Below are 57,671 nucleotides of genomic sequence, written 5' to 3'. Positions count from 1 at the left end.
GGCAAGCGCCAGCACGACGAGCGCGAATGCAGCGTACGGGCTCGTGACGTCTTTGAGCGCATGCAGCAGCGGCACGGTGCCGATGGTCGCGAAGAGGCCAAAGCACAGCATCGAGTTTCGACGGCCAATGCGGTCCGACAACGCGCCGAACAGCGGTTGAAGCATCATGTACACGAAGAGCGCTGCGGTCATCACGTTGCTCGCGGTCTTAGCGCTCATGCCCGCCGTGTTCACCAGATATTTCTGCATATACGTGGTGAACGTATAAAAGATCAGCGAACCGCCGGCCGTGAAGCCCAGCACCGTCAGAAACGCGACGCGATGCTGCCACAGACCGCGCAGCGTGCCCGCTTCCTTGCGCTGACGTGTCGCTGCGGTGGTGGTTTCATCAAGCGATTTACGCAGATAAAGCGCGACCAGCGCGGCAATCGCGCCGATTACGAACGGCACGCGCCAGCCCCACGCCTTCAGTTCCGCGTTGCTGAGCGTCTGTTGCAGGATCACCAGCACGAGCAGCGCGCACAACTGGCCGCCGATCAGCGTCACGTACTGGAAGGACGCGAAAAAGCCGCGCCGCCCTTTGAGCGCGACTTCGCTCATGTAAGTGGCACTGGTGCCGTATTCGCCGCCGACCGAGAGGCCCTGGAACAGCCGCGCGACCAGCAGCAGCGCAGGCGCCAGCGCGCCGATCTGCGCGTATGTCGGCAGCACGGCGATGACCAGAGAGCCGCCGCACATCATGAACACCGAGACCATCATCGCGGTGCGGCGGCCGTGCTTGTCGGCGAGGCGGCCGAAGAACCAGCCGCCGATGGGCCGCATCAGAAAACCCGCCGCGAACACGCCGGCCGTGTTCAGCAACTGCGTGGTGGTGTTGCCACTCGGAAAGAAGGCGGGCGCGAAATACAGCGCGCAGAACGAATAGACATAGAAGTCGAACCACTCGACGAGATTGCCTGAGGACGCACCGACAATCGCGAAAATGCGACGCCGTGTGTCGTGGGCGGAGGCCACGCTTTGGTCTGTGAGGTCGGTCATGTTGTGTCTTCCTTGTCTCTTCAATGGAATCGGCGGTCGGGGCGCCGCCTTTGGCGCGCGATTTTCAGCGTGGGCGAATTTTACAGAATCGCAAGCAAAAGTTGGGATTTGTTGGCCGCGCAGGTGGGCGCGGTGATCGGCACACGGCGCGCGACGCGCAGGCCGCGTGGGCGTTCCGGTTTGCGTCGTGGAGGCTCCGACTGGGGCTTGCCGAATATTATCCCTTGCAATTGAATGTCAAGGTATAATTTGACCGAAGCGCCCTTATACCTTAAGATAGAATGACAGGGTATAAACGAGTCACCTGCCATGGCCAGCTTTCACAACGACGCGCTGCAAACGCTGTATTCCTCCATCACGGAACGTGCCAGCGGGCAACGCCAGATCGCGCTGCATTCCCCCGGCTCCGCCGCGCAGAAAACTGTCGACGGCAAGACGTACACGTACTGGCGCGTATATCTGGCGTCGGGAAAGCACAAGGAAATCTCGCTAGGCCGGGCCGGAGAGCCCGCCACAGAAGCTGCGCTCGAAGCGCGGCTATTCGATAGCGCGGAGATGCGCGCGCTCGCGGCCGACGTCCAGGTTCTGCGCAAGGCGGGCTTTGCCGCTGCCGACAATTCTTCCGCGTTGACGCTCGCCACGCTTTTTAATGCCGGCATCTTCAGCCACGGTGGCGTACTCGTCGGCTCGCATGCATTTGGTGCGCTTCTCAATAGCCTGGGCGTGCGCCTGCCTGCGAACTACCGAACCGAAGATATTGACATCGGCAGCACCGGCAGTATTTCGGTGGCTATCCCTGAAGACCGGAGCTTTCTGGACATCCTCCGTGACAGCGGTATTCCCTTTCTCGAAGTGCCCGAACTGGACTCGCGAAAACCGTCAACGTCGTTCAAGGCTCGCGGACAACCGCTGAAGGTCGATTTACTGGTGCCGGGCACCGAAGCCTATGAGACCAAGGCATTGCCCCAGTTGCGCGCCCACGCAACAGGGCTTCCGTACTTCCGGTATCTGGTATCCAGCCCGGTGCCTGGCTTTATTCTCGGCAAGGAGCACGTGGTCCCGGTGATGCTGCCCGATCCTGCGAGATTTGCCCTTCACAAGCTAATAGTCAGCACGCTTCGCGATCCTTCGCGCGCACTGAAGGCAGACAAGGACCGGCGGCAGGCCGCCGTGTTGATCGACGCGCTCACGGAGCGGTTTCCAGACTGGTTGACGGCAGCCGCCGACGACCTCGATGAAAGCGCGCGTGCCCGCGTTGCGCTGGCGGCTGCCCGGGCGCTGAACCTGGCCCCGGGTTTGTCGGAGCGCGCCCGGGACTTCCTGGCGGACTTAGGGGCCAGCGCGTAGTTCGTCTGCCTCGGAGTTCGAACCCCTCGCCGGCACCCACTTGCTTTGCACGCCCCGTCAGGCCCTTACTGCCGGCGGCACGTAGCGGCACTCGTAGCGCTTCCTCACCGTGCCGTTTTCATCGACGCTTTCGAGGTACACGTCGAACTGCCACAAGCGCGCCATGTGCTTGAGCACTTCGTCGCTGTCGGACGAAAGATGACGGTTATCGCTCATGAAATGCCGCAGCGTCAGACTGCGGTCGCCCCGCGTATTGACAGACCACACCTGAATATTCGGCTCGCGGTGGTGCATGTCGTACTGCCGTGACAACGCCTGGCGCACATACTGATAGCCGCTGTCGTCGTGAATCGCGGAGACTTCGAGCGCGTCGCGCATGTCGTCGTCCAGCACGGAGAAAAGGCGCATTTCGCGGATCAGATGCGGCGACAAATATTGGGCGACGAAACTCTCGTCCTTGAAATTGCGCATCGCGTAGTGCATGGCGGGCAGCCACGGACTACCGGCCAGCTCCGGGAACCACTTGCGGTCTTCGTCCGTGGGGTTTTCGCAGATGCGGCGAATGTCGCTCATCATCGAAAAACCCAGCGCATACGGGTTGATGCCGCTGTAGTACGGCTTGGTCACGGGCGGCTGGTACACCACGTTGCTGTGCGAATGGAGGAACTCCATCATGAAGCCGTCTTCCAGCTTGCCCTGGTTGTACATTGTGTTGAGCAGCGTGTAATGCCAGAACGTGGCCCAGCCTTCGTTCATCACCTGGGTTTGCCGCTGCGGGTAGAAGTACTGCCCCACTTTGCGCACGATGCGAATCACCTCGCGCTCCCACGGCTCGAGCAAAGGCGCGTTTTTCTCCGCGAAGTACAGCAGGTTTTCCTGCGGCTCGGGCGGATAGCGTTCCTCGATTTCTTCTGGCAACGGCGTGTGCCGCGTCGGCAAGGTGCGCCACAATTCGTTCACCTGCGATTGCAAATACGCCTCGCGCTCGCGGCGCGCTGCGAACTCTTTTTCGAGCGACAGCTTCTGCGGACGCTTGTAGCGATCCACGCCGTAGTTCATCAGCGCATGGCAAGAATCGAGTAATTCTTCGACCCGATCGAGCCCGAAGCGCTCCTCGCATTCGGCAATGTAGTTCTTCGCGTAGACAAGGTAGTCGATGATCGCATGTGCGTCGGTCCACAGCCGGAACAGATAATTGCCCTTGAAGAACGAGTTGTGCCCATACGCGGCGTGCGCGATGACGAGCGCCTGCATCGTCATCGTGTTCTCTTCCATTAGATACGCGATGCAGGGGTTCGAATTGATCACGATCTCGTACGCGAGCCCCATCTGCCCGCGACGGTAGCTTTTTTCGGTAGCAAGAAAGTGCTTGCCGAACGACCAGTGACGATAATTCACCGGCATGCCGACGGACGCGTACGCGTCCATCATCTGTTCAGCGCTAATGAGTTCCAGCTGGATCGGATACACGTCGAGTTCATATTGCTCCGCAACACGGGCAATATGCGAGTCGTACTCCTCGATCAACTCGAAGGTCCAGTCGGACGGGCACGGCAGAGGCCGTCTATCGGCTACGTTCATACGGACTTCCCTTTGCCCCTCAGTGGGCGTTCCGGTGTGTCCCCGTGCTTCTGCGTTGTCGACTGCTCCGGCTGCTGCGGCTCCCGCTTCGTCCGCCGCTGCCTCGGCATGCCCCGACTCACGCTGCGGCACGCCTGTCTCGCGCTCCGGCTGAGAGCCGCGCGCTTCCTTGTGCAAATGCTTTGCCGTCATGACGACGCTACCTGCTTTTCGAACAACTCGCGAAACACCGGATAGATGTCAGCCGCCGTTTCGACCTTCTTCATCGCCATATGCGGCTGGCTCAAGGCCAGTTGCGCATATTCGAGCCACAGGTTCTGCTCTTCCGGCGTCACCTGGATATACGCAAAATAGCGCACCTTCTCCAGTATGTCATCCGCCAGTATCTTGCGGCACTTCGGCGAGTCGTCGGTCCAGTTGTCGCCGTCGGACGCCTGGGCGCCGTAAATGTTCCATTCAGTCGGCGAATAGCGCTCGTCCATCACCTTCTGCATCAGCTCCAGTGCGCTGGAGACGACCGTGCCGCCGCTTTCCGTCGAATGGAAGAAGGTGTCTTCGTCGACTTCCTCGGCGCGCGTATGGTGGCGGATGAACACCACCTCGATGCGTTCGTAGTTGCGTTTGAGAAAGAGGTACAGGAGGATGAAAAAGCGCTTGGCGAGGTCTTTGCGCTGCTCGTCCATGGACCCGGACACATCCATCAGACAGAACATCACGGCCTGGCTCGACGGCGTGGGCTGCTTCACGCGATTCACATAGCGCAGATCGAACGGATCGATAAACGGAATGCGCCAGATGCGCCCGCGCAGATGGTGAATTTCCTCTTCCAGCAGCTTGATCTCGTCGCGACGATCGTCGGGGTCCGCCTTCAGGGCCTCCAGTTGCCGCTCCATTTCGTGAAGCTGATTGACGAGCGGCGCACCGAGCGCGATGCGCCGTCCAAGCGCGCTGCGCAGCGAACGGACCACGTCGATGTTGTTCGGCGTGCCCTCGGCGGCCCAGCCCGCACGGATGCTTTTCCATGTGGGCACGGCCAGCAGGTGCGTTTTGACGAGACGCGGGAGTTCGAGGTCGTCGAAGAAATACTGCATGAACTCTTCGCGGCTCAGCTCGAACACGAAGTCGTCCTGACCCTCGCCTTCGTTGCTGGCCTGACTGCCGCCGCCACCGCCACCACCGCCTTGCGGGCGCTGGATCTTGTCGCCGCGAATGTAGTCGGAATTGCCCGGATGCACCATTTCACGCCGGCCGCCCGGCCCGTGCCGGAACGACGGCTCCGCAATGTCCTTGCGCGGAATGGTGATGCTCTGCGTGTTCTGAATGTCCTTGATGCTGCGATCGCGCACCGCCTCCGACACGGCGCGACGAATGTAGTTCTTGACGCGACGCAAAAAACGCTCGCGATTCGCAATGCTTTTGTTCTTGCCTGCTAACCTGCGGTCGATAATTTGATGAAGCACGCCCGGTCTCCAATGTGGACGGGGCGAGCGCCTCGGCGCCCACTCCGGTCCCACGCGGCGCATCCGGTGGCAGCGAGCGATTTAACGCTTACTGTCACCCGAGGCAACCGCGCGCATTTCGGGTCGCGAGACGCACGCTGTCTGGCCCGATGCTATGTCCATGCAGCTTGCGGCTCGCAGGGTGCCCGCGTGGACGGACCGCGCGGGCGGCACGCAGTGCGGATCATGACGACTTGCGCACGCGCAGATACCAGTCACACAGCAAGCGCACCTGCTTCGGCGTATAGCCCTTCGCCACCATGCGATTGACGAAGTCTTCGTGCTTGCGCTGTTCTTCCGCCGAACCCTTGGCGTTGAACGAAATGACCGGCAACAGTTCCTCCGTATTTGAGAACATCTTCTTTTCGATCACCACGCGCAGCTTTTCGTAGCTGATCCACGCGGGATTCTTCCCCGCATTTGCAGCACGCGCGCGCAACACGAAGTTCACGATCTCGTTGCGGAAGTCCTTCGGATTGCTGATGCCCGCCGGCTTCTCGATCTTCTCCAGCTCGGCATTCAGTGCCGCACGGTCGAAGCTCTCGCCGGTGTCGTGATCGCGGAACTCCTGGTCCTGAATCCAGAAATCCGCATACGTCACATAGCGATCGAAGATGTTCTGCCCGTATTCGGAGTACGACTCGAGATAAGCCGTCTGAATCTCCTTGCCGATAAATTCCGCGTAACGCGACGCCAGCACGTCCTTGATGAACGACAGGTACTTCTGCTCGGTTTCCGGCGGGAACTGCTCGCGCTCGATCTGCTGTTCGAGTACGTACATCAGATGCACCGGGTTGGCCGCGACTTCGGTGGAGTCGAAGTTGAACACGCGCGACAGGATCTTGAACGCAAAGCGGGTCGACACGCCGGTCATGCCTTCGTCCACGCCTGCGAAGTCGCGATATTCCTGGTACGACTTCGCCTTCGGATCGGTGTCTTTCAGGTTTTCGCCGTCGTACACCTGCATCTTCGAGAACAGGCTCGAGTTCTCCGGTTCCTGCAGCCGCGTGAGCACGGACATTTGCGCCATCATTTTCAGCGTGCCTGGCGCGCACACCGCATTGGCCAGCGACGAGTTGCGCAGCAGCTTCTCGTAGATCTTGATCTCTTCCGAATAGCGCAGGCAATACGGCACCTTCACCACGAAAATCCGGTCGAGCAAAGCCTCGTTATTGCGGTTGTTGCGGAAAGCCTTCCACTCCGACTCGTTCGAGTGCGCGAGAATCACGCCGTCGAAAGGAATCGCGCCGAAGCCTTCCGTGCCCTTGAAGTTGCCTTCCTGCGTTGCGGTCAGCAGCGGGTGCAGCACCTTGATCGGCGCCTTGAACATTTCGACGAATTCGAGCAGGCCCTGATTCGCGAGACACAGGCCACCGGAGTAGCTGTAGGCGTCCGCGTCGTCTTGCGCATACTGTTCGAGCTTGCGGATGTCGACCTTGCCGACGAGCGAGGAGATGTCCTGATTGTTCTCGTCGCCAGGCTCGGTCTTGGCGATGCCGATTTGCCGCAGGATGGATGGATAGCGCCGCACCACGCGAAACTTGCGGATGTCGCCGTTGTACTCGTGCAGGCGCTTGACCGCCCACGGGCTCAGAATACTTTTGAGGTAGCGGCGTGGTATGCCGTATTGCTCTTCGAGGATCGGACCGTCCTCGTCGTAGTCGAACAGACCGAGCGGCGATTCGTTCACCGGCGAGCCCTTGATCGCGTAGAAAGGCACGCGCTCCATGAGCTGCTTCAGCCGTTCCGCGATCGACGACTTACCGCCGCCGACCGGGCCCAACAAATACAGAATCTGCTTCTTTTCTTCGAGCCCCTGGGCCGAGTGCCGGAAGTAGGCGACCACCTGCTCGATCACCTCTTCCATTCCGTAGAACTCACGGAATGCGGGGTATACCTTGATGACCTTGTTCGCGAAGATGCGCGACAGGCGCGGATCGTTGCGAGTGTCGATCTGTTCAGGTTCTCCGATTGCCGTCAACATGCGTTCGCCAGCAGTGGCGTACGCGGCGGGATTGTCTTTGCAGAGCGCGAGGTACTCCTCGAGCGAGAGTTCATCTTCTCGCGTTTTCTCGAAGCGGGTCGCGAAACTGCTGTAGATATCCATGCTACCTCCTCGCCGAAGTCTGGATCGATGTCGTGCGCGGCGCGCTATTCGGAAACGACATCGCTCGAATTCATCCTAAACCCTTTTAAATTTTTTTTCACGAACTACGTTGCGAAAATCGCGCCGTGTTCGCCTCCCTACAATCATCACTTGGAAACCACGTTTCGACCACCTACAATCTTGCGCGTCGAACGATGCCGCCAGCCTGCATAAATGGCCACGCGAGTGAGCGGCTTTCCTGGGTTTTCCGGGATCTTCCTGCCTCTGCGCACCACTCGTTTCGCACACTCAGCCTTGCTTACGTTCATGCGCTCCTTGCACACGCACGTGGCGTACCTCGACGCTGCGTATCGCTGCAACATGGGCCGCCGCATCACGTATTTCCGCGCTACGTCACCGCTGTTTTGTGCTTTCGCCTCTTTTGTTCGTCATGTTTCGAGAGCCGGTTCTTACAGTCGTTTAGTCTAAGGGCCGCGTATCTGTTACACGTCGATCGACCAAAGTTGCACGCACACTTCGTCGGCACGTCCATGCAGTTCGTCCATGTATGCGAGCATTCGTTCCATACCTCGCCACGCCTCGTTTGCTATCGACACGATGCTTCACATGCCTCGCATAAGCGCGTCGATTTTCGCGCCGCTTAACTATGTGTGCCGCTTAACTGTGCCGGCTAACTGTGCCCGTTAGCTGCACCGGTTAACTAGTTAACGGCCCGGCGCGCAATCGGTTCAATAGGGTATACGGCTACGCGGCCAAGGAGTCCTCGCGGAGGCGCCACACGTAAGACGGCCGCCCCAGGCGGAGGCTCGTGTGTTCACCGCTCGCCTGTTCGCCTCGTCGTTTGTAATGCGCCGTTACAAGCACGGCGCACAGTGATGCCTGACATCGAGTCGCATGACACAGTGTCACGCGCTCAGGTAAGTTCGATCTCGACCTCTCCAAGGCCGTCGATGTGGCCGCGCACGACGCCCGGTTTGCCCACATTGTGCGCACCAACGTAAGAGCCGGTGGTCAGCGTCCAGTCGGGTTCGATCGTAATGCCCATGGCGGCGCAATGGTTGACAAACCACACCAGCAGCTCGCGCGGATCGCCTGCCGGATTGCCGGTGGCCTCGGGTACCAGCGACTCGCCGTCGAAGCTCAGTTCCAGTTCCGGCGACACGAAGTCGAAGCCGCGCGCGAGTCCTGCATACGAGACCGGATGGCCGGTGACGAGTGCACCGTTGTTTTGCGCGTCGGCAAGCTGGGCGAGATGCGCGACGTTCGGCCACTCGGCAAAGCGGCTGTCGACAATTTCAATGGCGGGCAGCACTTCGCCGACCAGCGCCAGCACCTCGTCGCGCGTGTAGGCACGGCTGCGCGGCTCGATTGCCTCGGTAAAGCGGAACGCGATCTCCAGCTCTACCAGCACGCGGAAGAACCGTGCGTGCTCGACGCGCGCGGGCGACGGCAGCACCAGTGACGCCGGGATGGGCGCGCCCGAGGTAGGTCCGCCCGGCGCCTTCGCGCCGATTTTCCACGCCCCGGTGGAGTCCCCGAGGCCCGCAATGACCGCCTGCTGGATCGCGTACGCGGTGGCGGCGTCCGGCGGCATCTGTTCGGCGGGAAGCCCGTCTATCGGCCGATGCTGCCGGCGTGCTTCGACGAGGCGGTGCGCGAGGTCGTGTGGCGTCATGTCGGTCCTTTGTGGCTGGCGCATTTAAATGTCTGTTGCAGCGCGAAGGTGGTGAATGGGTGAGCGGCCGGCCGCTGGCCGCTCGGGCCGCTCGGGCCGCTCGGGCCGCTCGGGCCGCTCGGCGGCTCGGCGGCTCGGCGTTGACAGGCGGCCCGACGCCATACGCGTCGGGCCGCACTGCCTCGGCGCGGTGCCCGCAACTCATGCTCTACCGGCGTGCCTCGCGGTGATGGTCCGCGATCTGGCTACGAATTACCGTCGCCGCGCTCGTCAATGTACCGGATCGCGAGGCTCACCAGGGCGCCCGCCGCTTCGCAAATGCCACTTGATGCGCACGCCATAAAAAAACCGCGCTGCGTAAGCAAGCGCGGTTTGCATTGGAGTGTTTCTGTCCAGGGTAACAGCGGTTCCGTCAGGTGGCCGGATCGGGCGGCTGGCCGGCCCCGAATCGGGCGCTTGGATCTGGCGCGCTTATCCGGCAGCCCGGTCAGGCAGCTTCAGGCGGCGGCCAGATCGGGCCGCTGACTCGGCCATTCACCGGCCTAGTGGGGTCAGGCAGTGGGGTCAGGCAGTGGGGTCAGGCAGTCGGATCAGGCAGTGGGATCAGGTAGTGGAATCAGGTAGTGGAATCAGGTAGTCGAGTCAGGTGGTCGAGTCAGGTGGTCGAGTCAGGTAGTCGAGTCGAGTTGTCGAGTCAGGTGGTCGAGTCGAGTTATCGAGTCAGGTTGTCAAGTCGAGTTGTCGAGTCAGGTTGTCAAGTCAGGCAGTGGAATCCGGCAGTGGAATTAGCACCGGGACAGGGCAGCCAAATGGTCAGTGAAACGGGACAGCGAAACGGGACAGTGAAACGGGGCGCCCCTTTGCCGCCTCTCGGCCCCTCGGCCCAACGCCGCCTCGCCCCCTACAGCCCACCTCCCACCGCCCACCGCCGTCAGAACGTTTCCCAATCCTGATCGCCACCCGCGGTAGCGACGGCCACCGGCTTCGTGGCCGCGCGCGGCACCGGGTTGACTTTGGCCGCTGCTGCGGCGCCCGTCGGCGCGACCGACGCCGCAGCAGCAGCCGGCGCATGATCCGCCGTCACAGGCTGCGCCGCGACGGCAGCCATCGCCCGCGGGGCGGAACCGGCACGAGCCCCCACCCGCGAAGCTGGGCGTGCGACAGAAGCCGGGCGCGCCACAGCGGACGTAGCGCGCACCGGAACGTGTTTCGCCGCCGCGCTAGCCGAAACCTTGCTGCCGTCGTCGCCGAGCTGGAACACGGCGACCGCCTGACGCAGCTTGTCCGCCTGGTCCTCCAGCGACGATGCGGCCGCCGCCGCTTCCTCGACGAGTGCCGCGTTTTGCTGCGTGACTTCGTCCATCTGCGTGACGGCGCGCGCCACCTGATCGATGCCGCCGCTCTGTTCCTCCGACGCCGCGGCAATTTCGCCCATGATGTCAGTCACGCGCTGCACGGCGCTGATAATTTCGCCCATCGTGCGGCCCGCCTCGTCGACGAGCGCGGAGCCCGACTGCACGCGGTCCACGGAAGTATCGATGAGTTCCTTGATCTCCTTGGCCGCCGCCGACGAGCGCTGTGCAAGACTGCGCACTTCGCCCGCCACGACGGCGAAGCCGCGTCCCTCTTCACCGGCCCGCGCCGCTTCCACGGCCGCGTTGAGCGCCAGAATATTGGTCTGGAACGCAATGCCTTCGATAATCGAAATAATGTCCGCAATCTTCGCGGAGCTCTGGTTGATCTCGCCCATGGTGCCGACCACCTGGCCGACCACCGCGCTGCCTTTGTTGGCGATTTCCGACGCATTCGCGGCGAGCGCGCTTGCCTGGCGGGCGTTGTCCGCGTTCTGCTTCACGGTGCCGGTCAATTCTTCCATGCTGGAGGCTGTCTGCTGCAAGGCCGACGCCTGCTCTTCGGTGCGCGATGACAGGTCGATGTTGCCGGCCGCTATCTCGCGCGTCGCGGTCGCAATCGACTCGCTGCCGCCGCGCACCGCGCGCACCGTTTCGGTCAGACTGCGCTGCATCTTCGCGATGCCTTCGAGAATCTGGCCCATTTCATCGCGCGAGGTCACCGCCACCTGGCGGCGCAGATCGCCGGCGGCGATCGCGTCGAAATGCACGAGCGCTTCGGACAGCGGCCGTGCGATTGCCCGGCTGAGCGCCATGTACGACAGCAGCGCCGCGAGCGCGCCAGCAACCAGCGCGCCGATGCTCACCATGCGGAACTGCTGGAAGCTCGATTGAGCGGCATCGTAACCGGCCTTCGCGAGATCGAACTGAAACTTGCGCAGAGCGTCGTCGGCGTTCGCGAGTTCGTTATAGGCGACCTGCATGCGCTTCGCGCCGTCGACCAGTTTGCCCTGTTCGCCCGCCGCGACGACCGCCGCGAATGCGTCGGCCTGCTGATGCAGCGCTTCGCGCTTGCCGACCACTTCGCGCGCAAGGCGGTCTTCCTCGGCCCCGCGCGGCAGGTCCATGTACTTCTTCCACCACATGTCCGAGGTGGCGCGCATGGTGCGGGCGCGCTCCAGCGTCGGCGCCGAGTCCGGCGTGCCCATCATGAAGGCCGCGCGGTCGAGCGCGAGACGCTCGCGCGCCGCGAACAACTCGGCGTTGCCGATGTCGACGGCGCTCGGCATGGAGTTCGTGAACGTCTCCTGGTAAGCGTCATTCGAGCGACTCATGCCGAATAAGCCGAATGCCCCGATGCCGACGAGCAGCGCCGCGAGAAATGCCATGGTGAGGCCGATGCGGGCCTTGATCGAAATGCCCTTGTTCAACATACATGTCCTGTGCGTGGAGGCTGCGGCGCAGCGAATAGAAATCTGATGACGCGCGAGGCACCGTCGCGATTGCGTCGGATCGGCGCTCTGATAAACAGCGTTAACGGCACGCCACAAGCGGACTTAAAGCTTTTATGTAGTCTGATGAAAGGCGGCGGCCGGCGCACGGTAAGAGTTACAAAGGTGCCGGTGTGGCGATGATCGGGCGCGGAGCGTCGGCTGGGGGACGATGAGGCGTCGGAGGTCAGGCAAGGAGGCGCAGTCGGTGTCTCCCGCGTGGTGCGGGTGACGCCAGTTGAGACAAGTGACGCAGGGAGCGCATAGAAGGCGGAACGCGCGCGCCAAAGGGTCAATCCGCGCGGGTGCGGGAAGCCCGCTTCCTTAAACCCCGCGTAGTCCGCGGAATGCCAGTCACGCAGCGAGCACCGGAAACGCGCGCCGGGCGCGCCAAAGGGTGAACCACGCGGGCGCGGGAACGCCGCTCTCCTGAATCTCGTGTAATGCGGGCAATTCAGGGAGCACCGGAAACGCGCGCGCGACGCACCAAAGGCGTCAACCGACGCCGGCCTGGGAACGCCGCTTCCCCGAAATCGCGCGGCGCGACACGTGGCCGCGCCGGTCACCTGACCGCAACTTCAACCGCCGAGTTCGGCACGTCTCGGTATGGAGGGCTGCGCACCGGCGCGCGTCACGGATAGCGCCGCGGCGCGCTGGGCGAAACGGATCGCCGCTTCCACGCCCACGCCCTCTCCGAGTTGGGCGGCGAAGCCGCCGATGAAGGTGTCGCCGGCTGCGGTCGTATCCACGGCCTCGACTTTCGGCGCGTCGTAGAGCACTGGCGCTGCGCCTTCGAGCGCCGCCTGCACGCCGCGCGGCCCGAGCGTCACCAGCACATTGCGGGCGCCGGCCGCGCGCAGCACGGCAGCGGCCGTCGCCGCTTCTTCGGGCGAGCCCACCGGCAAGCCGGTCAGCGTCGCGGCTTCCAGTTCGTTGGGAATCAGATAGTCGATGAGCGGCAGCCACTGGGCGGGCAGCGGACCGGTGGCGGGCGCAGGGTTCAGGATTACCGTCTTGCCGAGGCGCCGGGCCGTGGCGAGCGCCGCGTACACCGTATCGAGCGGCGTTTCCAATTGGCAGATCACCACGTCGGCCGCGGCGAGCACGGCTTCGTGGCGTGCAATGGTGTCAGGCGTCACCTCGCCGTTGCTGCCCGCCACGATGACAATCGCGTTCTGGCTCGCATCGTCGACGATGATGAGCGCCACGCCCGTCGCCTCGCGGCCGGTTTCGAGCGCCGTGCAGTCGATGCCTTCGGCCTCGAGCCCCGCGCGCAACTGCGCACCGTTCGCGTCGGCGCCAACGCAGCCCAGCATCGCCACGCGCGCGCCGAGCCTCGCGGCCGCCACAGCCTGGTTGCCGCCCTTGCCGCCCGGGACCTGAGCGAACGTACGGCCGGCCAGCGTTTCGCCGGGACGCGGCAGGCGCGGCGCGCGCGCCACCAGGTCCATATTCAGACTGCCGACCACCGCCACGCGTGAGCGCGTTTCCTGACTTGCCACTCAATTCTCCTGTTGTGCTGCTTTTCTAACGTGCTTTTCAAGCGCGCGGAAGCGCTGACGCACCCGACCCCGGCGACCAGGCAGACCCGGCAGGCCCGGCCAAGCCCGGCGGGGGCAGCGCTCAGGCCACCAGATGGCGTTTGCCGGCGCCCGCCCACGTCGACGTCGATTCGCGCACGATGAGCCGCGGCGAGACGACGCGCCGGCGGCTGCCCGGACGTGCGCTCGCCGACGACTTGCCGGCAATGCGCTCGATTAGCGTCTGCGCGGCCATGTCGCCGAGCGCGCGCACCGACTGCCCGACCGTCGAGAGTGCCGGATAGGTGAAGCGTCCCAGTTCGATGTCGTCGAAACCGATGATCGAGCAATCGCGCGGCACGCTGATATTGCGCTCGGCCGCGGCGCGCAATGCGCCGATGCCCATCATGTCGTTACAGGCGAAAATCGCCGATGGCTTGACCGTGTCGAATAGTTGCCCGGCGGCGCGATGCCCGCCGGTGCCCGAAAAGTCGCTTTCGACAATCGCGTCCGGCGGAATCTCGATGCCGCGCTCGGTCATCGCGCGGATAAAGCCGTGCACGCGCATCGCGCTGACTGCGGTATCGACCGGCCCCGTAATGCAACCGATCCGCACATGCCCCAGTTCAAGCAGATGACGGGTGGCGAGATACGCGCCCTTCTCGTGGTCAATCTGCACGAGGTCGGCATTCACGCCTTCGATATTGCGGTCGACGATCACCAGTGGCTCGCGTGCGTCCGCGAGCGTCTGCGCGAGCACGGCGTCGTCGCCGGCGGACGCGACGATCAGCCCGTCGATGCGCTTTTCCTGCAGCACACGCAGATAGTTGCGCTGCTTCGCGGGATCGTCGTCGGAATTGCAGAAGAACACGCAGTAGCCGTTGCGCGCGCAACCGTCTTCTATGCCGCGCGCAAGCTCCGCGAAGTACGGGTTGGTGCTGTTGGGCACCACGAGCCCGATGGTCGCGGTGGCGCGCGCCTTCAGCGAACGGGCCACAGCCGAGGGCACATAGTGAAGCTGGCGAATGGCGAGTTCGACCTTCGCGCGCACGTCGGCCGACACGGGCCGCGAATTGTTCACGACGTGCGATACCGTCGTGAAGGACACGCCCGCCACGGCTGCTACATCCTTGATCGTCGCCATAACCTGTTGCTCTCCCGCCTGTTTTTCCCGCCGTCAGGCTCACTGCCGACCTTGGGACGTCCTCATCGAACCCGCAATACCCATGAATTCTTACGCTTTACCGCAAACCACCCTTCAAATGCCCGACCCACGCTATCCTGACGATGTCAGGCGCGCTTGCGGCGGCTGCGGTACGTATCCAGCACCACGGCCACCACGATCACCGCGCCGGTGATCATCCGCTTGGTCGGCTCGTTCGCGCCGATCTGCGCGAGCCCCGCCGCCAGCACGGAAATGATCAACACGCCGAAAAACGTGCTGATGACGGAACCGCGCCCGCCCATCAGACTGGTGCCCCCAATCACCACCGCTGCAATCACCTGCAGTTCCACGCCGACGCCGGCATTCGGGTCCGCCGCCTCCAGACGCGAAATCTGGAACAGCGACGCGAGGCCCGCTAGCGCGCCCATCAGCGCGAACACGATCACCTTGTAGGGCCGCGGATTGACGCCCGCGAGCCGCACGGCTTCCTCGTTGGTGCCGATGCCCACCAGATAGCGGCCGAACACCGTGCGCGTGAGCACCAGTTGCGCGATCACCATGACCGCCACCGCAATCAGGAAGGCCGGCGAGATGCCGAGCGCAATCGGGTTCGACAGAAAATCGAACGCGTCGCCGATATAGGCGGTGCGCGAATTCGTCATCTGATACGCAAGGCCGCGCGCGGCCTCGAGCACGCCGAGCGACACAATGAACGACGGTATCCGCCAGCCCACCGTGACCGCGCCGGTAATCGTGCCGGTCAGCGCGGCCGCCGCGACACCGAGCAGCGCCGACGGCAGCGGGCCCCAGCCCCACTTGAGCGCGGCCACGCTCACCACCGACGCGCCGAGCGCGAGCACCGAGCCGACCGACAGGTCGATACCGGCGATGATCAGCACGAACGTCATGCCGACCGACATCACGACCAGATCCGGAATCTGATTGGCGATCGTGCTGAACGTGTCGTACGTCAGGAAGTGCGAACTCAGCAGCGAGAACAGCACGATCATGCCGAGCAGCGCTCCGGCGAGACCCAGATAGTTCGAAAACCCGAGCCGCGTGCCGGCCGGTTTGCCGCTCGCGAGCGGCGCCGACGGATCGGCCGGCGGTGCGGCGTTTGTATTCACGCCGGCGGCACCGGCATTGCCGCCGCGTTTTGCGCCCGCCGTGTCGCGCAACGATTGATCGGTCATGACAAGCTCCCTGCTTCATTGGTGTCGAGGTCGTGCAACAACGCTTCGCGGCTGCGGTAGCCGGCGAAAGCGGCGGCCAGCAACGCGTCCTGCGTCCACGTGTCGCGTTCGAACACGCCCGTCAGGCTTCCCGCCGACATCACGCCGATCCGGTCGCAGATCAGCATGAGCTCGCGCAGGTCGCTCGACACCACGACGAGCGCGCGCCCTTCCCGAGCCAGCGCACCCATCAAGCCATAAATATCGAACTTCGCGCCGACGTCGATGCCGCGCGTAGGTTCGTCGAATAACAGCACGCGGCAATCGCGCGCAAGCCAGCGGCCGATCACGACCTTCTGCTGGTTGCCGCCCGACAGCTCGCCGACAATCTGCCCCGGACCCGAGCTGCGGATTCGCATGGCGTCGATCTGCTTTTGCGCGAGCGCGTTCTCGCGCTTCGCATCGACGACGCCATGGCGCGCCACGCTGCCGATGTTGCCCAGCGACACATTGGCTGCAATCGGCTGCGGCAGCAGCAGGCCCTCGCCTTTGCGGTCCTCGGTAATCAGCGCGATGCCAGCGCGCACCGCGTCCGAAGGCGAATCGATCCGCACCGGCGCGGGCGGCGTGCCGGGCGCCGGGGCAAGCGCCACACTGCCGCCGTCTTTCTGGTCGGCGCCGTAGATGAGCCGCATCAACTCCGTACGGCCTGCCCCGATCAGGCCGCTCACGCCGAAAATCTCGCCCGCGCGCACCTCGAACGACACGTCGCGCACCACCTTGCCGCGAGAGAGGCGCTCGACCTTCAGAAGCGGCGCGCCGATACTGCGCACGCCCAGATCGATCTGTTCGCCGAGTTCGCGGCCGACCATCCACGTGACGATTTCGTCGCTGGTCAGATTGGCCATGGCGTCGACGTGCACGAGGCGGCCGTCGCGCAGCACCGCGATCTGCTCGGCCACCCGCGCCAGTTCCTCGAGCCGGTGCGAGATGTACACCAGCGCGACGCCGCGCGCCTTCAGGCGGTCGATCTGCTCGAACAGCAGGTCGACTTCGCGGGCGGTCAGCATGGCGGTCGGCTCGTCGAGGATCAGCACGCGGCAGTCGTCGATCAGATTGCGCGCGATCTCCACCATCTGCTGATGCCCGATGCCGAGTTCGCCCACCAGTGTGTCGGGGTCGATCGCGTCGAGCCCGACTTGCGCCATTGCGTGGCGCGCGTCCTCGCGCAGCTTGCGGCGGTCGATCCAGCCAGGCAATCGCCCCACGCGCGGCAGGCGGTTGAGAAACAGGTTTTCCGCAACCGACAGCGTGGGCAGCAGGTTCAGCTCCTGCATGACCATGCGCACGCCGAGCGCTTCGGCTTCGGTACGGCTCGCCGGTGCATAGGGCGCACCGCCGAGCCGCATGGTGCCCGCCGTCGGCTCGACGAGTCCGCCGATAATCTTGGACAGCGTGCTCTTGCCGGCGCCGTTCTCGCCGGTGAGCGCCAATACCTCGCCGGCGCGCAACGACAAGGAGACGTCGGCGAGCACGGGTTCGGCATAGGTCTTGCCGATGCCGCTGACGGACAGTACAGCAGGCAAGGCTTCGTGGTCGGTTGAATCCATCGCGATCCTGTTTCGCGGCGCTACGCCGCCCTGCCCGATTCGCTCGAACAAGGCGGCGCCTGGCGCCGCGCGGTCAATGCCGGCCCAATACGCGGAATGCGCAGGCACCAGGTCTGCGCTTCTCTCCCCACGCAGCCGCCGTCATGACGCTTACCTCTGGAATTAACGGCTGCCCCGCAGCTTTCTTGAGCCGCTATCGGCCGGCTATTGAGTGTTCATTGGATAGTAGGCGCGGATTCGCGGTTCTGACGTGGTGCGAATCCGCCCGACTCGTGGCCGGCGACGCCTGAGCGAAGAGCGAGCGGTGACACAGCATTGATCGAGAGATGATTTGGGCGACGTTGCCGTCGCCGCTCGTATGCCGTTCGATTCTCGTTCATGGCCGCTCACGTGCCGCTCACGTGCTGCTCAAGTGCCGCTCACGTGCGGCCGATATGCCGCCTCGGGCGCCGCTTCGGCCACCGTTTACTTCGTGACCAGGTCGCACGGCGTTTCGACCACGCCCGACAGCTGCGACTGCTTCTTGTGTTCGCTCAAGGCTTTAAGCGCGGTGTCGATGCCGAACACAGCCTGCTTCGCGGCGTACTGGTCGGCGGTGGCGATCACGCGGCCGTCCTTCAGCATCGGCTTGATTGCGTTGATGTTGTCGTAGCCGACCACGTACACCTTGCCCTGCTTGCCCGCCGCGCGCACCGCGGAAACCGCGCCGATCGCCATGTTGTCGTTGCCCGCGAGCAGCGCCTTCAGGTTCGGGTACTCGTTGAGCATGGCCGAGGCCACTGCGTTGCCCTTGTCGATTTCCCATTCGCCGGACTGCACGGACACCACTTTGGCGCCGACGGTCTGCATAGCGTCCTTGAAGCCGGCCGTGCGCTGCTGCGCGTTGGTCGTGGTCGACACGCCCTCGATAATGCCGACCTCGTCGCCAGCCTTCAGCTTCTTCGCGAGGTAGTCGCCGACCTTTTGTGCGCCCTTGCGGTTATCCGGTCCGACGAAGGGCACGTTCAGGTCCTTCGACTTCAGCACCTCCGGGTCGAGCCGGTTGTCGATGTTCACGACGATGATGCCCGCGTCCACCGCCTTCTTGACGACCGGCACCAGCGCCTTCGAGTCGGCCGGAGCGAGCACGATGGCGTCGACCTTCGACACGATCATCTGTTCGACGATGCGGATCTGGTTGGCGGTGTCCGTTTCGTCCTTGATGCCGTTCGTGATGAGGTCGAACTGCGACGAGTTGTGCTTCTGGTAGTCCTTCGCACCGTTTTCCATGGTGAGGAAGAACTCGTTGGCAAGCGACTTCATCACCAGTGCGACTTTGGGCTTGTGAGCCGGCGCGGTCTGGGCAAAAGCGGCGGAAAACGGCAACGCGGCGCTAGCGGTGGCGAGGATTGCTGCCGCCAGGATGCGGCGGCGAATGCGATGGCTCATGCATATCTCCTTGGTTTGTCAGGCTCTTCTGGAGCCGTATTTTTAATTACGCGCAAACGTTTGCGGGGCTCATTTTCAGCGCATTCGAACCGAACTGTCAACGATTTGCAGTGTTGCAGTGCACCGGCTCGCTTAAACGGCGACCCGAGGCTCCGCGCCGCCACGGCGGTGAACAGTCGTGTGACGAAACGCCCGGCAGGCGAATCGCGAAATGCGTGCGGCAATGGGTCCTCACATGGTTCAGACGTGACGGTATTGCCGCCGGCTGCAAGCTGAGCCGCCGGCGGGCCGCTTATGCTGGACTTTTATTGCGCCGCATGCAAGCCGCATGAGGGAAGTTGGTGTGCTTGCGAACGGTCGGCCTGCTTTGAGCGTCGGCGTACCTGGAGCCGCCTCGCCCCCTCAAAGCCAGCCGGCCTTGCGGAAGCGCCAATAAAGAATGACGTCTACGGTCAGCATGATGGCGAGGCACAGCGGGTAGCCATAGCGCAAATGCAGCTCCGGAATGTTCTGGAAATTCATTCCGTAGATGCCGGCGATCATCGTCGGCACCGCGAACAGCGCGGCGAACGAACCGAGCCGCTTGGTCACCTCGTTCTCGGCGAGCGAAATCATGCCGAGGTTCACCTGCACGGCGGTAACCACCATTTCGCGCCGGCCGTCGATAATCCGCACGATCCGCTCAAGGTGGTCGTAGACATCGCGAAAGTAAGCCTGCATGCCTTCGCAGACGCTCGGAATGCGGCCGCCCGTCAGCTTGCTGATCGCTTCCTGTAGCGGCGCGATGTGATGCTGCAGAATGACAAGGCGCCGCTTGAGCGAATACAGATCCTGAATGATCGCGCGCGATGCCGCCGAATTGTTGCGCTCGAAAATGCGGTCTTCGATCGCCTCAATCTCGGTGTTCATCGCCTCGATAATCGGAAAGTAACGATCGACTATGTCGTCGGCGAGCGCATACAGCACGAACGCCGAGCCGGCCTTGAGCAACTGCGGTTCTCGTTCGCAGCGCGCCCGCACGTTCTGAAAGCCGGCACGCGTGCCGCGCCGCACCGACAGCACGTAATTCGCTCCGACGAATACATCCACCTCGCCGATCACCAGCTCGCAGTCTTCGTCCATCTCCACGGTGTGCATCACCGCGAAGAGCGACTCGCCGTACTCCTCGATTTTCGGGCGCTGATGCCCGTTCTGTGCGTCCTCGATGGCAAGGTCGTGCAGACCGAACTCATGCTTCATCACCGCCAGTTCGCCCGGGCCCGGATCCTTTAGCGCGACCCACACGAAACACTCGGGCCGCGCGACATAGTCGCTGATGCTGTCGATGTCGATGTCGGCGAGCTTCCGGCCGTCCTGATAGGCGGCGCAATTGATCAACATGTCGGTTACCCTGAAAGCGCAGCAGAGCGGCCCGCATCGCAAGGCGTGCGCGTATGAGGGCCCTCTGCGTGAATGGACTGTGCAACCGCCATGTTAAGGGCTGCGGGCGGGTCTCATGTATCGAATTGTTGCAGGCCGTGTCGTGCAGGACTTTCGCACGCGCATCCGGCTCTTGCGCGCACATGGGTTCTTCTTCATGATCCTTGCAAAGGGACAACAGCAAGGAGACCGCCATGCGGTGTTTCAACTCGATGACCGCGGCATTGTGCTTCGGCCCGATAGATACGGCGTGGCTGGTGAGCGACGGCAAGCCGGCGTCTGACGCGCCGCCCGCGGCCGCTTTCCCGAAGGGCGGGTCGTCGTGAGCCACCTTGTTTTCATTTGCGGTCACGCGGGAACCGGCAAGACCACGCTGGCAAAAAAACTGATCGGCCCGCTCATGAAAGCGGCCGGCGAGCCTTTCTGTCTGCTCGACAAGGACACCCTGTACGGCGGCTATAGCGCCGCGGCCATGGGCATGCTAACCGGCGATCCGAACGATCGCGACAGCCCGCTTTTTCTGCAACATCTACGCGAGCCGGAATATCGCGGCCTGATCGACACCGCGCGCGACAACCTCGAACTCGGCGTGAGCGCGCTCGTGGTCGGGCCGCTGTCGCGTGAAGTCCGCGAGAGGCGGCTTTTCGATCGCGCGTGGCTGGGCGTCGGCGACAATGTGAGCGTGCGTGTGGTGTGGGTGCATGTGTCGGAAGAAACCGCGCACCGGCGAATCGTGGCGCGCGGCAATCCGAACGACGCCTACAAGCTGGCGCATTGGGACGAGTACCGTCAGCGGCGCTTCCTGCCGAGCGGCGATATGTGCAACGATCTTCTGATGTTCGATAACACGGCACCGGAGACGGCTGACTTCGATGCGCTGCTAGCGCATATCGTCGGTGCGCCCCAGGCGGCCCCCGGACTGCTGCCACCCTTGCCGGTTTGAGGCGGACGATATGGCCGATACGGCTGATACGGCCGATACGGCCGATACGGCAACAGCGCTCAGACGCAGTGTGCGAGCACCACGAAGAACGCCCCGCATGCGGGGCGTTCTTCCATCTGTTTTTCTATTCCTGGCCGGACTTCGTCAAACCGTCGCGACCGTTTGCAACGCCTCCAGCGTCTCACCTTCATAAAGCTGACCAAAACGGTTGCCGAGGAATTCGCGCAACGACACCTGCTCCTGGCGCACAAAGCCGCGCTGCGGCAGCTTCTTTTCGCGGAACAGGTCCAGCACCGCGCACATTGCGCCCGCCGTAGTGATCTGGATTGCGCTCATCGGCACGCCGCAGACTGTCTTCGCGAAGATCTTGCGGGTGAACACTTCCTGCACCAGTTGCCCATCGCGCATGCCGCTCACGGTGATGAACACGAGCACCACGTCCTGGGCCGTGGACGGCACCGAACGGCGCATGATGCCCTTGAGGGTGTCGCGGTCGCTCGCAAGGCGCAGGTCTTCCAGCAGGAATTGCATCAGGTTGCGATGGCCCGGATAGCGGACCGACTTGTAATCGAGCGACTCGACGCGGCCCGAGAGCGTCTCACACAACGTACCCAGACCGCCGGACGTGTTGAAGGCTTCGTACTCGATGCCGTCGAGCGAAAAATGCTCGAGTCCTTCGAGCGGCTGCACCCACTGGGTGCGGCTGTCGCGGATCGCTTCGCAAGGCTGGCAGTATTCGTTGATGAGGCCGTCCACGCTCCACGTCAGGTTGTACTTCAGTGCGTTGGTCGGGAACTGCGGGAGCGCGCCGACCCGCATCTTGACGTCGCGAATTTCCGTGAAGCGATTCGCAAGCTCGTGCGCGGCAATGCCGATGAACCCCGGCGCCAGACCGCACTGCGGCATGAACGCGTGTTCGGCGTCGTCCGCAATCGCGCGGATCGCGTGAGTCGCGCGCACGTCCTCGGTCAGGTCGAAGTAATGCACGCCGGCGCCCTTCGCCGCGGCCGCCACGTTCACGGCCAGGTAGTACGGCAGCGCGTTGACGAGCGCATCGAAACCCTGAATGGCGGCACGCAGCGCGGCAGCGTCGGCGGAATCCACGCGATGCGTCGGAATGCCCTGTGCGGCGAGTTTGTCGAGCGCGTGCTGATCGCGGTCGAACGCGACGACGTCATAGTCGCCGGTTTCACGCAGCATATGGGCAATGGTGTGACCGATCAGACCTGCGCCAACAATGGCAACTTTCATGTTCTTCTCCTTTTGTCGACCCGACTGAGCGCCTGAGCGCCCTGACAGGTTCGGTTCCGTGCGCTGTCTCCAGCTTGAAGTGCGCCGCGATGAAAGCGCGGCGCGCGGCGGGCTGAACCCTTGAGCGACAGTCTAGGGAGAAGCAAAATCAGTTGATACGGACAACATGCTGCGCAATGACCACGAGATTCGACGTTTTGACGAGTCTGGCAGACAAAGCGACGAAAGCGCGTTAAAACAGCACTGACGCGAGGCGTCGTTCACACCATGCCGCGGTCGATCTTGCGCGCGAGAATGATCGAGGTCGTGGTCCGCTCGACGCCTTCCATGCCGCCAATCTGATCGAGCAGATCGTTCAGACGATCAGGCGAGTCCGCACGCAGCCAGGCGACGTAGTCGAACTCGCCGCTCACCGCGCACAACAGTTGCACTTCGGGCATCCTGCCGAGGCGCTTTTGCACCGCAGGCCCATGCTTGGGCGCGATGATGATGCCCACATACGCATAGATGCTCGAATCGAGCACGTCCTGGCCGAGCCGCACGCTGTAGCCCGCAATCACGTTGCTGCGTTCGAGCCGCGCGATCCGGGCGATGACGGTAGTACGCGCCACGTCGAGCTGGCGGGCGAGATTGGCGACGCTCTCGCGCGCATTGGCCTGAAGCAGTGCCACCAGGTTGCGGTCGAGGTCGTCGAGTTGGTCGAGGCGCGGAGGTCTCATTCGAAGAAAAGAAGTGGTCGCAGTGGTGCGGATTATCGCGCCTTCTCGCGCCGCGCGGCGGGGTCGCGCCGTTCACGCGCCGAAGCGCTCCATCACGAAGTCGATGAAGCTGGTCAGCTTGGGCGTGGCGCGCCGGTCCCGCGGATAGACAAGATGCACGGGCGCGCCTGGCGGCAGATGCTCTTCGAGCACCGAGACCAGTTCTCCGCTCTCGATCTCGCGTGCGAGCAGCGCCTCCGGTTGCAGCACAAGACCGAAGCCGCGCAGCGCGGCAACCTTGAGCGCCTGACCGTTGTTCGCGCGAAAGCGTCCGGCGCGCAACGGGTTTTGCGCAGCGCCTTCGCCTCCGAGCCGCCATGTGCCCTCGCGGCCCCAATGCAAAAAACCGAGACACTCGTGATGCGCGAGATCCGCGGGAGTGCGCGGAATGCCCGCGCGCGCGAGGTACGCCGGCGACGCGCAGGCGCGCATGCGGTACGGCTTCAACGGCCGCGCGACAAAGCTCGAATCCGCCAGATGGCCGATGCGCACCGCGGCGTCGAAGCCTTCTTCAACGAGGTCTGTTATGCGATTCGAAAGGTCCAGCTCAAGCGTGACTTCGGGCCACGCACTTAGATAGTCGATCATGGCCGGCGAAAAAACTTCGACGCCATAGGTGAGCGGCACCGTCACCTTCAGCACGCCGCGCGGCGCGGCAGCCATCGCCTCGGCCAGCGACTCGACGTCCTTCACATCGGCAAGAATGCGTCTGCATTGCTCGTAGTACTGCCGGCCGATCTCCGTCAGGCTTTGACGGCGCGTGGTGCGCGTGAGAAGGCGCGTGCCAAGCCGGCCTTCCAGCGACCGTATGTGCTTGCCGACCATCGCCGAAGAAATCTCGAAACGTTCGGCCGCCGCGGTCAGACTGCCCGCCTCCACCACGGCCACGAAAATCTCCATGCTGACGAATTTATCCACCCGCTATTTCCTGTTCGTTTCGGTTGTAAGCGTTTGTCGCACCAGAGCCGCATTGTAGGGATATCGTGATACTAATAGCGCCGACGGCAAGGACCGGGCGATCCGTCATCAGTGCGAGGCCGCGCAGGTTCCGGCACAGCGCAGGCGGGCCGCTCGCCACACGCCCTATTCCGGTCCGTCACAATTCGAACAGACATCAGGAGTTTCGATGAAAAAAGCACTGGTCTTGCTGGCCTCCGCAGTCGCGATGAGCGGCGCATTCGCACAAGCTTCGGCGCCGGCCGCAGCGCCTTCGGTGGCAGCCGCCTCCGCACCCGCCGCACCCGCCGCGAAAGGCGGACACGAACGCAATGTCGAAGACCGCATCGCCTATCTGCATTCGCAGCTGAAGATCACGCCGGCGCAGGAGCCGCAATGGAAAGCCTTCGCCGACGTGATGCGCGGCAACGGCCAGACGATGGGCGAACTGTTCAAGGAGCGGCGCGCCGCGACCAATGTGTCGGCACTCGACGACATGAAGCAGTACGCAACCATCGCCCAGGCACATGCAGACGGCATGAAGAAGCTGGTGGACGCATTCGATCCGCTTTACAACAGCTTCTCCCCGGAGCAGAAGAAGCTTGCCGATACGACGTTCCGTCACGAGGGCGGTCCTGAGGGCCGGCATGGTCGTCATGGCAAGGGCAAGAGCGGCAAGACCGCGCCGGCCCCGGCAAGCGATGCGACGGTGAAGCCGTAAAGGCTTCTCGGTCGCAAGGGTCGCGCGGATTCTCGCGCTATGAATTCGGCGCTACGAATTCGGCGCGACGAAGCGGTGCCGCGCGGTGTCGGTGCGCTCACCACGGTTTATTAGCCGAGCGCACCGCATATTGGCTTGCATCGCATTCGGAATGAAGCGCGCCGTAAGACGATTCTGGCATGATGCGGGTCCGCGATCGATGACGCCACGTCACGATGCCGCGGCCTACCCACGTTGACACATATCATCTGCCGCTTCATGAACGACCTGACGAACCTCGACCTGAGCCACGACGCCGCCGCCCGGCGCGTCGTCAAAGACGAAACGGTCACCGTCGAATTTGCCGCCACGCAAGGCGAATTGATGAGCCTGGAAGGCCCGAACCGGTACATGCCGGGCGACGCGCTGATCACCGGCTCGACCGGCGACCGTTGGGTCGTATCGCGCGCACGCTTCGACGCCAAATACGTCCCCGCCGACGCCGCGCTCGCGCATGGCGAGCCCGGTGCCTATCGCAACCGACCCGCTGTCGTGCTCGCGAAACAGATGCACGAGGCGTTCTCTCTGGCGCGTTCGGCCGACGGCGGCGATGTGCTGCGCGGCGCAGCCGGCGACTGGATCATGCAGTACGCGCCGGGCGATTATGGCGTCGTGCAGGCCGACCGCTTCGCCAAGGTCTACCGGTTCGCAGACTGAAACGCCGTTATGCGAATTCGTCGCCGAGATCCACGGTGACTTCGCGCGGCACCGTTTCGCCGTTCGCATACTGTTCCTCGAGCGAGCCGATGCTCGCCTCCACATACGCGCGCAGCACTGCGAAGCTGCGGCCACGCAGCCGCGCGGGCAACGCACGGTAGCGCGCGAGTGCCGCCGGCGCGATCTCCACCGTCATGACGATGCGTCGCGCCGTCGCGCCGAAGCGCATGGCCACCCAGTGAATGGCGAGCGTGGGCGTGCCGTCTTCGGCCGGACGCTGGATAAACTGCGTCTGCTCGGGAAAGAGATCGCTGATGACGCGCGCCAGTTCCTCGAACTCGGGACTCGCGCAGTCGTATTGGTAAGCTTCCATGAATGTGCCGAAAGTTATAGGCATGCGGTGGCAAGCCGCCGATTGTAGAGCAATCGATGCAGGCAGCGGCTCCGCCTACCGCGGCAGTCGCGTCATGCTTTGCGCGCCGGCATGTCGAAACGATCTGAAAAGCAGCCCCGCCACCACGACCGCTGCGAGCGCATACACCGCGTCGACTGCCGCGAGCGGCACCAGCTGCGCCTGGAAGAGCGCTGCGGGCACGTCCACGAGCGCATGCAGTGCGATGGCGAGCGGCAGGATGGCGCGCCAGCCGGCCCTCAAGCCGCGCCACATCAGCACCGATAAACCGATCTGAAAGACGAACGCGGCTACCCGTTCAAGCGCGAAAATGCCGGCCGTCTGCGGCGTGAGGCTCGCGAGTATCAAATGAATGCGCATGACGGATTCGCCCGGCAGATTGCTCAGATAGCTGTCGAGCTCGCCGCGGTTTTCGAACACCGCGAACAGAATCCATTGAATCTGCACCAGCACGCCGACGAACCACGCCTCTGCGCCGCCATGACCGAGGCCGTAGGCGAGCGCGGTCCCGTCGTCCGTGCGCGGAATCTGGTCGACCGAAGCGGCTTTTGCCGTTGTACCCGCCTGAGCAGCTACCGCGGCCCTTGCCGCCGCGCGCTTGATCAAGAGGCGCATGCCGATAAAGCGGCCCACTTCTTCACAGATGCCCGCGGCCAGCGCGCCATACACGACAAAAGCGAGCGGATGCGACAGCAGGCTTGCCGTCGCCTCGTTCCGATGCAGCGCGAAGTCGTTGAGCGCCCGCTCGATGACCATCGCGAACAGCGCGAACACGGCGATGCCGGCAATCGCGGCGCGCGGCTCCAGCGCGAGAGGCCGGCGCAGACGTCGGTAAATGAGAAAAGGCAAAGCGGCGACGCCAAGCGTCGCGAGTACGAGGCTCGACAGGGTAAGCGGTGCAACGACCATGTGTTTCCTTGCGATGACCGGCGCACAACCGCTGCGCGCCGCAGCCCGCATGATCGCAGATTGGCGTGAAACGGGCGCCGAAGCTCGCGCGGATGCAAGAGGGCCGGGTTGGCATTGAAGCGCGGCAGCACGCTTTGTGGGGCGCATGACACGCAGGCGGATAGGCTAGCTGGTGAGCTCGGCCGCCAGCCTCTCACCCGTTCGCGCTGCCGCCCGTGGACGCCCGAACGATCAACTCCCCCGGCAGCAGACAATCGCGCGCGGTGGTCTGCACGCCCTCGATGCGCTCGTGCAGAAACTCGACCGCGCGATAGCCGATGTCGTAAGTAGGCTGACGGATCGTCGTGATGCCCGTCAGTTCGGCCCACTCGGGGTCGTCGATGGAAAGAAGCGCGACGCGCGTCTGCCAGGCGGCGCCGTAACGCGCCTTGAAATGTAGCGCAAGCCGCAAAGCGACCGGCGCGTTCGCCGCGAACACCGCGACGCGCGCAGCGTTGCCGCCGGCGCTCGCCTGCCGATTCGCGGCGGCAAGCTGCGGAGGCGACTTGAGCGGCAGAGGCGATTGCTGCGACTGGAGCGGGTTAAAAGCGTCAAGCGGGCCAAGCGGTTCATGTGGCTCGTGTGGCTCGTGTGGCTCATGCCGCTCCAGCGACTCACGCGCGGCAACAGGGGCAAGCGCAGCAAACTCCCCAAGCGCGTCGATCGCCCGATCCAGCTCCGCAAGACTGTGCTCTGTCTGCACGGTATCCGCGAGATTTAGCACGAGTGTATGGCCTTGCACCGCGCGTGCATGCTCATGCGCATGGGCCCGCAGCGTGTCGCGAAAGGCCGCCTCACGCAGCCGCCGCGAGCTGACCTGCTCGAACGGCTGCACGACGAACCAGATGTCGCGAAACCCGCCGTCCAGCAGATGCCGCGTGCCCAGCTCCGCCGCCGCGCGATTGTCGAGCCCGACGATATCGGCGACGAGACCTTCGACGGAGCGGTCGACGAGCACCGCCGGAATTCCGCCGCCGCCCACCGGCCGCAGCGACTCCTCACGCACGCCGAGCGCATTCACGATCACGCCTTCCACGCGGTACGTGGTGAGCAGTTGCAGATAGCGCCGCTCCATTTCGACTTCGTTTGCCGCGTGGCAGATGAGCGGCATCAGGCCGAGCGCCTGGCATGCGGCCTCCACGCCTTGCAGCACTTCGACTGTGTAGGGATTGGTCAGGTCGGCGAGCAGCATGCCGATCAGCCGGTTGCGCCCGCGCTTCAAACCACGCGCCATCTGATTCGGCTGATAGTCGAGCCGCTCGATCGCGGCTTCGATCCGCGCGCGCAACTCGGGCGACAACACGCTCATCTCGCCATTCAGATAGCGCGAGATGCTGGTCTTGCCGGTGCCGGCTTCGCGCGCGACGTCGGTGATCGTCGCGCGGCGAAGCGTGCGTTGCGAGGTCGGCGTGTCACTCATTGGGGCAGCCGTCCGGCGTGACGCAATGTCTATCGACGAGGCCCGAGAACAAGCGCTTCATCCCGATGCTCCTCACCGCTGCAGCACTTCGCGATTGACGACGTTGGTCGTGAGCGTGCCGGCCAGCGCGGCGACCAGGTTTTCCGCCGCGTTGCGCGCCATCGCATACCGCGTCTCGTGAGTCGCGGAGCCAATGTGCGGCAGCGCGACGACGTTCGCCATCTGCAGGAGCGGCGAGTCGGCGCCAAGCGGTTCCTTCTCGAACACGTCGAGACCCGCGCCGCCAATCGTGCCGTTCCTGAGGGCCTCGACGAGTGCCTCTTCGTCCACGATCGCGCCGCGCGACGCGTTGATCAGGATTGCGCTTTTCTTCATCGACGCGAGTTCCTTTGCGCCGATCATGTGCCGCGTTTGCGACGTGAGTGGCACCTGCAGGCAGACGAAGTCAGCGGTCCCAAGCAGCTCCTGCAATTCGACGCGGCGCGCGCCATAAGCCGCTTCTGCCTGCGGATTCACGCTGCGGTTCGTGTAAAGCACCTTCATGTTGAAACCGAGCGCCGCGCGCCGCGCCACCGCGCCGCCAATGCGCCCGAGACCGACGATGCCGAGCGTTTTGCCCTGCACGTCCACGCCGAATTGCGCCGGGCCGATGCTGTGCTGCCAGCGCCCCGCCTTCACCCACGCGGCGAGTTCGACCACCCGGCGCGCGCAAGCGAGGATCAGCGAGAACACGGTGTCCGCGGTGGATTCGGTCAGCACGTCCGGCGTATGCGCGAGCACGATGCCGCGCCGCGTGAGATCGGCGACATCGAACTGATCGAAGCCGACGGAGATCGTCGAGAGCGCCTTGAGCCGCGTCGCGCCTTCCAGCATGGCCGGCGTGATCTTCACGCTCGCGCCGATGCCGCCGTCCGCGTCGCGCAACGCGGCGACGAACGCATCGTGGCGAGCGGGATCGACCTGCACGACCTTTGCGTGCCGTTGCAGATACGCGAGCACGTCCTCAGGCAGCGGCTTCCAGGCGACAATTTTCTTCATCAGCTTATTTTCCTTGCAACGGTGTAGCGAGCGTGTGCTTCGGCTGGGCGGCCTGCTGTTGCGGCTTGACGATCAGCGTCAGGATGACCGCGGCGATCAACGCCACGCTCATGAACGCATACGAGGCCGCCGGTGTTCCCGTCGCGCCGTTCAGATAGCCGACCACGTACGAGCCGACGAACGAACCGAGCGCGCCCATGCTGTTGATCAGGGCCATCGCGCCGCCGGCAACGTTTTTCGGCAGCAGCTCCGGCACGATTGCGAAGAACGGACCGTACGGTGCGTACATCGCGGCGCCCGCGATCACGAGCGATGCATACGAAAGCCAGAAGTGCGTGGTGCCGAGCGCGTACGAGGCCGCGAACGCAATCGCCCCGATCAGCAGGAACGGCCAGACAAACGCTTTGCGGCGGTTGAGTTTATCCGATGCCCACGAGGCCGCAAGCATCGCGATGGTCGCGGCCAGATACGGCAGCGCGGAGAGCCAGCCGGTTTCGACCATGCCGAGCGTCGAGCCGTTTTTCAGAATCGACGGCAGCCACAGCACGAAACCGTACACGCCGATGCTCCAGCAGAAATACTGCGCGCACAGCTTGATTACCGCCGACGAGCGGAACGCCTCGCCGTAGTTGCGTACCGGTTTGATCGCAGCCTGCTCGGCGCGCAGCGTTTCGGCGAGCGCGTCTTTCTGCTGTTGCGTGAGCCACGACACCTGCTGCGGCTTGTCCTTCACGATGAACCACCAGCACACGGCCCACAGCACAGCGGGCAGCCCTTCGGCGATGAACATGTTGCGCCAGCCGAACGAATGCACCAGATAGCCGGACACGACCGACATCCACAGCACCGTCACCGGATTGCCGAGAATCAGGAACGTGTTGGCGCGCGAGCGTTCGCTCTTCGTGAACCAGTTGCTGATGAAGATCAGCATGGCCGGCATCACCGCGGCTTCGACCACGCCGAGCACGAAGCGGATCACCATCAACGACGGAATATTGCTGACCATGCCGGTAAGCGCCGCGCAGCCGCCCCACAGCACGAGACTCCAGAACACCAGCTTCTTGACGCTGCGGCGCTCGGCATAGATGGCGCCCGGAATCTGGAAGAAGAAATAACCGAGGAAGAACAGCGCGCCGATCAGCGACGAGAGTCCCTTGCTGATGCCCAGATCCTGATTGATGCCGGCGGCGGCCGCGAAACCGTAGTTGGCGCGGTCGAGATAAGCAAGGCTGTACGTGATGAACACGATCGGCATGATCGCCCACCAGCGGCGAATCGCGAGAGATGATGACATGGGAATGTCTCCTTTTTACGGCTTCCCGAAACGATGATGAACGGAGCTTCTGCGGCGCTTTGCGGCGCTCTTGCTCTTATGAATACGGGTTCGGCGCGGACCCCGCGTTGGCGCTGTCGCGCTTCACGGGACTGCCTGCCTGAATGTGTGCCGATGAGTCCGGCGACGCGCGCCTCACGCAGCGTGCGCGATGCGCGCCGCCTCGCTGCGCTCCAGCGCATCGAGCTCGGCGCGGCTCGGCAATCCTTCCGAATCGCCGATCACCTGAATGGCCAGCGCGCCGATGCGGTTGCCGCGAGCGACGGCCTGCGGCAGCGTGCGGCCCTCCAGCAACGCGCTGATCACGCCGACGGCGAAACCGTCGCCGGCGCCTACCGTATCGACCACTTTCTCGACCGGCTGGCCGGCGATCACGCCGGCCTCGTCGGCGCTGCGAAAATACGCGCCCGCGGCGCCGAGCTTGACGATCACGCCGCGCGCGCCCCGTTCGAGATAAAAGCGGGCGATGTCCTCGGGCTGCGTGTAGCCGGTCAGAATCTCGCCCTCGCCGATGCCCGGCAGCACCCAGTCAGCCAGCGCGGCGAGCGCGTTCAGACCTTCCACCATCGCGGCACGCGAGGGCCACAGCGTCGGGCGCAGGTTCGGATCGAACGAGATCGTCTTGCCGGCTGCGCGCATCTCGCGTGCCAGATGGAACGCAAGTTCGCGCGAGCTTTCCGAGATTGCGGGGGCCACGCCGGTCAGATGTAGATGACGCGCCGGCAGCACATAATCCGCCACGTAGTCCGCGACCGACAGATGGCTCGCCGCCGAGCCGCGGCGGAAATATTCGACGGCTGGATCACTGCCGTCGTCGTTCTTCGACTTCAGCTGGAAGCCGGTTGGATGGCGCTCGTCGGTCGTGACGCAGCGCTGGTCGATGCCTTCCTGCATCAACGTGTCGCGCACGTACTGGCCGAACGAATCGTTGCCGACGCGGCTCATCCAGCCCACCTTGAAGCCGAGCCGGGCGAGGCCGATCGCGACGTTCAGGTCGGCGCCCGCAATGCGTTTGGTGAACTGGCCGACGCGCGCGAGCGGGCCGGTTTCGGCCGCCACGAACATGGCCATGGCTTCGCCGTAGGTGATGATGTCCAGCGCTGCGGCTATGGTGCTCATGCGTTGCTCCTGATGATGCGTCGGCTGTGTCTGTTTTTCCGGCCTGCGGTCGCACGCGGCTCGCTGCTCATGCGGCGGCGAGCCAGGCGACGCGCCGCGTGGCGTCTTCGTCGATACACGTGGCGTCAAGCGGGAACTCGATGCCGCGCGGTACATCGCGCGGCAACTGCTTTAGAACGGCGGCAAAGCGGGCGTCGTCGGCGGCGGGCGCAGCGGCAAAACGACGTGCGCCCTCGCCCGCCGCGCTCTTGCAATGCACGTATTCGACGTACGGCGCGAGCGCCAGGGCCGCGTCAAGCGCCGGCACGCCGCACCACGCCCAGTTGCCGACGTCGAACGTCATGCCGATAAGGCCCGCGTGACCTTCGTTTTCCAGAGCAGCGAACAGGTCGACGAACTGGCGCAGCGAGCCGCCTTGCGTCAATTGACCGTTTTCGGCGACGAGCCGGACCTCGACCCCTCGCAACTGCGCGGCAATCGCATCGCCATGCGCTTCGCGGACAAATCCGCCGAGTTGCAGCTTGACGAAGCGCGCGCCGAGTGCGGCGGCTTCGTCCAATGCGCGGCGCAGCGCGGGGCCATCGAGCTGGCCGTCGTCTGCGTAGAGCGACGCTGGGCTCGAGTACACCGACCATAAACCCAGTTGCGCAATCTGCTCGCCTAGCGCCGCGAGGCGATCCGGTGCGGCATCGGCCTCGTGACAGAACAACTCCCGGCGCACTTCGAAACCGGCGGCTCCGGCGCGGCGGCTCGCTTCTGCCCACTTTCGATGACCCGAAGCGCGCACCGCGTCGGCACCGAATGCACTGGCGACGATTGCTATTTCCACTGCCTTCGACATTGGCCTAAGTTCGATGATCCAGGCTTTTGGAACCGGTTCCAAAAGCGGGTTTTAAAAAAGCGCCGAAGCGCTACGATGGCTGAATAGTGCGCCGGCGTCCGGGACCGGCGCCATAGTGGAAATCCCCAGGCGATCAATTGTCAGGGCCGCGCGTGGGTCGGCAAGCCTACCTACCATTGGCAACACAAAGCGCCAGGAACTGCTGGACCGCGCGTGAGGGCGCGCTCGCGTGCGGCACCACAATGGAGAGCCGGCGCGTCAGCGGCTGGGGGCTCAGCGAAAAAACGCGCAGTGCGCCGTTTTCATGGCGCATCGACATCGCCGACACGAAGCCGATGCCCATACCCGCCCGCACCGCCTCCTTGACGCCCTCCACGCCGGCAATCTCCAGCGCTACGCGCATCGGCACGCCCGCGCGGGCGAACGCACGCTCGACAATCTGCCGCACGCCCGAGCCGGCTTCGCGCACGATCAGCGGCTCGGCGCCGAGCTGCGCCAGATCGAGCCGCGAGCCTGCGACGCCGTGCGGGCTCGGGGGGTCTTGCGGGTGTTGGGCTTCTTGCGAGCCCTCCGCGCCCCCACCGCCCGCGAGCCGATGCGCGCGCGGCATGATCGCCACGATTTCATCCTCGTGCCAGGCGTGCACAGCGGTGTCAGGCGGCAAATCCGTGCCTACCGGCCCCTCTATCAGCGCGATGTCGACCGAACCCAGCGCGCCAATGATGTCGGTCGTATTGCCGTCGACGGTATGCAGCGCCACTTCCGGATAACGCCGATGAAAATCCGCGAGCAGGTAAGGCAGCAGGTAACTGGCCGGCGTGGTCGTCGCGCCGATCCGCAACGTGCCCTGCTCCAGGCCGCGCAGCGCATCGCGGTACGCGTGCGCCTGGCGCCACGTGTCGCGCAGCCGCGCGGCATATTGCGCCAGTTGCTCGCCCGCCGCCGTCAGGCGCACGCCGCGACCGTCGCGCTGATAAAGCGGCTCGCCGAATTCATCCTGAAGCTGGCGCAGCTGGCCAGATACCGCCGGCTGCGACAAGTGCAACGCGACCGCTGCTCGGCTGATATTCAAATGCTCGGCTACGGCGGCAAAGGTTATAAGCTGGTCCGGGGTCATAGAACTCAAATATCGGATTTACAGATACTTTTCATTCTAAATCACGATTTTTCATATTCATATATCTAACTTAGGATTAGACCCATCGAATCCAGTCAGTCCACGAAGGCTGCCACCATGACCACCGCCCACGTCACCGCCACCCCTGCCGAAGCATCGTCCGCGCGCGGCCAGTTAAACGGCATCCTGTTCGTCGCGCTCTTCGCCGCCGCCGTCACCCACATCGCAAACATTCCCGCCATCGCCGGGTTCGGCCTGAGCCCGCTGATTGTCGGCATCGTGGCAGGCGCGCTGTACGGCAACGCGCTGCGCGACGGCATGCCGGCAAGCTGGGCGGCCGGCGTCAACTTTTCGGCGCGCAAGCTGTTGCGCATTGCCGTGGCCTTTTTCGGGCTGCGCGTGAGTGTCCAGGAAATCGCCCAGGTCGGTTTGCCGGGCCTCGCCGAGTCGGTGCTGGTGGTCGTGAGCACGCTTGTAATCGGCACGTGGGCCGGCATGAAGATCATGAAGCTCGACCGCGACACGGCACTCCTCACGGCAGCGGGCAGCGCTATCTGCGGCGCCGCGGCGGTACTCGCCTTCGAGTCGGCTTTGCAATCGAAGCCGCACAAGAGCGCGATGGCCGTCGGCAGCGTCGTGCTGTTCGGCACGCTTTCCATGTTCCTGTATCCGGTGCTGTTCAACGCGGGCTGGCTGCATCTGGACACAGTCGGCGCCGGCCTCTTCTTCGGCGGCACGATTCACGAGGTGGCGCAAGTGGTCGGCGCGGCGAGCAACCTGAGCCCGGAGGCCACGCATATCGCCACCATCGTCAAGATGACTCGCGTCATGCTGCTTGTGCCGGTGCTGCTCGCAGTCGGGCTGTGGGTCAACCGCACCGCGCGCCGCCACGCATCTTCCGCGAACTCGCACGCAGGCGCTTCGGGTCATCAGCATCGCAGCGGCAAACTCGCGGTTCCCTGGTTCGCGCTCGGCTTCCTCGCTTGCGTGGCAATCAATTCGCTGCACATGCTGCCGCAATCCGCCACCGCCACGCTCAACACGCTGGACACCTTCGCGTTGACGATGGCCATGACCGCGCTCGGCATCGAAACACGCATTTCGCAGATTCGTGAGGCAGGTCCGCGGGCGCTCACCACCGGCCTGATTCTGTATGTATGGCTGATCGCGGGCGGACTAGGTATTACATGGGCTGTCCAGCGCCTGTTCGGCTAAACCGCTCTTCGCTCGAACACACCCCGCCGCGTGCGGGGTTTCTTGCGTTTGCAAAAGCGTTCGGCGCCGCCGCGCGGCATACTGGCTGGCGTGCGAAGAACGCGACAGGCGCTGGCGGCCACCTGCGGCATGGGCAACCTCGGCGACATTGCGAGCTCAGCAGCAGGTGCGGCACGTGCGACACATACGACACGCGCGGTACGAACAGCACGGACGGCGCCGCCCTGCAACGACCCCGCACCGCCCAAGGAGCGCACGCGTTCGGCACAGCGTTCCTGCAACCCGAATGAGGACAGATCGATGAGCCTGCAACTTTACTATTGGGACGGTCTGCAAGGCCGTGGCGAATTCGTGAGGCTGGCGCTTGAGGAAGCCGGCGCGGACTACGTCGAAGTGGCGCGCGGCGAGCCGTCCAAAGGGCTCGGCACCGACGCGATGATGGCTGTAATGAAAAGCCGCGACGAGCCTTATCCACCCTTCGCCCCGCCGTTTCTGAAAGACGGCGATCTGGTGATCTCCCAGACCGCGAACATTCTGTTTTATCTGGGACCGCGGCTGAACCTCGCCCCGTCCGTGGAAAGCCTGCGTTATGTGGCAAACGGCCTGCAACTGACCATCGCCGACGTGGTGACCGAGGCGCACGACACGCATCATCCACTTGCAACGAGCCTCTATTACGAAGACCAGAAAGACGCCGCGAAAGCCCGCGCGCACGACTTCATCGACAACCGCATTCCGAAGTTCATGAAGTATTTCGAGCGCGTGCTGGAGCAGAACCCCGCCGGCGACAAATACATGGTGGGCGACTCGCTCACTTACGTCGACCTCTCCATGTTCCAGCTGATCGACGGACTGCTTTACGCCTTTCCGCGCGCGCTCAAGCGCTTTGCCGTGCACTATCCGCGGCTCGCCGCCTTGCATGCCGCCGTGCAGGAACGACCCAATATCGCCGCCTATCTGCAGTCGGAGCGCCGCATCGAACACAACGAGGCGTGCATCTTCAGGCACTACCCCGAACTCGACAAGGCGGCGGCTTGACCGCCACCGTCGTTTCCCGGCCCCGCCCGGCCCTGCGCCCGCCCCGTCCAGCGGGCGCGCGTCTGTTGCCGTGCGCGTTCTTCAACCTTTCCTGCCACCCAGTACCGCCCACGTGCTTTCATTCCTGCTGAAGCTGCGCACCCGCGCCCAAGACCTTTTCCGTCTCTCCGACGCCCACACCATGCTGGTGTGGTCGGTGGTGGTGGGCGTCGGCGGCGCTTTTGCGACCATCGCCTTTCGCATGGGCATCGAGATGCTGCAAATTGCCGTCTCCGGTCACTCCGGTAGCTTCGTCGAAATGGCGCGCGGTCTGCCGTGGACGGTACGCATCTGGCTGCCGGCGGCCGGTGGGCTGATCGCAGGCTTCCTGCTGCTGGTCGCCCGGCGTCACGCGGACAAATGCAATCACGTCGACTACATGGAAGCCGTGGCGATCGGCGACGGCGTGGTGCCCGTCAAGCTGAGCCTGTGGCGCAGCGTCTCGTCGCTGTTCACGATCGCAAGCGGCGGCTCGATTGGCCGCGAAGGTCCGATGGTGCAGTTGGCCGCGCTGGCCGCCTCGCTCATCGGGCGCTGGGTGCATTTCGATCCGCCGCGCCTGCGCCTGCTAGTCGCATGCGGCGCGGCGGCCGGTATCACGTCCGCGTACAACGCGCCGATTGCGGGCGCGTTTTTCGTCACGGAGATCGTGCTCGGCTCCATCGCAATGGAAAGCTTCGGGCCCGTGCTGGTCGCAGCGGTCGTCGCGAACATCACGATGCGCGAGTTCGCCGGCTACAAGCCGCCGTACGAGATGCCGGTGTTCCCGCCGGTGGCGGGTATCGAGGTGCTGCTCTTCGTCGCGCTTGGCCTGCTGTGCGGCGCGGCTGCGCCGCAATTCCTGCGGCTGCTCGACGGCTCGAAGGCACTGTTTCGCTCAATGCGGATACCACTGCCGGCCCGGCTCGCGCTCGGCGGACTGGTGGTCGGCGTGCTGTCGGTCTGGGCCCCCGAGGTGTGGGGCAACGGCTACAGCGTGGTCAACTCCATCCTGCATTCGCCGTGGACGTGGACCGCGCTCGTCGTCGTGCTGGTGTTCAAGCTGATGGCCACCGCGGCGACCGCGGGTTCGGGCGCCGTGGGCGGCGTGTTCACACCGACGCTCTTTGTCGGCGCGGTGGTCGGCTCGCTGTTCGGCCAGGGCATGCACGCGCTGTGGCCGCACGGCACCTCGGCGCCGTTCGCGTATGCGATGGTCGGCATGGGCGCATTTCTGGCGGGCGCCACGCAAGCGCCGCTCATGGCAATTTTGATGATCTTCGAGATGACGCTGAGCTACCAGGTGGTGCTGCCGCTGATGCTGTCGTGCGTGGTCGCATACTTCGTGGCGCGCGCGATCGGCAAAACGTCGATGTACGAGATCACGCTACGCCGCAACGAGGAGGAGCTCGAACGCACGCGACTGCGCGCCACGCAGATGCGCGAGCTGATCCGACCGGCCCAAACCGTGGTGCCGCCTAATGCAACCGTGCACGACATGACGCGCGTGTTCCTCGAATATCCGGTGAAGTATCTGTATGTGGCCAACGAGTCCGGCGCGTTTCTCGGTGTGGTCGCGCTCAAGGACATCACGTCCGATCTGCTCGATAAACGCGACACCTCGACGCGAACCGCTGCGGACTATCTGCAGCCGCATTTCGATGTGCTCACGCCCGACATGCCGCTTGGCGTCGCGCTGCAGCGCTTCATGGCATTTCAGGGCGAGCGCCTGCCGGTGGTCGAAAGCGCCGCCCATCCGCGGCTTGCGGGCGTGGTCTATAAGACGTCGCTGCTGGACGCGTATTTCCGCATGAATCCGACGCGCTGACAGGGGTCTTGTGCCGCTTCGGCGGCCCGGCGCTCCGGCGACCCAGTGGCCCAGTGGCCCAGTGGCCCAGTGGCCCGGCGACCCAGTGGCCCGGCGACCCAGTGGCTCGGCGACCCATTGGCCCGGCGCTCCCGGCGCTCCCGGCGGCCCCGCGGCGCGTCCGGCGCGCTCGCGCCAAGCCGCGCCAAGCCGCGCAGAGCCCGCGCAGAGCCGCGCAAAGAAGCGCAAAGTCTCTACAATGAAACGACGCTGCGGCGGCCCGCTCGCGGCGCGGCTTACGCCACGACGGGCGCACCGGAGTGCGGCCGTGCCCGCCATTCAACCGGAGCGAAGATGAGCGAACCGTCATCAGACGCCGTGCGCCGCGATGAGGCCGGCTGGATCTTTGTGCATATCGAAGGCGAGCCGTACGACCGCGGCGAACAGCACGGCCAGTTGCTCGCGACGGAAATCCGTAACGCGATCCGCACCGCCCGCTATCTGGCGAAGTGGGACACCGGCGAGGATTTCGACACGTTCGTCGCGGCCGCCGTCGCCCAGTTCGGCAGTAAGCTCGATACCGAATTCGCCGACGAGATCCAGGGTATTGCGGACGGCGCGAAGCTGCCGTTCGCGGAAGTGCTGGCGTGGAACGGATACATGGACCTGCTGCAAAGCTGGTGGCCCGCCCACGTCGCGCAACAGAAGCCCGACCTCGGGCTCAAACCGTGGCGCGGCCGGCGCGGCCATCATTGCAGCGCGTTCATCGCCACGGGCCGCGCGACACGCGACGGCCGCATCGTCATGGCGCACAACTCGTGGGACCGCTACGCCGCCGGCGACGCGTTCAACGTCGTATTCGACATCGTTCCGGACCGGGGCAACCGCATTCTGATGCAGGGCTTGCCCGGCTGCATCTCCAGTCTCACCGATTTCTGGATCACGGCCGCCGGACTGATGGTGACAGAGACCACCATCTCGAACTTCGTCGGCTACAACGCGGCGGGCGCACCGGAGTTCTACCGCTCGCGGCGGGCGTCGCAATACGCGAACAGCATCGGCGAATGGTGCGAAATGTTCGCGATCGCCAACAACGGCGGCTATGCGAACAGCTGGCTGCTCGGCGACACCAGGACGGGCGAAATCGCGCGCTACGAACTGGGGTTGCACTACTCGGGCTTCGAAAGCACGAAAGATGGCTTCTACAGCGGCTACAACACGGCGACCGACCTGAAGATCCGCAATCAGGAATGCATCGGCGAAGGCGAGGACTATACCGACGTGCGCAAGAACGGCGCGCGGCGGCTGCGCTTCATGCAGCTGGAGGCGATGCACCGCGGCAAGATCGACGCCGAGCTTGCCAAGGCGATGATCGCCGACCACCACGACGTCTATCTCGACCGCAACGACAACCCGTGTTCACGCACGATCTGCGGGCATCTGGAACTGGACGACGCGCGCTTCGGCGGCTCGGACCACGGGCCGTTCAATCCCTGGGGTGCGAACGACGGCAAGGTGACCGACAGCGAGATGGCGCGCGACATGGCGTTCAGCGCGCGCTGGGGTCATCCGTGCGGCCGTCCGTTCGACGCTCAGGCATTCATGAAACGGCATCCGCAATGGAACTGGCTGAACGGCTATATGCGGGACCGGCCTTCGTGGCCGTGGACGCGCTTCGAGGCCCTGCAATAGCCGATGCAGCAGCAACGGCGGGCAGGCGTGAACACCTGAAGATTGCCGCCCTGTTGCTGCCATTCCCGCGCCATCATTGGCGATCTACAATGAGTAGTCTCGACGGGTGCGTTGCAGAAATCGCGCGCCGCTCGTGAGCAAAGCGCGCGGCCTTGCAGCCCGGCCCCCGCGCGGCTTGCGCTTTCCTTTCGACGCGGGGACGGCACAGGCCTTGCTGAACGCATAGCGCCGCATGAGCTTAGGAGGTCGGGCATGAAAACCTCGACACTGTTGACCATGGTGACGCTGTCCGCTTCGTGCTTTGCCGCGCCGGTTCACACAGCGCAGGAAAGCACGCCGGCGAACGCCCTCGCCGCCCGCGCGAACGCCGCGCCCGTCGCCCCCGCGGCGCCTGACGTGGCGGTCACGGACGACAATCGTCCACAGCAATGGCAGCACATCGTCTTGCCAAAGTCGCGGCATCCGCAACGCGGGTTCGCGGCGCACAATGAGCGCCTGCAGACCTGAGAGCGACGCTTGGGCGCGGGTTTGCCCCGACCGGCCGCGACCCGGGGGGGGCGAGTGCGGCGCGCCGGCTCATTTTTGGCAGTATCCGGTTCCGGGCCGATGGGAGCCGAGATCCGCGCGCGGCCGCCATCATTCATTTTTTAACCGTATCCGCAGGAGCGCTTGCATGACGACATCGTCCATCCCCGGGGAATCCATCGACCTGCAGATTTCCGACGTGCTTGGCGAAGTCCGCTTCCCGGCCAACAAGGACACGCTCGTCGACGCAGCCCGCGAGGCGGGCGCGAGCAACGAGGTGTTGGCGATGCTCGACGGTCTGCCTGAGCAGGATTACGCGGACGTCGATTCGGTCACGCGACTGATCGGCGGGAATTTCGGGCCGGGTTTGAGCGCGTGAGCGGGTCGGAGCGCTTTGGCCCGTCGGCGTGCCCGGCCGGGCCCGAGCCCGTGAGCGCCCGCGAGCCCCTGACCGGCGCCGCGCAGAGCCCGCCGGGCACCGATGCCCCAGCGTCTGCGCGAGCCGCAGCCGCAACGTCGGTGGAAAAACAAGGCGTGGACTGGATCTACCGCTCGCCGCCGTCGGCAGCCGCGGCGGGCGCGGACGGCATCGAGCGGATCGAAGCGTTTTTCCACGGCGCCGGCTACGCGATGCACCGCCACGACACCTACGCGATCGGGCGCACGCTCGCCGGCGTGCAAAGCTTTCGCTATCGCGGCAGCATGCGTCACAGCCTGCCCGGCGGCACCATGGTCCTGCACCCCGACGAGCCGCACGACGGCCAGGCCGGCACCGGCGAAGGGTTCCGGTATCGCATGATCTATGTGGACCCAGCGCTGTTCCAGCAAACGCTCGGCGGGCAGCCGCTGCCGTTTGTCAACGGCGGACTGTCGGACGATCCGCGCCTTTTTGCGGCCACGCACAACGTGCTCAGCAGTATGGATCGCGCGATGAATCCGCTGGAACAGGACGACGGCCTCTACGAACTGGCGATGGCGCTACACGCGGCAGCCGGCGCCCGCCCGACGCGCCGCCCGGTGGATTTCGGCGCCGCGCGGCGGGCCCGCGAATATCTGCTGGCGTCGCTCGAGCACGCGGTGACGCTCGACGAGCTAGCGGCCGCCGCCGGACGCGACCGCTGGAGCCTGTCGCACGACTTTCGCGCGCTCTTCGGCACGAGCCCGCACCGCTATCTGACGATGCGGCGGCTCGATCGCATGCGTCAACTCGCGCTCGCCGGCATGCCGCTCGCGGACGCCTCTGCCGCCAGCGGCTTTGCCGACCAGAGCCATATGACGCGGCACTTCAAGCGCGCGTGGGGCGTGGCGCCGGCGCAGTGGCTCGAGATGCTGGGGATTTCATCGCGAGACAAGGGCTAGCGCGGAAAACCCAGCGGGAAAACGCGATGCAGAAAGCAGAAAGCAGCATAAAACTCAACGCAAATCGCAATTAAAGGCGCAGCGCGAAACGCAATTCAAAGTTACAGCGCCAAAGTCCCGCCCCTCCCACCGCGCGCGCCCACAAACGTTCAAGACCTCCGCGCGCGGCACGCGCTACGCTTCTTCCCGAAACAGCCACCATCTTTCGAAGGAGCACCGCATGTCCGACACTCTCACGAACCAGAAGCGCTACCGCGCGGTCAATTTTGCGGAAAAACTCGCGCTGTTCGACGACCAATGGCAGGCACGCGTCGTCGCGGAAATGAACGACTACCAGTTCAAGGTCGTGCGTATCGAAGGCGATTTCGTGTGGCACCAGCATGCGGACACCGACGAAACCTTCATCGTGCTGGACGGCCAGTTGCGCATCGACATGCGCGACGGTTTCGTGATGCTGTCGGCGGGCGAAATGTTTGTCGTGCCCAAGGGCACCGAACACAAGCCGTTCGCCGAACGCGAGGTCAAGCTGCTGCTGGTGGAGCCGCGCGGTGTGCGCAACACCGGCGAGGAAACCGGCGAACGCACGGCCGTCAACGATCTCTGGATCTGAGCGGCGGCGGCATTCAGGCAGGCAGCGACGCAGCCGCGGCCGCTCGCGGCCAGCCGGCCCGGCCCGCCGATGTCCTAAGCGGATGCGCGTGCTTCGGGGGCCGCGCGGTGCGCGCCGGCGCGGTGGCGTCCGACTGGAAATGCTCGACCAGGTGATCGACAAAGGTCCGCACCTTCGCCGGCAAGTGAAGGCGGCTCGGATAAGCAATCGTAATTTCAATCTCGGGCAGACGGTAATCGCCCAGCAATTCGACGAGCCGGCCGCCCGCCAGGTCCCGCCCGATCAGATAGCTCGGCAGGATCGCGACGCCCATGCCGAGTAGCGCGAACTGCCGCAGCATCTCGCTGTTGTTCGCCGCAATCGCGTTCACGGGCCGCACGCGGACAGGCCCTTGCGGTCCGCTGAACACACGCTCCTCGCCGCCCTGCTCCGGCGGCCGGCTCAGGCACGGATGGCTGCGCAGATCTTCGGGCCGCGTCGGCGTACCGTGGCGCTCCAGGTAAGCCGGCGTCGCGCAGACGGTCAACTGACAGGTGGTCAAGCGCCGCGTGACGATGCTCGCGCTGCGTGCCGGTCGTCCGATCAGGATGCCGACGTCGAAGCCTTCGTCGACGAGGTCCGCCTGCCGGTCGGCAAGCGTCACATCGGGAACCACGTCAGGATAGCGCGCAGCGTAGGACTGCACCGCCGACGCCAGACTTTGCAGCCCGAACACCACCGGCGCCACGATGCGCAACGTGCCCACCGGCTCATGATGACGCGCCGCCAGCATCTGCTCGACGCCTTCGAGGTCGTCGAGTATGTGGCGCACGCGCTCCAGATAGGTCGCGCCCGATTCGGTGAGCGAAAGACGGCGCGTGGTGCGATTGAGCAGCCGCGTGCCGAGACGCGCCTCCAGATCCGCCACATGACGGGTCACCACAGCGGTGGAAAGATCCAGCGAAGTTGCCGCGCGAACGAAGCTGCCGAGGTCCGCCACCTTGACGAACACGCGCATGGACTGCAATTGATTCATGGGACGACTCCTGCCTCGAAATGCCGGGCCGGCGCAGCGCTGCCGCCTGTATCGCTCCGCGCGGCAAGGCTCGCGCGGATTTGCCCAACGAATCCGATTGTATCGACGCGACCTGTCCCAACGCTGACCTGCACATGACAATCTCGTCAGCTTCGGGCGATGCGCGCACGCCACTGTTTCACGCATTATCGCGGAAACCGGCTAGGTAGAAACCCTTATACACTGGTAAGATAGCGCCTCGAAAACCGCCCGCTAAGCCGCTCGCTGATTGCCATGCCACATCGTTTCCAGCTTCTCGAAAAAATCGCCTTCTCTCTGGTCTGCTGGTCTGCCGCAGCCTGCTCAGCCTTCATTGCTTATGAGCGCTGCCCGGACATCAAGGTCGTCCTTCACGCGGGTAAGGAAGTACTGCGCTACAGCGGCCAATATGCGTTCGTATGCGCGAGCCCCGTTGGCGATACCTGCACGCAAGTCACCGTGAACTGATCGCGGCACGTGTGCCACATTGCGTGAGGCAGTTTCGCCTCACGCCGGTCACGCCCGGCGCCGCTCGTCCCCTCGTCGCTCGTTCCCTCGCCGCCCGTCGTCTTGTCGCCTGCGCCTCTTAAGCGCCCGCGGCCCTCAAGCGCTGCGCCCGTACACGACGCGCGCAAAAAATCCCGCCAGCACCGCTTGCGCCAACTCGCCCGGCACGTTCTGCGGATCGACCGTGTGGAAGAACTGCACGCCGTCGCACAAACCCATCAGGCCCATGGCCAGCATCTCCGCCGGCAACGGTAGCGGCGTGCCGACCCGCTCGGAGAACTCGCGCACGTAAGCAGCGAGTTGCGCCAGCTTTTCGTGCAGGAACGCGTTGAAACGCAGCCGGAAACGGCCGTCGCGCGCCGCCAGCAGTTTCGCCTCTACCCACAGCAAAAAGCATTTGTTCTCGCGATGCAGATTGCTGTAGTAGTGCATCACGCGTTGTTCCATCTGCTCGCGCGTGGCCTCGTCCTCGAAAATGGCCCGCAAGCCTGCCTGCATGGCCTCGTGATCGCGCCGCAGCAGTTCGAGCAACAACTCGTTCTTGCTGCGGAAATTCGAATAGAACGCGCCGCGCGTATAGCCCGCCGCCGCCGCGATGTCTTCGACACTTGCCGCGACAAAGCCCTTCTTCATAAAAATTGCTTGCGCAGCATCGAGCAGACGCTGCCGTGTCTGGTCTTTGCTTTGCTCGCGTGTCAGTCTTTGCCGTTTCATGGGCGCAAGTCTAGCACCGAAAAGAATTCCAATTCACATCGACATTCAAATACAGGTGTGTATTAGAATGCGTGGAATCATTGCAAATCAGATGCGTATGCCAATTGCATGACCGGGCCTGCGCTGTTCGCTGGCGGCCGTTGCGGCTTGCCTGTTCCTTCGCCGTTTCCTGTCTGGGGTCATTGTGAAGCGTCCCGGTTTTTACGCATCCTCGGCGATGCGTCAGCAGTCTGGTCGGCTTGCGCGCCACGGGCGGCCGCGCCATGTCGCTCTGGCGCTCGCTTGCGCCGCTGTCGTCGGGTTGAATGCATGCTCGAAGAAGGAGGCGGCCGCCCCCGAGCCGCGACCGGTCGTGGCCGTCGCGGTTCATGCGGACGGCAACACCGCGCCCGTCACCTCCTTGCCCGGCGAAGTGCAGGCGCGCTATTCGACGCCGCTGTCGTTTCGCGTCGGCGGCAAGATCATCGAGCGGCGCGTGCGCCTCGGCGACGTGGTGAAGAACGGCCAGATCGTTGCGCGCCTCGATCCGGCGGACGCACAGAAAAACGCGGCCAGCGCCCAGGCGCAGCTTGCCGCCGCCGAGCACAGCTATCGCTACGCGAGGCAACAGTTGGACCGCGATCAGGCGCAAGCCAAAGAAAACCTGATCGCGCCCGCACAACTGGAGCAGACCACGAACGCCTATGCGTCGGCCGCTGCGCAGCGCGACCAGGCGGCGCAGCAGGCGGCGTTGGCGAAAGACCAGTTGCAGTACACCACGCTCGTGGCCGATCACGCGGGGGTGATCACGGCCGAGCAGGCGGACACGGGGCAAAACGTGTCGGCGGGCCAGGCCGTCTACAACCTCGCATGGAGCGGCGAACTCGACGTGGTTTGCGACGTGCCCGAAAGCGCGCTCGCGGGACTCGCGCCCGGACAGACCGCCCGCGTCACGCTCGGGGCGCTGCCGGGCCGCACGTTCACGGCGCGCGTGCGCGAGCTCTCGCCCGCGGCGGATCCGCAAAGCCGCACCTATCGCGCCAAACTCACGCTTGACAATCCCGGCCCCGACGTGCGCCTCGGCATGACCGCGGACATCGCGCTGTCGGCGCGCCCCGCATCGACCGCGAGCGGCGCCGAAGGCCAGCATGGCTTCTTCGTGTTGCCGGCCACCGCGCTCTTTCACGACGGCCCGCAACCAGCCGTATGGGTCGTGCGGGCGGCAGACAGCGTGCTTGAACTGCGCCGCGTCACGGTTGCGCGCTACAACGAGCGCACGATCGTGGTGAGCCAGGGCCTGAAGGACGGCGAGCACGTCGTGCTGCAAGGCGTGCACACGGTGAGCGCCGGAGAAAAAGTGCGCGCCGTCGCGCCGCTGCATCCCGAGGACTTCGCTTCATGAGCACGACCCATGAAGAGGGACGCTTTAACCTGTCCGCGTGGGCGCTGCGCCATCAGGCGCTGGTCGTGTTTCTGATCGCGCTCGCCACCGCCTTCGGCATCCTCGCGTACACGCGCCTCGCGCAGTCGGAAGACCCGCCGTTCACGTTCCGCGTGATGGTGATCCGCACCTTCTGGCCCGGCGCAACGGCGCGGCAGGTGCAGGAACAGGTCACGGACCGCATCGGCCGCAAGTTGCAGGAGACGCCTGCCATCGACTTCCTGCGCAGTTACTCGCGCCCTGGCGAGTCGCTGATGTTCTTCACGATGAAAGACTCCGCGCCGGTCAGCCAGGTGCAGGAAACCTGGTATCAGGTGCGCAAGAAAGTCGGCGACATTGCGGCGACCCTGCCGCAGGGCGTGCAAGGCCCATTCTTCAACGACGAATTCGGCGACGTCTACACCAACATCTACACGCTCGAAGGCGACGGCTTTTCGCCCGCGCAACTGCACGATTACGCGGACCAGTTGCGCACCGTGCTGCTGCGCGTACCCGGCGTCGCCAAGGTCGACTATTTCGGCGACCCGGACCAGCACATCTATATCGAGATCGCCAATACGCAGCTCACGCGGCTTGGCATTTCGCCGCAGCAACTGGGCCAGGCGATCAACGCGCAGAACGCGGTGTCGCAAGCCGGCACGCTGACCACCACCGACGACCGGGTGTTCGTGCGTCCCACCGGCCAGTTCGCTAACGTCGATGCACTTGCCGACATGCTGATCCGCATCAACGGCCGCTCGTTCCGTCTCGGCGATATCGCCACGATCAAACGCGGCTACGACGACCCGGCCGTCACGCAAATGCGCGCGGGCGGCAAGCCGGTGCTCGGCATCGGCGTGACGATGCAACCAGGCGGCGACGTGATCCGCCTCGGCAAGGCGCTCGACGCCCAAATGCTGCGCCTGCGCAAAGCCCTGCCCGCCGGCCTGCAGTTGACCGAGGTGTCGAGCATGCCGCACGCGGTCGCCCATTCCGTCGACGACTTCCTGGAAGCCGTGGCCGAAGCCGTCGCGATCGTGCTGGTGGTCAGCCTCGTGTCGCTCGGCGTGCGCACCGGCATGGTGGTGGTCATCTCGATTCCGGTCGTGCTCGCCGTCACGGCGTTGTGCATGTATCTGTTCGACATCGGGCTGCACAAGGTCTCGCTCGGCACGCTCGTGCTCGCGCTCGGCCTGCTTGTCGACGACGCGATCATCGCCGTGGAGATGATGGCGGTGAAGCTCGAGCAGGGCTGGAACCGCACGCGCGCTGCGGCCTTCGCCTACACCAGCACCGCCTTTCCGATGCTCACCGGCACGCTCGTCACCGTGTCGGGTTTTCTGCCGATTGCGCTCGCCAAGTCGAGCACCGGCGAATACACCCGCTCCATTTTCGAAGTGTCGGCCATTGCACTGATTGCATCGTGGCTCGCCGCAGTGGTGCTGATTCCGCTGCTCGGCTATCACCTGCTGCCCGAGCGCAAGCGCGAGGCCCATGAGGCGCACGACCATGAGCACGACATCTACGACACGCGCTTCTACACGCGTCTGCGTGGCTGGATCGGCTGGTGCATCGAGCGGCGCTTTATCGTGCTCGCAATTACCGTGGTGCTGTTCGTGCTGGCAATGGCGGGCTTCTCGCTGGTTCCACAGCAGTTTTTCCCGAGCTCGGACCGGCCCGAGCTGCTGGTGGACGTGCGCTTGCCGGAGGGCGCGTCGTTCGAGGCCACGCTGCGCGAGGCGAAGCGACTGGAAAAGGCACTGGTGGGCCGCCCTGAGATTGCTCACTCGGTGGACTTCGTCGGCAGCGGCGCGCCGCGGTTTTATCTGCCGCTCGATCAGCAGCTCACCCAGCCGAACTTCGCGCAGTTCGTGATTACCGCGAAGTCGGTCAAAGACCGCGAGAAGCTCGCCCAATGGCTCGAGCCGGAACTGCGCAATCATTTCCCCGCGATCCGCACGCGCCTGTCGCGCCTGGAAAACGGACCGCCCGTCGGTTATCCGGTGCAGTTCCGCGTAAGCGGCGACGAGATCGCGACGGTGCGCTCGATCGCCGAACGCGTCGCCGCGACGCTGCGCGCCGACCCCGGCACGCGCAACGTGCAATTCGACTGGGACGAACCGGCCGAACGCTCGGTGCGCTTCGAGGTCGACCAGAAAAAGGCGCGCGAACTCGGCGTGAGCTCCGACGACATTTCGAGCTTCCTCGCGATGACGCTCTCCGGCTATACCGTCACGCAGTACCGCGAGCGCGACAAGCTGATCAGCGTCGACCTGCGCGCGCCGAAGGCGGAGCGCGTGGACCCGGCAAAGCTCGTCACGCTCGCCATGCCTACGCCGAACGGCGCGGTGCCGCTTGGAACGCTCGGGCATCTGCGCAACGATCTGGAATACGGCGTGATATGGGAACGCGACCGCCAGCCGACCATCACCGTGCAGTCCGATGTCGCGCCGGGCGCACAAGGCATCGACGTCACACATGCGGTGGACCGCGCGCTCGCGCCGATTCGCGCCAGCCTGCCCGTCGGCTACCGGATCGAGATAGGCGGCTCGGTAGAGGAAAGCGGCAAGGGCCAGACGTCGATCAATGCACAAATGCCCATCATGATCATCGCGGTGCTCACGCTGCTGATGGTCCAGTTGCAGAGCTTCGCTCGCGTGCTGATGGTCGTGCTGACCGCGCCGCTCGGACTGATCGGCGTCGTCTTCACGCTGCTGCTGTTCGGCCAGCCGTTCGGCTTCGTCGCAATGCTCGGCGTAATCGCGATGTTCGGCATCATCATGCGTAACTCGGTCATTCTGGTCGACCAGATCGAGCAGGATATTGCCTCCGGGCACAAGCGCTTCGACGCGATTGTCGGCGCCACTGTGCGGCGCTTCCGGCCGATCACGCTGACCGCCGCGGCCGCCGTGCTCGCGCTGATTCCGCTGTTGCGCTCCAACTTTTTCGGGCCGATGGCCACTGCGTTGATGGGCGGCATTACGAGCGCGACTATTCTCACCTTGTTCTATTTGCCGGCGCTCTACGCGATGTCGTTCCGCGTACGCAACGACGAGCGCGAACCGCCCACGCCGTCGGCGCCCGGCGCGGCACATACGGGGAATTGAGCATGAGCCACTTTGCAGATGCGCGCTTTGTCCGCCGCGCGGCGGCTCTCCTGGCGGATTTCCCGGCGGCACGCCTCGCGGTGCCCGCCGCGCTGGTCGCGTGCACGTCGATGCTTGCCGCGTGTTCGTTCGGTCCGAACGGCGAGCCGCCCGCGCTGCCGCAGCCCGTTCACTACGGCAGTGAGGCGCAGCCGGCGCAGACAGTTGCCGCCCAAGGCGTTGCACAACAGTTCATGGTCGGCGCGAAGCCCGTGCCGCAATGGTGGAAGCTGTATCAGTCCGATGCGTTGAATGCGCTCGTCGACGAAGGGCTGCGCAATAGCCCGACGCTCGCCGCCACCGAAAAAACGCTGGCAGCCGCGCGCGAACAGTTGCGGGCGCAGATCGGCAGTTCGCTGCTGCCCACCATCGACGCCGGCGGCCAGGCCACGCGCAATCGCGCGCTGGCGATTCCCGAGATCGGCCCTAACACGTTCCTCTACAACATCTTCGTCGGCCAGTTGCAGGCGCACTACACGATCGACCTGTTCGGCGCCGCCCGTCTGGCCGACGCTGCGCTGGCCGCGCGCGTGAACGTGCAGGCATATCAACTCGACGCCGCGCGGCGCGCGCTCGCCGCCAACATCGTGAGCGCCGCGATCACGAGCGCCGCGTTGCGCGCGCAGATCGACACGACCGAGCGGCTCGTGACGCTCGCGAACGATCAGGCTCGCGATACCCAACGCCGCTATGCGCTCGGCGCCGTTTCGCACGCGGATCAGTTGAGCGCGCAACAAAATGCGGCGAGCCTGTCGGCGAGTTTGCCCGGGCTTAGGCAGCAATGGCAGACCACGCGCCATGCGCTCGCGGTGCTGCTCGGCCGCACGCCGGACGCGGCACCCGGGGACCTCGAACTCGCGAGCCTGCGTCTTCCGCAGCAGGTGCCGGTGGTGGTGCCGAGCGAACTGTTGCGCGCGCGGCCCGACATCCAGGCCGCCGACGCCGCGCTGAAAGCCGCCGCCGCCGATGTCGGCGTGGCGACCGCGCAGATGTATCCGAGCCTGTCGCTGAGCGCGTCGATGGGACAAGGCGGCTTTAGCTGGCCCGTGGCGCTGTCGGGCGCGGGCGCGATCTGGAGCATCGGCGCGTCGCTCTCGCAGCCGCTCTTTCATGGCGGCGCGCTGATGGCACAGCGCCGCGCAGCGATGAACACCTACGAGGCCACGGTGTCGCAATACAAGCAGACGGTGCTCGCTGCGTTTCAGAACGTCGCCGATACGCTCGCCGCGCTGGAACACGACGCGCAGGCGCTCGACGCAGCGAATACGGCGGCACGTTCGGCGCAGGGTATTTTCGACGAAACCTCGGCGCGATATCGGCTCGGCGCTGTGCCGATAGCGTCGACTCGCGCGAGCGAGCAGCAGTTTCGCAATGCGCAGCTCGATGAGATTCGCTACACCAGCGCGCGGCTCACGGATACGGCGGCGTTGTTTCAGGCGATGGGCGAGCCGCCGGTGGGGGATGGGGCGCAGGGGGGGTCGCAACAAAACAAATGACGCCAGCGGACCCAATCCGACTGACCGGTTTTGCTACATGCTACCGCAGTAGTAATTGCCGACTGATCCGGATTTTCCGTCAAGATGAGAGCGAGCCGCAAACAGTATTAAATTGAACGCAAACCGTCTGCCTCTCGGCGCAACCTAACAAAGCATAGCGTCGTGTCCGGTCAAAACCCAGTGCGCTACTTGCCTGGTAACTAGATAGATTTATCCAGTCTGGTAACTCGTGCTTGATTCCTCCCGTGCCCGGATTTCGTCAGAAACGAGAATGGCAAGACTTGCCGATACCCAAGTTCTCGGTTCAGGATACAGCCCTCGTCTTTTCGCTTACGCTTAAGGACGCGCTGCCGAATCGGGTGCGACGAGCTGTAGCGGCTGTCGATAGCGGTTTCCTGCCAGTGAGTTGCGCGCATCGACCTGTATTGCATCGGACGCCGGCTGGAGCGCGACTGCTCGCGCTTTGCCCGATGGACTGATGATCGATCGCCGCGTCAAATACAGTCCTCGTACAATCGGCATGGCGAATCCTGCCCGCGAATCATGAACATATGTGTCGAAAAAGTCCAACAGGGCCGGTGACAGTTTTGGCGGATGAAGCCAAGCCTGATAATAGGCTTCGTCTTCGGGCGAGAGCGGTGCCGCTTTGCCAGTTAACTTCACCCGCTCCGCGTATGCAACCGGGTCGCTTTTCGCCAGCCTCTGCATGTAGTCGCGCCAGTTCAGATCGCTGGCTTGGGACGCGATGGAGGACATTGACCGCCGCAGCCCGGCCAGTTCGGCTTCGGTCTGGCCATCCGCTGACACGGCACAGATATCTTGGTAGACCTGGCATGGGTCTGTGTCATAGCGCACGCTGAGCCAGCCATAGCAGAGCCGCATGTGCGCGGCGATCTGTTCTTCCAGCGTTTGGCCGATGTCGACGGCACGCATGTACTCGTCGAAACCATCCTTCACCGCCTGATCGTAACCGAACATGTTTGCCACTTTTGGGCTGAGGTCAGCGGGGGGCGTGAACGGTACGCCCGCCATCGCTGCTTCCAGGCGCATGCGGTTCAGCGGCAGGCGGCCGAGCATGTCGCTTCGTCCCTGTTCTCCAGGCCTGTAGCCACCACCCACGTCCGAGTGCACACCCGGATAAACAATCTCGCGGTGCTTGCCGCCAACCGCGCCCAGCCGGGTAAGGGCAAACGCCGACCGGATTTCTTGCGCGGCAACGAGATGCAGACAGTTCTCAACCGCATCGGGAATTGCCATCTTCATGCCCGTCAAGTTATGCGCCGGCACGCCCACCGATTCAACGGTATCGAAGATTCCCAGGAAACGGAAATGAATCGGAGCTGACTTGCCGTCGAGCGCGGTCCCGCACGGCCAGTACGGTTGGCCGTCCCGGTACTCGCATTTGTCAAGGATGCGATTGACAAACGCCCGTGCGAGGGCTGCACCGCGCGAGAATCCGAATACTGCAACGTCGATGCGGACGACGCGGTGGTTGTTTTCTAGCGCCTTGCGCAAATCTGTTTCCGCTAGTTGCAGACGCGCATCGCTTCCAGCACCGGAGCCGCCCCCCAGCGCTTCCCCGTCACGTACAGAATCGATCCAGCTGGGGTTACTTGTATCAAGCGGCGTGCCGACGCCGGGGTAATACCGCTTGACGAGCAGTGGCTCATCCAAAATGTGCCCATCGAACAACCGCGCAACGTTCGACCACTTCCTCTGTTCCGCATCGAGGAACCTGTTATTCCCCGTACCATCAAAGAAGAAGCTGAACCATGGCCGCTGCTCGCAAGTCGTACACAGACGGAATTCCTCGTCATACAGTTCGGTCATCGTCTTAAACGTCTGCTCGAAAGTCTCGTGGCTGTCCGTGAACCAGTCCTGCATCAGTGCTTGCCCGTTCTTATCTTTCATTGTTTATTCTCCCAAGTGACGCATGACCCTCCGGCCATAGAAAAGCTGGTCAAGTCTCAGGCTTCGACCGCTTCCCTTTGCTTCTGAAACCAACTCAACTTCTATCTGCTGGCCCGGAAAGAACCGCGTGATTACATAGTTGTACGAATCTCCTGGAACAGGCCGTGAGCCAGTTACCACTACGTCACGCGCATAGTGCGCGGTCTCGCTGTCATTGCTACCGCCTGTTTCTTCATCCCACGCCACACGCACGGTTTTTCCATACCCTGGCAACTGAGTACAACATTCGACCCCTCCCGTCCCTCCCTTGCTAAATGGATTAGCACTCCCACCAAGTCCCAGGCTTCTACCGTTTATGTCGTAAAACGTGTAGTCAACATACGTTTCGGTATAGTTTGCTGTAACTGCTGTCACGTTGACGGTTTCCTGGCGTCCCAACGGGGAACAGCCACTAGTCAATGCCAGCAACGCAAGCGCCGCCACCGCCGTTTTCGGTCCTCTCATACTCGTTGAATCCCTTACGTCCGCTCGGACGTTTCACGACCGCCCATGAAATGGGTCTGTATCAGTTCGCCGCTAATTTTCCGGTGGTTTTCACTCTCCCAAGCGACGCATAACGCTCCGACCGTAGAAGAGCTGATCGAGTCTAGGACTTGCAGAGCCGTGGCCCAGACTTTCCACCGGTACAGACACCAATTCGACCTCTATCTGCTGCCCGGGAAAGAACCGCGTGATTACATAGTTATATGAGCTGCCAGCAAGAGGCTGTGATCCAATCACCACCACGTCGCGCGAATAGTGATAGGTCTTCCCTTCGTTGTGGCCGGGCGTTTCTTCGTCCCATACGACTCGCACTGTCCGTCCCGGTCCGGGCAGCATAGCGCAGCATGAACTCCCTCCTGTCCCGCCTTTGCTGAATGGATTAGCGCTCCCTCCTAGACCCAGGTTGCGCCCTTCCGTATCGTAAAACCTGTAGTCCACGTACATTTCCGTGTAGTTGGCTGTGCGTACACTGGCATCAACATATCCTCGCTGCCCCCATGCAGAACAGCCGGTAATTACCGCAACTAGCGCCAGCACTGCCGCCGCTTTTTTAAGCCCTTCCATACCTTTTCCTTCCGTTTCTCGGCTCACACGTTTCATGGCTGTTTGAGTGCCAATCCGGCGCGATCCGTTATTGTTTTTCCGCCGGTTCCTATTCACAAAAATGCCGCATGACACATGGGCCTGCAAAAACGTCTGGAAATCCGCTCAGGTCGTGGTGCATGGCCCACTGCCGTTCACAAGTCTTACGCAGGCCGGAATCCCTCGCCATTACAGTTCCGTCGCCGCCCGGATCGTCTGCCGGAATGTTCCATCGTAGTTATGAAGCAGTCATACACCGGATCGTCATAGCTCTGTCTCGTCGTTGTTATTCTCCGATCTGACGCATCACGTGGTCACCGGGGAAGATCCGGTCACGGCGAGGGTTACGGGGGCCACTGACGGGCTCGGAGACGAACTCGGCCTCTAGTTGATGGGGCGTGAAGACCGCACTGCTGGAATGCCACATGTATCTCCGTTGACCAGTCCTGCATTACATCGTTGTTGCCATTTCTGCGGGCCCTTATTCCCCTATCTGACGCATCACACTTCGACCGTAAAAGATCTGGTCGAGTCTTGGGCTTCGACCGCCTCCCATCGATTCAGATACAAATTCCACTTCCACCTGCTGCTTCGGAAAGAATCGCGTAATTACGTAGTTATACGAATTTCCAGGCAGGGGCGAAGAACCGCGCACCACGACGTCTCGTGAATATTGAAGATTTTTGCTTTGATTCTCACCAGCCACTTCCTCGTCCCATACTACGCGCACAGTCTGCCCGGGCCCCGGCAGTAGAGCGCAGCAGGTACCCCCTCCCTGCCCATTTTTGCTGAACGGATTCGCCCTGCCGCCCAAACCCAGGTTTCGCCCTTTGGTATCGTAAAAGCGATAATCAATATACGTTTCGGTGTAGTTCGCCGACACATCTCTAACCTTTACATATCCCTGCTGGCTCCAAGCCGAACATCCGCAAATTGTGATCAGCAGACCGAAGGTGGCTATCGCTTTTCTCACCGCCGCCATGTGCTGCTCCTCCCCGCGTCGCGCCATGCGCGCTCGGCCGGATGCATGCATACCTTATACTGCTTGCAAGTCGCAAACAGGCGAAGTTCTCCGTCGTATAGTTCGATCATCGTCTCGAACGTCTGCGCGGACGTTTCATGGCCGCCCGATAACAAGTCCTGCATCACTCCACTAATATTTCGCTCGCTCATCCCTATTCCCCAACATGCCGCATGACTCGTCGCCCTGTAAAAATCGAATCAAAACGAGGATTCCTACTGCTGGCTGGTTTTTCTTCTTGTGCGACGTACTCGACTTCCACCTTGTCTTCCGGGAAAAAACGAACAATCAGAGTAATGTTTGAGTCCGGATCGTCTGACGTGGCACCTGTTGCCTGTACGACTGCGGAATGCCGCACCCAGCGTGACTCACGATCATTACGTTGACCCGTATACCATTCAATGCGAACCGCGTGTCCTGGCTTGGCAAGCGAGAAGCAACACACGCCCCCACCCGTCCCACCTCTTGAAAATTCTTTTATCGACGTTCCCGCAAAGCGGCCACTCCCACTCTCTGATGAACTCAGATAGAAATCGGTAATGAAGTTTTCTGTATAGTTGGCCGCGCTGACACCCACGTCATGATGACCTGCCCGATCTCGCGCTGCGCAGCCGCTTATGATCATCAACAACGCGAACGCCTTTGCCGCCTTTCTCACCGCTGCCATGAGCTGCTTCTCGCCACGTCGCGCCATGGGCTCGTGTCCCGGTGCATGACCACCCTCTGTCTGTCTTTTTCGAACCTGATTTCCAGTACACCGGAGTTCTCATCAAGCGGCACTTCGCCTTCGATGATGACCTCGCGCTCACAAGGCGTTCTATAGCCCGTTCCATTGGGCAGGAACGCTATTTCGTCCCAACTCAGCACCAGCCTCGCTCCCGGCAGAGGCGACAGCAAATCGTCTTTCCGTACCACCACGTCCTCCGATAGCTCCACTGGGACCGAGCCAATGTACTGGCGGTCATCTCTACATTTTCCGTCCCGGACGAAATACACGAACTCAAGCCGCTTGCCACTCGCATTGACGACTCGCACGCTTAGGCGAATGTGCTCCACGTGCTTCAGCTTGTCGCCGCGCTCACGTTCTGCCCGCGCCTGCACGCGCTCCTCTGCACTCCGCGCCAGTTCCCGCCATATGTCCGCCTCCACGCGCTGGTAGGCAAGCACAAGTGAGTCACCTCGTGAAGCGGTGTCGGCCAGCGCCAGCGCAATCTGCGGCTGCTTGTCGTAGTCCACTCGGTAACGCAGCCCGTAGGCGACGAACGCCGCAAGATCCGCCAGTCGGTTCAGCCCGTGGCGCTGCGCCCGCTCCACCAGCGGCGCGATTTCCATCAATTGCCGGTTGTAGCTAAGCGCTCCGGGCTGGTTCATTCGCGTCTGTTGGAGCCACGCATGCACCTGGGCAGGCATTGCGGCGCGTTGCAACGCAGCGGCCACATCTGCCGGAACGGGCAGAACGTCCCAAGCGCGCGGCACGGGCAAACCTTCGCCTGCCAGCTCGACCAGCTCGCCGTGCCAGTCGAGCATCCACCATGCATGGACCGGGCCGAACATGTACCGCCGCGTGGCTTCGGGTAGCTGTTCATGATGCACCCTCAGATGCGACGGGTAATAGAAGAAGAACCAGGCGTCTTCGTCGTCCGCCGCAAGACGCGCATGGAGCAATGTTTGCAGATGCTCCACGAGCGCACACGGATCGTGAGGCGACCAAAGCCATGTCACACGTGCGACATGGCCCTCAGCCAATGAGAGCAGCCGCAGGAACCGGTCCGCAGCGGGATCATCATCCGCGGAACTGAAGTGGGTCAGCGGCTCAATGTTGCGTACGTCCGGCATGGCTAGCAGCACTGGCCCCACCGCCTCCAGGCTGTCAAGGCCGGAACCCGCATACAGCGATACCGCGCGCAAACCCTTCAGGTCCCCGACTGCCCGTCTTTCTGCCGCTGTCAATGCACCCTGGTCAAGTAGCGCATACAAATGGACGCTCTTTGCCGCCTCATGCAATTCCCGACGCTTCGCGCGAAAGCGTTCCAGCAACGCATTGTGGACTTCGAGACAATCGTCATCAAAGTAGTCGTTCATCACACCGTCATCCGTGCGAAAGGCACACCCGACTGGCTCTCGCGCAACACACACTGCGCCGCCATTGGCTGGGGCAAGGATGGCATCGGGGTGTTTATTGACGCCTTGCCCTTCTTCTGGATCGTAATGGTCTTAATGAAGAGGTCCAATGGACCACCAAGCGTTATGCTGCCGTCCTTCACGTGGATGAATGCGCCGCCGCATTCGAGCGTGATCTCCCTGGCTGCAGCCAGATTGAGCTTGCCGTTGACGCTGGCAATGTCGACATCGTTCGCGGCCGTGAGCGACATCGGCCCACCTTGCGCCTGAAGCTCGATCGGACCTTTGGCAGCAAAAATTTTGACTCCGAGCTTGCGCGCGAACAGCGATATTTTTTCGCCGGCCGCAACCGTGAACTGTTTCAGCACGCTCCAGTCGGCATTCTTCCCGGCCACGGCACTGATGGTCTGCTGCGCCGAGACCTGCACGCCACCGCCCGCGACGATTGCTGCGGACGCTGGCGTGCTAGCCAGTAGCCCGGCCTTTTTGAGGCCGTCCAGCTCCTCCCTCATCTGTTGCTGTGCGCCGGTGTCGGCAGGGTCGGCCTTCGCACTGCTGGTAGACGCGGCCAGCGCCTTTGCCATTGCTAGTGCGCTTTCGAGCTGTGCGATGGTCTCCTGCATGTCGAGCTGGCTGCCGGTTGAGGCGGGACGGTCGTAGGTCGTGACCATGACGCCCTTGCCTGCACGAAGCACACCCCAGCCCGACGACCTGAGCTCAAAACCCGCCCCCCGGTATTCGAGCCTGCTGTTGACGAGATAGCCCAGGTTCAACTGGCTCTTGCCTGAGTGCTCGGTGCTGAGCTTGATACCTTCCTGGCCTGCCCAGTCCTCCATGCGCAGCTTGTTGTTGCTCTGGGTACGGATGACGTTGCGCGACAGCCAGCGNCGGTCGCTGGNGACCAGATCGCGCGCCTGGCTGTGATGGTGGAACGCAGTGATTTCAGGCTTGTCGGGATCCCCATCCCGGAAGGAGATAACTGCCTCGTCGCCGTCCAG

Annotated in this window: 48 protein-coding genes (1 of these 48 running past the window's edge); 17 read left to right on the top strand and 31 right to left on the bottom strand. The window is 63.7% G+C overall.

What is annotated here, in order from left to right:
* Window positions 1-1,038, bottom strand: partial view of an MFS family transporter gene (locus tag F757_RS0125055; RefSeq protein WP_027213780.1) — the 5' portion only. 267 nt of this gene lie to the left of the window's left edge; 1,038 of the gene's 1,305 nt are visible here — the first part of the coding sequence; it begins with the start codon at window positions 1,036-1,038; its stop codon lies beyond the left edge, outside the window.
* 309 nt (window positions 1,039-1,347) lie between these two features.
* Here F757_RS0125055 and F757_RS0125050 point away from each other — a divergent pair, with 309 nt between their 5' ends.
* On the top strand, window positions 1,348-2,385 hold the full coding sequence (locus tag F757_RS0125050; RefSeq protein ID WP_027213779.1) for a GSU2403 family nucleotidyltransferase fold protein: 1,038 nt from the start codon (window positions 1,348-1,350) through the stop codon (window positions 2,383-2,385).
* A 57-nt stretch (window positions 2,386-2,442) separates the two neighbouring features.
* Here F757_RS0125050 and F757_RS0125045 read toward each other — a convergent pair whose 3' ends face one another.
* The 11 genes from F757_RS0125045 to corA all read right to left on the bottom strand — a co-directional run bounded on the left by F757_RS0125045 (window position 2,443) and on the right by corA (window position 20,364).
* Window positions 2,443-4,158, bottom strand: a complete 1,716-nt coding sequence (locus tag F757_RS0125045) for a SpoVR family protein (RefSeq protein WP_027213778.1) — start codon at window positions 4,156-4,158, stop codon at window positions 2,443-2,445.
* Window positions 4,155-5,426, bottom strand: a complete 1,272-nt coding sequence (locus F757_RS0125040; protein ID WP_013339421.1) for a YeaH/YhbH family protein — start codon at window positions 5,424-5,426, stop codon at window positions 4,155-4,157. The genes F757_RS0125045 and F757_RS0125040 overlap by 4 nt, the downstream gene beginning before the upstream one ends.
* Window positions 5,427-5,649: 223 nt before the next feature.
* On the bottom strand, window positions 5,650-7,572 hold the full coding sequence (locus tag F757_RS0125035) for a PrkA family serine protein kinase (protein WP_013339422.1): 1,923 nt from the start codon (window positions 7,570-7,572) through the stop codon (window positions 5,650-5,652).
* 913 nt (window positions 7,573-8,485) lie between these two features.
* Window positions 8,486-9,247, bottom strand: coding sequence for a 2-keto-4-pentenoate hydratase (locus F757_RS0125025; protein WP_027213777.1), 762 nt, complete (start codon window positions 9,245-9,247; stop codon window positions 8,486-8,488).
* Window positions 9,248-10,178: 931 nt separating this feature from the next.
* Window positions 10,179-12,032, bottom strand: coding sequence for a methyl-accepting chemotaxis protein (locus F757_RS0125020; protein ID WP_027213776.1), 1,854 nt, complete (start codon window positions 12,030-12,032; stop codon window positions 10,179-10,181).
* 635 nt (window positions 12,033-12,667) lie between these two features.
* On the bottom strand, window positions 12,668-13,591 hold the full coding sequence (gene rbsK / locus F757_RS0125015) for a ribokinase (protein WP_027213775.1): 924 nt from the start codon (window positions 13,589-13,591) through the stop codon (window positions 12,668-12,670).
* A 121-nt stretch (window positions 13,592-13,712) separates the two neighbouring features.
* Window positions 13,713-14,753 (bottom strand): LacI family DNA-binding transcriptional regulator, encoded by a 1,041-nt coding sequence (locus F757_RS0125010; protein WP_027213774.1) that lies wholly within the window; start codon window positions 14,751-14,753, stop codon window positions 13,713-13,715.
* Window positions 14,754-14,899: 146 nt separating this feature from the next.
* Window positions 14,900-15,967, bottom strand: a complete 1,068-nt coding sequence (locus F757_RS0125005) for an ABC transporter permease (RefSeq protein WP_027213773.1) — start codon at window positions 15,965-15,967, stop codon at window positions 14,900-14,902.
* A complete protein-coding gene (locus tag F757_RS0125000) occupies window positions 15,964-17,556 on the bottom strand; it encodes a sugar ABC transporter ATP-binding protein (protein ID WP_027213772.1) in 1,593 nt (530 codons plus the stop codon). The genes F757_RS0125005 and F757_RS0125000 overlap by 4 nt, the downstream gene beginning before the upstream one ends.
* 465 nt (window positions 17,557-18,021) lie before the next feature.
* Window positions 18,022-18,984: a sugar ABC transporter substrate-binding protein gene (locus F757_RS0124995; RefSeq protein ID WP_027213771.1), complete on the bottom strand. Its 963-nt coding sequence runs from the start codon at window positions 18,982-18,984 to the stop codon at window positions 18,022-18,024.
* Between the two features lie 402 nt (window positions 18,985-19,386).
* The gene (gene corA, locus F757_RS0124990; protein WP_013339432.1) at window positions 19,387-20,364 is read right to left on the bottom strand and encodes a magnesium/cobalt transporter CorA; all 978 of its coding nucleotides are present in this window, start codon (window positions 20,362-20,364) and stop codon (window positions 19,387-19,389) included.
* Between the two features lie 233 nt (window positions 20,365-20,597).
* Between corA and F757_RS36875 the strand changes: the two genes are divergently transcribed.
* On the top strand, window positions 20,598-20,729 hold the full coding sequence (locus F757_RS36875; protein WP_269660916.1) for a hypothetical protein: 132 nt from the start codon (window positions 20,598-20,600) through the stop codon (window positions 20,727-20,729).
* Window positions 20,726-21,346: an AAA family ATPase gene (locus F757_RS0124980; RefSeq protein WP_027213769.1), complete on the top strand. Its 621-nt coding sequence runs from the start codon at window positions 20,726-20,728 to the stop codon at window positions 21,344-21,346. Before F757_RS36875 ends, F757_RS0124980 begins: the two co-directional genes overlap by 4 nt.
* A gap of 144 nt (window positions 21,347-21,490) precedes the next feature.
* Here F757_RS0124980 and F757_RS0124975 read toward each other — a convergent pair whose 3' ends face one another.
* From F757_RS0124975 to F757_RS0124965, 3 genes are all read right to left on the bottom strand, one after another.
* The gene (locus F757_RS0124975; protein ID WP_027213768.1) at window positions 21,491-22,597 is read right to left on the bottom strand and encodes a saccharopine dehydrogenase family protein; all 1,107 of its coding nucleotides are present in this window, start codon (window positions 22,595-22,597) and stop codon (window positions 21,491-21,493) included.
* 260 nt (window positions 22,598-22,857) lie between these two features.
* Window positions 22,858-23,316, bottom strand: coding sequence for an Lrp/AsnC family transcriptional regulator (locus F757_RS0124970; protein WP_027213767.1), 459 nt, complete (start codon window positions 23,314-23,316; stop codon window positions 22,858-22,860).
* Between the two features lie 72 nt (window positions 23,317-23,388).
* Window positions 23,389-24,273: a LysR family transcriptional regulator gene (locus F757_RS0124965; RefSeq protein WP_027213766.1), complete on the bottom strand. Its 885-nt coding sequence runs from the start codon at window positions 24,271-24,273 to the stop codon at window positions 23,389-23,391.
* A 208-nt stretch (window positions 24,274-24,481) separates the two neighbouring features.
* Between F757_RS0124965 and F757_RS0124960 the strand changes: the two genes are divergently transcribed.
* Complete coding sequence (locus F757_RS0124960; protein ID WP_027213765.1) at window positions 24,482-25,012, top strand: Spy/CpxP family protein refolding chaperone; 531 nt, start codon at window positions 24,482-24,484, stop codon at window positions 25,010-25,012.
* Window positions 25,013-25,270: 258 nt separating this feature from the next.
* Complete coding sequence (locus tag F757_RS0124955; RefSeq protein ID WP_027213764.1) at window positions 25,271-25,708, top strand: PGDYG domain-containing protein; 438 nt, start codon at window positions 25,271-25,273, stop codon at window positions 25,706-25,708.
* Window positions 25,709-25,715: 7 nt separating this feature from the next.
* Here F757_RS0124955 and F757_RS0124950 read toward each other — a convergent pair whose 3' ends face one another.
* From F757_RS0124950 to F757_RS0124915, 8 genes are all read right to left on the bottom strand, one after another.
* Window positions 25,716-26,081, bottom strand: coding sequence for a DUF3022 domain-containing protein (locus tag F757_RS0124950; RefSeq protein WP_027213763.1), 366 nt, complete (start codon window positions 26,079-26,081; stop codon window positions 25,716-25,718).
* Between the two features lie 75 nt (window positions 26,082-26,156).
* Window positions 26,157-27,029 (bottom strand): YhfC family intramembrane metalloprotease, encoded by an 873-nt coding sequence (locus F757_RS0124945; protein WP_027213762.1) that lies wholly within the window; start codon window positions 27,027-27,029, stop codon window positions 26,157-26,159.
* A gap of 193 nt (window positions 27,030-27,222) precedes the next feature.
* A complete protein-coding gene (locus tag F757_RS36675) occupies window positions 27,223-28,488 on the bottom strand; it encodes a LacI family DNA-binding transcriptional regulator (RefSeq protein WP_027213761.1) in 1,266 nt (421 codons plus the stop codon).
* Between the two features lie 72 nt (window positions 28,489-28,560).
* Window positions 28,561-29,526 carry a 2-hydroxyacid dehydrogenase gene (locus F757_RS0124935; protein WP_027213760.1) on the bottom strand — a complete coding sequence of 322 codons (966 nt, stop codon included), beginning with the start codon at window positions 29,524-29,526 and terminating at the stop codon, window positions 28,561-28,563.
* Window positions 29,527-29,530: 4 nt separating this feature from the next.
* A complete protein-coding gene (locus F757_RS0124930; RefSeq protein ID WP_027213759.1) occupies window positions 29,531-30,820 on the bottom strand; it encodes an MFS transporter in 1,290 nt (429 codons plus the stop codon).
* Between the two features lie 174 nt (window positions 30,821-30,994).
* Window positions 30,995-31,978, bottom strand: a complete 984-nt coding sequence (locus F757_RS0124925) for a sugar kinase (RefSeq protein WP_027213758.1) — start codon at window positions 31,976-31,978, stop codon at window positions 30,995-30,997.
* A 67-nt stretch (window positions 31,979-32,045) separates the two neighbouring features.
* Complete coding sequence (locus F757_RS0124920) at window positions 32,046-32,819, bottom strand: sugar phosphate isomerase/epimerase family protein (RefSeq protein ID WP_027213757.1); 774 nt, start codon at window positions 32,817-32,819, stop codon at window positions 32,046-32,048.
* A gap of 166 nt (window positions 32,820-32,985) precedes the next feature.
* Window positions 32,986-33,936, bottom strand: coding sequence for a LysR family transcriptional regulator (locus F757_RS0124915; protein ID WP_027213756.1), 951 nt, complete (start codon window positions 33,934-33,936; stop codon window positions 32,986-32,988).
* Between the two features lie 117 nt (window positions 33,937-34,053).
* On the opposite strand from F757_RS0124915, the gene F757_RS0124910 reads away from it, so the two are divergent.
* From F757_RS0124910 to F757_RS0124875, 8 genes are all read left to right on the top strand, one after another.
* Window positions 34,054-35,151 carry a YeiH family protein gene (locus tag F757_RS0124910; protein ID WP_027213755.1) on the top strand — a complete coding sequence of 366 codons (1,098 nt, stop codon included), beginning with the start codon at window positions 34,054-34,056 and terminating at the stop codon, window positions 35,149-35,151.
* Window positions 35,152-35,451: 300 nt separating this feature from the next.
* Window positions 35,452-36,189: a glutathione S-transferase gene (locus F757_RS0124905; protein ID WP_027213754.1), complete on the top strand. Its 738-nt coding sequence runs from the start codon at window positions 35,452-35,454 to the stop codon at window positions 36,187-36,189.
* A gap of 112 nt (window positions 36,190-36,301) precedes the next feature.
* Complete coding sequence (locus F757_RS0124900; protein ID WP_027213753.1) at window positions 36,302-38,035, top strand: ClcB-like voltage-gated chloride channel protein; 1,734 nt, start codon at window positions 36,302-36,304, stop codon at window positions 38,033-38,035.
* A 333-nt stretch (window positions 38,036-38,368) separates the two neighbouring features.
* Entirely contained in the window at window positions 38,369-39,706 is a 1,338-nt protein-coding gene (locus F757_RS0124895) for a C45 family autoproteolytic acyltransferase/hydolase (RefSeq protein ID WP_027213752.1), read from the top strand.
* A 252-nt stretch (window positions 39,707-39,958) separates the two neighbouring features.
* Window positions 39,959-40,213, top strand: coding sequence for a hypothetical protein (locus F757_RS0124890; RefSeq protein ID WP_027213751.1), 255 nt, complete (start codon window positions 39,959-39,961; stop codon window positions 40,211-40,213).
* A 166-nt stretch (window positions 40,214-40,379) separates the two neighbouring features.
* Window positions 40,380-40,610 carry a DUF2795 domain-containing protein gene (locus F757_RS0124885; protein WP_027213750.1) on the top strand — a complete coding sequence of 77 codons (231 nt, stop codon included), beginning with the start codon at window positions 40,380-40,382 and terminating at the stop codon, window positions 40,608-40,610.
* Between the two features lie 155 nt (window positions 40,611-40,765).
* Complete coding sequence (locus F757_RS0124880) at window positions 40,766-41,590, top strand: AraC family transcriptional regulator (protein ID WP_232221454.1); 825 nt, start codon at window positions 40,766-40,768, stop codon at window positions 41,588-41,590.
* Window positions 41,591-41,810: 220 nt separating this feature from the next.
* Entirely contained in the window at window positions 41,811-42,200 is a 390-nt protein-coding gene (locus tag F757_RS0124875; RefSeq protein ID WP_027213748.1) for a cupin domain-containing protein, read from the top strand.
* Between the two features lie 13 nt (window positions 42,201-42,213).
* On the opposite strand, the gene F757_RS0124870 is transcribed toward F757_RS0124875, so the two are convergent.
* Complete coding sequence (locus F757_RS0124870; RefSeq protein WP_027213747.1) at window positions 42,214-43,215, bottom strand: LysR family transcriptional regulator; 1,002 nt, start codon at window positions 43,213-43,215, stop codon at window positions 42,214-42,216.
* 273 nt (window positions 43,216-43,488) lie between these two features.
* On the opposite strand from F757_RS0124870, the gene F757_RS34085 reads away from it, so the two are divergent.
* A complete protein-coding gene (locus F757_RS34085; protein ID WP_035467451.1) occupies window positions 43,489-43,701 on the top strand; it encodes a hypothetical protein in 213 nt (70 codons plus the stop codon).
* A gap of 135 nt (window positions 43,702-43,836) precedes the next feature.
* Here the strand turns inward: F757_RS34085 and F757_RS0124865 are convergent, their stop codons facing one another.
* The gene (locus F757_RS0124865) at window positions 43,837-44,454 is read right to left on the bottom strand and encodes a TetR/AcrR family transcriptional regulator (protein ID WP_027213746.1); all 618 of its coding nucleotides are present in this window, start codon (window positions 44,452-44,454) and stop codon (window positions 43,837-43,839) included.
* Window positions 44,455-44,671: 217 nt separating this feature from the next.
* On the opposite strand from F757_RS0124865, the gene F757_RS0124860 reads away from it, so the two are divergent.
* The 3 genes from F757_RS0124860 to F757_RS0124850 are packed head-to-tail and all read left to right on the top strand — an operon-like array spanning window position 44,672 to window position 50,495.
* Window positions 44,672-45,835 (top strand): efflux RND transporter periplasmic adaptor subunit, encoded by a 1,164-nt coding sequence (locus tag F757_RS0124860; protein ID WP_027213745.1) that lies wholly within the window; start codon window positions 44,672-44,674, stop codon window positions 45,833-45,835.
* Window positions 45,832-48,960 carry an efflux RND transporter permease subunit gene (locus tag F757_RS0124855; RefSeq protein ID WP_027213744.1) on the top strand — a complete coding sequence of 1,043 codons (3,129 nt, stop codon included), beginning with the start codon at window positions 45,832-45,834 and terminating at the stop codon, window positions 48,958-48,960. Before F757_RS0124860 ends, F757_RS0124855 begins: the two co-directional genes overlap by 4 nt.
* A gap of 2 nt (window positions 48,961-48,962) precedes the next feature.
* Entirely contained in the window at window positions 48,963-50,495 is a 1,533-nt protein-coding gene (locus F757_RS0124850; RefSeq protein WP_027213743.1) for an efflux transporter outer membrane subunit, read from the top strand.
* A gap of 336 nt (window positions 50,496-50,831) precedes the next feature.
* Here F757_RS0124850 and F757_RS34080 read toward each other — a convergent pair whose 3' ends face one another.
* From F757_RS34080 to F757_RS34070, 6 genes are all read right to left on the bottom strand, one after another.
* On the bottom strand, window positions 50,832-52,406 hold the full coding sequence (locus F757_RS34080) for a T6SS phospholipase effector Tle1-like catalytic domain-containing protein (protein WP_051376862.1): 1,575 nt from the start codon (window positions 52,404-52,406) through the stop codon (window positions 50,832-50,834).
* A gap of 594 nt (window positions 52,407-53,000) precedes the next feature.
* The gene (locus F757_RS35420) at window positions 53,001-53,549 is read right to left on the bottom strand and encodes a DUF3304 domain-containing protein (protein ID WP_084531024.1); all 549 of its coding nucleotides are present in this window, start codon (window positions 53,547-53,549) and stop codon (window positions 53,001-53,003) included.
* A 463-nt stretch (window positions 53,550-54,012) separates the two neighbouring features.
* A complete protein-coding gene (locus tag F757_RS35415; RefSeq protein WP_198021438.1) occupies window positions 54,013-54,513 on the bottom strand; it encodes a DUF3304 domain-containing protein in 501 nt (166 codons plus the stop codon).
* Window positions 54,514-54,706: 193 nt separating this feature from the next.
* Window positions 54,707-55,219: a DUF3304 domain-containing protein gene (locus F757_RS35410; protein ID WP_198021437.1), complete on the bottom strand. Its 513-nt coding sequence runs from the start codon at window positions 55,217-55,219 to the stop codon at window positions 54,707-54,709.
* The gene (locus F757_RS34075; RefSeq protein WP_051376861.1) at window positions 55,207-56,634 is read right to left on the bottom strand and encodes a DUF4123 domain-containing protein; all 1,428 of its coding nucleotides are present in this window, start codon (window positions 56,632-56,634) and stop codon (window positions 55,207-55,209) included. The genes F757_RS35410 and F757_RS34075 overlap by 13 nt, the downstream gene beginning before the upstream one ends.
* On the bottom strand, window positions 56,634-57,671 hold a 1,038-nt coding region (locus F757_RS34070), incomplete at its 5' end, for a type VI secretion system Vgr family protein (RefSeq protein WP_156923725.1). The genes F757_RS34070 and F757_RS34075, both read right to left, overlap by 1 nt.

It is taken from the genome of Burkholderia sp. WSM2232, assembly GCF_000472545.1.
In the GTDB taxonomy this organism is placed as follows: domain Bacteria; phylum Pseudomonadota; class Gammaproteobacteria; order Burkholderiales; family Burkholderiaceae; genus Paraburkholderia.
This window is presented reverse-complemented; position numbering and strand designations above follow the sequence as displayed.

Coding starts and splice junctions, on each gene's coding strand:
- F757_RS0125050 (WP_027213779.1), top strand. CDS start 1,348: ATGGCCAGCTTTCACAACGACGCGCTGCAAACGCTGTATTCCTCCATC.
- F757_RS0125045 (WP_027213778.1), bottom strand. CDS start 4,158: ATGACGGCAAAGCATTTGCACAAGGAAGCGCGCGGCTCTCAGCCGGAG.
- F757_RS0125035 (WP_013339422.1), bottom strand. CDS start 7,572: ATGGATATCTACAGCAGTTTCGCGACCCGCTTCGAGAAAACGCGAGAA.
- F757_RS0125025 (WP_027213777.1), bottom strand. CDS start 9,247: ATGACGCCACACGACCTCGCGCACCGCCTCGTCGAAGCACGCCGGCAG.
- F757_RS0125020 (WP_027213776.1), bottom strand. CDS start 12,032: ATGTTGAACAAGGGCATTTCGATCAAGGCCCGCATCGGCCTCACCATG.
- F757_RS0125010 (WP_027213774.1), bottom strand. CDS start 14,753: ATGGCGACGATCAAGGATGTAGCAGCCGTGGCGGGCGTGTCCTTCACG.
- F757_RS0125005 (WP_027213773.1), bottom strand. CDS start 15,967: ATGACCGATCAATCGTTGCGCGACACGGCGGGCGCAAAACGCGGCGGC.
- F757_RS0125000 (WP_027213772.1), bottom strand. CDS start 17,556: ATGGATTCAACCGACCACGAAGCCTTGCCTGCTGTACTGTCCGTCAGC.
- F757_RS0124995 (WP_027213771.1), bottom strand. CDS start 18,984: ATGAGCCATCGCATTCGCCGCCGCATCCTGGCGGCAGCAATCCTCGCC.
- corA (WP_013339432.1), bottom strand. CDS start 20,364: ATGTTGATCAATTGCGCCGCCTATCAGGACGGCCGGAAGCTCGCCGAC.
- F757_RS36875 (WP_269660916.1), top strand. CDS start 20,598: ATGCGGTGTTTCAACTCGATGACCGCGGCATTGTGCTTCGGCCCGATA.
- F757_RS0124975 (WP_027213768.1), bottom strand. CDS start 22,597: ATGAAAGTTGCCATTGTTGGCGCAGGTCTGATCGGTCACACCATTGCC.
- F757_RS0124970 (WP_027213767.1), bottom strand. CDS start 23,316: ATGAGACCTCCGCGCCTCGACCAACTCGACGACCTCGACCGCAACCTG.
- F757_RS0124960 (WP_027213765.1), top strand. CDS start 24,482: ATGAAAAAAGCACTGGTCTTGCTGGCCTCCGCAGTCGCGATGAGCGGC.
- F757_RS0124955 (WP_027213764.1), top strand. CDS start 25,271: ATGAACGACCTGACGAACCTCGACCTGAGCCACGACGCCGCCGCCCGG.
- F757_RS0124950 (WP_027213763.1), bottom strand. CDS start 26,081: ATGGAAGCTTACCAATACGACTGCGCGAGTCCCGAGTTCGAGGAACTG.
- F757_RS0124945 (WP_027213762.1), bottom strand. CDS start 27,029: ATGGTCGTTGCACCGCTTACCCTGTCGAGCCTCGTACTCGCGACGCTT.
- F757_RS36675 (WP_027213761.1), bottom strand. CDS start 28,488: ATGAGTGACACGCCGACCTCGCAACGCACGCTTCGCCGCGCGACGATC.
- F757_RS0124935 (WP_027213760.1), bottom strand. CDS start 29,526: ATGAAGAAAATTGTCGCCTGGAAGCCGCTGCCTGAGGACGTGCTCGCG.
- F757_RS0124930 (WP_027213759.1), bottom strand. CDS start 30,820: ATGTCATCATCTCTCGCGATTCGCCGCTGGTGGGCGATCATGCCGATC.
- F757_RS0124925 (WP_027213758.1), bottom strand. CDS start 31,978: ATGAGCACCATAGCCGCAGCGCTGGACATCATCACCTACGGCGAAGCC.
- F757_RS0124920 (WP_027213757.1), bottom strand. CDS start 32,819: ATGTCGAAGGCAGTGGAAATAGCAATCGTCGCCAGTGCATTCGGTGCC.
- F757_RS0124915 (WP_027213756.1), bottom strand. CDS start 33,936: ATGACCCCGGACCAGCTTATAACCTTTGCCGCCGTAGCCGAGCATTTG.
- F757_RS0124910 (WP_027213755.1), top strand. CDS start 34,054: ATGACCACCGCCCACGTCACCGCCACCCCTGCCGAAGCATCGTCCGCG.
- F757_RS0124905 (WP_027213754.1), top strand. CDS start 35,452: ATGAGCCTGCAACTTTACTATTGGGACGGTCTGCAAGGCCGTGGCGAA.
- F757_RS0124895 (WP_027213752.1), top strand. CDS start 38,369: ATGAGCGAACCGTCATCAGACGCCGTGCGCCGCGATGAGGCCGGCTGG.
- F757_RS0124890 (WP_027213751.1), top strand. CDS start 39,959: ATGAAAACCTCGACACTGTTGACCATGGTGACGCTGTCCGCTTCGTGC.
- F757_RS0124885 (WP_027213750.1), top strand. CDS start 40,380: ATGACGACATCGTCCATCCCCGGGGAATCCATCGACCTGCAGATTTCC.
- F757_RS0124875 (WP_027213748.1), top strand. CDS start 41,811: ATGTCCGACACTCTCACGAACCAGAAGCGCTACCGCGCGGTCAATTTT.
- F757_RS0124870 (WP_027213747.1), bottom strand. CDS start 43,215: ATGAATCAATTGCAGTCCATGCGCGTGTTCGTCAAGGTGGCGGACCTC.
- F757_RS34085 (WP_035467451.1), top strand. CDS start 43,489: ATGCCACATCGTTTCCAGCTTCTCGAAAAAATCGCCTTCTCTCTGGTC.
- F757_RS0124865 (WP_027213746.1), bottom strand. CDS start 44,454: ATGAAACGGCAAAGACTGACACGCGAGCAAAGCAAAGACCAGACACGG.
- F757_RS0124860 (WP_027213745.1), top strand. CDS start 44,672: ATGCGTCAGCAGTCTGGTCGGCTTGCGCGCCACGGGCGGCCGCGCCAT.
- F757_RS0124855 (WP_027213744.1), top strand. CDS start 45,832: ATGAGCACGACCCATGAAGAGGGACGCTTTAACCTGTCCGCGTGGGCG.
- F757_RS0124850 (WP_027213743.1), top strand. CDS start 48,963: ATGAGCCACTTTGCAGATGCGCGCTTTGTCCGCCGCGCGGCGGCTCTC.
- F757_RS34080 (WP_051376862.1), bottom strand. CDS start 52,406: ATGAAAGATAAGAACGGGCAAGCACTGATGCAGGACTGGTTCACGGAC.
- F757_RS35420 (WP_084531024.1), bottom strand. CDS start 53,549: ATGAAACGTGTGAGCCGAGAAACGGAAGGAAAAGGTATGGAAGGGCTT.
- F757_RS35415 (WP_198021438.1), bottom strand. CDS start 54,513: ATGGCGGCGGTGAGAAAAGCGATAGCCACCTTCGGTCTGCTGATCACA.
- F757_RS35410 (WP_198021437.1), bottom strand. CDS start 55,219: ATGGCAGCGGTGAGAAAGGCGGCAAAGGCGTTCGCGTTGTTGATGATC.
- F757_RS34075 (WP_051376861.1), bottom strand. CDS start 56,634: ATGAACGACTACTTTGATGACGATTGTCTCGAAGTCCACAATGCGTTG.